Genomic DNA, 57,671 nt, shown 5'->3' with positions numbered 1-57,671 from the left:
GCACGGTGACTCGCGAACGGCAGCACAACATGCCTTCCGGGTAGGAAAATCGGATAATTACCCATTACGTGAAAAGATGCGTCAGTTTCGCAGCGTTTGTTTTGGTCGATTCGATCTGATCCGCATGTTTCTGGAGATTCAGATCCAGGCGGCATTTGCCGATGGGTCGTTGCATCCTAACGAACGTGAAGTGCTGTATGTGATTGCTGAAGAGTTGGGGATCTCACGCACCCAATTTGATCAGTTCCTGCGCATGATGCAGGGCGGCGCACAGTTTGGCGGCGGATATCAGCAGCAGTCTGGCAGCGGTGGCTGGCAGCAGGCGCAACGTGGCCCGACGCTGGAAGACGCCTGCAATGTGCTGGGTGTGAAAACGACCGACGATGCGACTACCATAAAGCGGGCTTACCGTAAGCTGATGAGCGAGCACCATCCGGACAAACTGGTTGCGAAAGGTCTGCCGCCAGAGATGATGGAAATGGCGAAGCAAAAAGCGCAGGAAATCCAAAAAGCTTACGAGCTGATTAAGGATCAAAAAGGATTCAAGTGATTGAATTGCCGGATGCGGCTAGCGCCTTATCCGGCCTACGTTAATGAATGTAGGCCGGGCAAGCGAAGCGCCCCCGGCATAAATTGGCTCAGAATTTAAAAATCCGCCGGGACTTTAAACGTCATACTGTTGCCGTATTCGGGATGCGTGATGGTTAACATCTCTGCATGCAGCAAGAGGCGCGGCGCTAACACCAGAGCTTCCGGCGGAGCATAGAAGCGGTCGCCCAGGATCGGATGCCCTAAAGCCAGCATATGCACACGCAGCTGGTGGGAGCGTCCGGTAATAGGTTTGAGCACCACCCGGGCGGTGTTATCCGCTGCAAACTCCACGACTTCATACTCTGTCTGCGCCGATTTCCCGGTCTCATAACACACTTTTTGCTTTGGCCTGTTTGGCCAGTCGCAAATCAGCGGCAAATCAACCAGACCCTCGGCCGGAGCGGGATGCCCCCAGACGCGTGCAACATACTGCTTTTTCGGTTCGCGCTCGCGAAACTGGCGTTTTAGCTCGCGCTCTGCCGCTTTGGTTAGCGCGACTACAATCACGCCGCTGGTGGCCATATCCAGACGATGCACGGATTCAGCCTGCGGATAATCGCGCTGAATACGCGTCATCACGCTGTCTTTGTGCTCATCCAGACGACCTGGCACAGACAACAAGCCGCTCGGCTTGTTGACCACCATAATGTGTTCATCCTGATACAGGATGACCAGCCAGGGTTCCTGCGGCGGATTGTAGTTTTCCATCCCCATGTATGGCTCCGTTACTGATGCGTCACGACGATCAAGCGCAGGGCATCGAGACGCCAGCCCGCCTGATCCAGGCTTTCCATCACCTGCTGACGGTTGCTTTCGATTGCGCTAAGTTCGTCATCACGGATGTTCGGGTTAACGGCACGCAGCGCTTCGAGACGGGAAAGTTCTGCCGTCAGCTTCTCGTCAGCTTCTTTACGCGCTGCGTCGATCAGCGCGCGGGCTGATTTTTCCACCTGCGCTTCACCGAGTTGCAGAATGGCATGAACATCCTGCTGCACGGCGTTGACCAGTTTGCTGCCGGTGTGGCGGTTAACGGCGCTGAGCTGACGGTTAAAGGTTTCGAACTCCACCTGTGCAGCAAGGTTATTGCCGTTTTTATCCAGCAGCATGCGTACCGGCGTTGGTGGCAGGAAGCGGTTTAGCTGCAGTTGTTTCGGCGCTTGCGCTTCAACCACATAGACCAGCTCAACCAGCAGCGTACCAACAGGTAATGCTTTGTTTTTCAACAACGAAATAGTGCTGCTTCCGGTGTCGCCGGAGAGGATCAGATCCAGACCATTGCGGATCAGCGGATGCTCCCAGGTAATAAATTGTGCATCTTCACGCGACAGGGCGACATCGCGCTCGAACGTAATGGTGCAGCCATCTTCCGGCAGCCCAGGGAAATCCGGCACCAGCATATGATCGGACGGCGTCAGCACGATCAAATTGTCGCCACGGTCATCCTGATTAATACCGACGATATCAAACAGGTTCATGGCGAAGGCGATCAGGCTGGTATCGTCGTCCTGTTCTTCAATACTCTCAGCCAGTGCCAGCGCTTTTTCGCCGCCGTTAGAGTGGATCTCCAGCAGGCGATCGCGACCTTGCTCCAGCTGTGCTTTCAGCGCGTCATGCTGTTCGCGGCAGGTTTTGATCAGATCGTCAAAGCCCTCGGTATTTTCTGGTTCAGCCAGGTAGCCGATCAGATTGTTATAGACCGTGTCATAGATGGTACGGCCGGTCGGGCAGGTGTGTTCGAACGCATCCAGACCTTCGTGGTACCAGCGCACCAGCACAGATTGCGCGGTTTTTTCCAGGTACGGAACGTGAATCTGAATATCATGCGCCTGACCAATACGGTCCAGACGGCCAATACGCTGTTCCAGCAGATCCGGGTTGAACGGCAGGTCAAACATCACCAGATTGCTGGCGAACTGGAAGTTACGCCCTTCGGAGCCGATTTCAGAGCACAGCATTACCTGGGCACCGCTATCTTCTTCGCTAAACCATGCTGCGGCGCGGTCACGCTCAATGATCGACATCCCTTCATGGAATACGGCGGCGCGGATACCTTCGCGCTCGCGCAGAACCTGCTCCAGCTGAAGCGCGGTAGTGGCTTTCGCGCAGATAACCAGCACTTTTTGCGAGCGGTGGCTGGTCAGGTAGCCCATCAGCCATTCCACGCGCGGGTCAAAGTTCCACCAGGTGCCGGTGTCGCCTTCGAATTCCTGATAAATCTGTTCCGGGTAGAGCATGTCGCGCGCCCGGTCTTCTGCACTTTTACGCGCGCCCATAATGCCGGAGACTTTAATCGCCGTCTGGTATTGGGTCGGCAGCGGCAGCTTGATGGTATGCAGTTCGCGTTTCGGGAAGCCTTTCACGCCGTTACGGGTGTTACGGAACAGGACGCGGCTGGTGCCGTGGCGGTCCATCAGCATCGAAACCAGCTCCTGACGCGCGCTCTGTGCGTCTTCGCTGTCGCTGTTTGCCGCCTGCAATAGCGGCTCAATGTCCTGCTCGCCAATCATGTCGCCTAACATGTTCAGCTCATTGTTACTCAGCTTGTTGCCTGCCAGTAGCATCGCGACGGCGTCGGCGACCGGACGATAATTTTTTTGCTCTTCAACAAACTGGGCGAAATCGTGGAAACGGCTCGGGTCCAGCAGGCGCAGGCGCGCGAAGTGACTTTCCATGCCCAGCTGTTCCGGTGTAGCGGTTAGCAGCAGGATGCCCGGCACACGTTCTGCCAGTTGTTCAATGGCCATATATTCGCGGCTGGGCGCGTCTTCGCTCCATACCAGGTGATGGGCTTCATCGACAATCAGCAGATCCCACTCGGCGTCACACAGGTGCTCCAGACGCTGTTTATTACGACGGGCAAAGTCCAGCGAGCAGATGACCAGTTGTTCGGTTTCAAACGGGTTGTAGGCGTCGTGCTGCGCTTCTGCATAACGCTCATCATCAAACAGTGCAAAACGCAGGTTGAAGCGGCGCAGCATTTCGACCAGCCACTGGTGCTGTAATGTCTCTGGGACGATGATCAGCACGCGCTCTGCGGCGCCGGACAGCAGTTGTTGATGCAGGATCATCCCGGCTTCAATGGTTTTACCTAAACCCACTTCATCTGCCAGTAAAACGCGAGGGGCATGACGACGGCCAACATCATGGGCAATGTTCAGCTGGTGAGGAATCAGGCTGGTACGTTGACCACGCAAACCACTCCACGGCATACGGTATTGTTCGCTCTGAAATTTACGTGCGCGATAGCGCAGAGCAAAGCGATCCATACGGTCAATCTGGCCTGCAAACAGGCGATCTTGTGGTTTACTGAATACCAGTTTGCTGTCGAGCAGTACTTCACGCAGCGTGACACCGGTTTCTTCGGTATCCAGGCGGGTTCCGATATAGGCAAGCAGGCCGTTTTCTTCTTTTACTTCATCGACATGCAGTTGCCAGCCTTCATGGCTTGTTATCGTATCGCCAGGATTGAACATCACGCGGGTCACGGGGGAATCACTGCGCGCATACAGACGGTTTTCGCCCGTCGATGAGAAAAGTAAAGTGACGGTTCGCGCATCCATGGCGACAACAGTACCAAGTCCCAATTCGCTTTCTGTATCGCTGATCCAGCGTTGACCAAGTGTAAAAGGCATATATGTTCGGCTCTATATCTTTAATTGCAGGCAATACTCGTCATTTTCCGGGCTAGTCCCCGTTATTGAGAGCATACGACCCCGCTACCAGGCTAATAAATCAGTGGTAGTGGTGTTAAATGGGTCCAGGAATGGAAAGGGCGCTATGGTACTGGATGGCGGCGGTTTCGTCACGCGTCAAAATAACCCCAGTTGTCCTGTGAGTAGTGTAGCAAAATTATCGTCAATAAAGGGAAGAATTCCCTCGGCAACGGGTTGGATCTGGCGGGTCAGATAATGCTCGTAATCGAGCACAGATAGCTGATAATCAACAGGTTCTGGGCCATTGACCGTCCAGACATATTTTATGGTTCCGCGATTCTGATACTGTGGCGGACGCCCCAGCTTTACATTCTGCTCATCGGCTAACCGCGCAGCGCGAACGTGTGGTGGAACATTTCGCTGGTATTCACTTAACGGGCGACGCAGGCGCTTGCGGTACACCAGTTGTTCATCCATTTCACCGGCCATCAGACGGTCAATAGTCTCGCGAACAAACTCCTGATAAGGTTCGTTACGAAAAATTCGCAGGTATAGCTCCTGCTGAAACTGTTGGGCCAGCGGCGTCCAGTCGGTTCGTACCGTTTCCAGTCCCTTAAACACCATACGTTGCTCAGCACCGTCCTGAATCATCCCCGCATAGCGTTTTTTACTGCCGGTATCTGCACCGCGAATGGTCGGCATCAGAAAGCGACAAAAATGGGTTTCAAATTCCAGTTCCAGCGCGCTGGTCAGATTTTGTTGCTTCAGCGATTGTGCCCACCAGGTGTTGACATAGCTCACCAGTTCCCGACCAATTCGGGCTGCATCGTCTTCTGAGTGCACCTTTTTCAGCCAGACAAAGGTCGAGTCGGTATCGCCATAAATGACATCGTAACCCTGAGCCTCAATTAACGCTTTGGTCTGGCGCATGATCGCATGGCCGCGCATGGTAATGGACGAGGCCAGTCTCGGGTCGAAAAAGCGACAGGCAGTGGTGCCCAGCACGCCGTAAAATGCGTTCATGATGATTTTCAACGCCTGCGAGAGTGGCTTATTGCCACGGCGTTTTGCTTCTTCGCGCCCGTGCCAGATCTGAGTAACGATTTCAGGCAGGCAGTGCTTTTCGCGTGAAAACCAGGCGTCAAGGAAACCTTCGGTGCTGTGTTCCGGATCCGGCTGCGCCATCCCTTCGATAAGCCCCACCGGATCGATTAAAAAAGTACGAATTATTGAGGGATACAGGCTTTTGTAATCCAGCACCAGTACCGAGTCGTATAAGCCTGGGCGTGAGTCCATCACGTAGCCGCCGGGACTGGCGTGCGCGGGGACTTCACCCAGATTCGGCGCCACATAACCCGCCCGGTGCATTCGTGGCAGGTAGAGATGTCCGAAGGCGGCAACTGAACCACCGTGCCGGTCGACCGGCAGACCGTTGACCGTCGATCGTTCCAGCAGAAATGGCATGATCTCGGTTTTGTGAAAAATGCGCGTGACCAGTTCACAGTCTTTGAGATTGTAGGTGGCAAGCGCGGGCTTATCCTGGGCAAATCGACGGTCGATTTCGTCCATTCTGTCCCACGGATTATCAATCGACTTCCCTTCGCCCAGCAGCTCCTGTGACACCGTTTCCAGTGAAAATGACGAGAAATTCCAGAACGCGGATTTTAGCGCCTCAATACCGTCGATAATCAGGCGCCCCTTAGCCTGAGCGAAGAATATGCCGTTTTTGAAGCCATGCTCGCGCCACTCAAGCTCGCTGCTATCACGGCCAAAACGCAGGGGAATGCGGTAACGTTCGGCGTGCTGTTGCAGGACGCGTAAATCGAATTGCACGACGTTCCAGCCGATTATCACATCAGGATCGTGACGGGCAATCCAGTCATTGAGTTTTTCCAGCAACTGCGGGCGGCTTGCAACATACTCAAGTTCAAAATCCAGCGTAGAGGCGTCGCCGTTTGCCGGGCCGAGCATGTAGACAATACGCTGCCCGCAGCCTTCCAGACCGATGCAATAGAGTTCGCCGTGGCGCGTGGTTTCGATATCCAGCGATACCCATTTTAGCGGTGGTCGATAGTCAGGGTTCGGCTTCAGGCGGGCATTGACCAGCATGTCATTATGTCTGTCGCCTTCGACCCAAACAGGGGAGGTGATAAAGCGCTCCATCAGATACCGCTCAGGTGGGCGTACGTCGCCCTCATAGACGGTGACTGCGTTTTCGCGCAGCAATTTTTCCAACCGCATGAGCTGGCGATGTGAGCGGCAATACAGTCCGGAAACGGGTTGGCGGTGGAAGTCTTGCAATTGCAGCGGCGTCAGGCGATAGCCGTTTTCAGTGCGTAATAATGGCGTCACGCGAGGAACCTGACTGGTGGGAATAAACGCGACCGACTCCTGAGGAGCGAGCGTGACCTGCAGCGGCCCATTGTCTGTAGCCAGCCAGAATTAGACCTCAGTTCCCTGCGGGGTGTCCCGCCAGTGCCGGGTTAAAATAAAACCTGCTTGCGCCACGCTGCGTATCCGTCAAAAAACCAGGCATTATTATAGCCTGGTTCTGATAGATTAGCTGTGATTTTATACAGTTGTCATGCTCAGAAGAGGTTACTGCCCGTAATACGCTTTAGCACCGTGTTTACGCAGATAATGTTTATCTAACAGGGTTTGCTGCATATTCGGCAATTGCGGCGCGAGCTGGCGACAGAAGATCCCCATATAGGCGACTTCTTCCAGCACGATGGCGTTATGCACCGCGTCTTCGGCATTTTTTCCCCAGGCAAACGGACCGTGAGAGTGCACCAGCACGCCAGGCATCTGCGCGGCGTCAATACCTTGTTTCTCAAAGGTTTCAACGATCACGTTGCCGGTTTCCCATTCATATTCGCCGTTGATTTCTTCGTCGATCATTTTCCGTGTGCAGGGAATCGAACCGTAGAAATAGTCCGCATGGGTGGTCCCCGTTGCCGGAATCGACTGACCCGCCTGCGCCCAGATGGTTGCATGACGCGAATGGGTGTGAACAATACCGCCAATGGTCGGGAATGCCTGATACAGCAAACGGTGTGTTGGGGTATCTGAGGAAGGTTTCTTCGTACCTTCAACAACTTCACCCGTGGCGATACTGACTACCACCATATCGTCGGCGGTCATTACGCTGTAATCGACTCCCGAAGGTTTAATCACAAACACGCCGCGCTCGCGATCGACGGCGCTGACATTCCCCCAGGTCAGGGTGACCAGATTGTGCTTAGGCAACGCCAGATTGGCTTCCAGTACCTGATGTTTGAGATCTTCTAACATGATGCTCTCCGATGAATCTTGCCGGATGGCGCTACGCTTATCCGGCCTACAAATCGCACATTCTTGTAGGCCGGATGAGGTGTTTACGCCGTCATCCGGCAGTTGTTAACGTTTGAAGCCGTAATACACTTCGTTCCAGCGCAGCGCGTCCTTAAAGGCCGGCAGGCGGGTATCGTTATCGATCACCGCGATCTCGATATCGTGCATTTCAGCAAACTGGCGCATATCGTTCAGATCCAGCGCGTGGCTGAACACGGTGTGGTGCGCGCCACCGGCCAGGATCCAGGCTTCAGAAGCGGTTGGCAGATCCGGTTGAGCTTTCCACAGCGCGTTAGCGACAGGCAGTTTTGGCAGGGAGTGCGGCGTTTGTACCGTGTCGATGCAGTTAACCAGCAGGCGATAGCGATCGCCGAGATCGATCAGGCTGGCAACCACTGCCGGGCCGGTTTTGGTGTTGAAGATCAGACGGGCAGGATCGTCTTTACCACCAATGCCGAGGTGCTGTACGTCGAGGATCGGTTTCTCTTCCACCGCGATGGACGGGCACACTTCCAGCATGTGCGAGCCGAGCACCAGATCGTTGCCTTTCTCGAAGTGGTAGGTGTAATCCTCCATAAATGAGGTGCCGCCCTGCAGACCGGTTGACATCACCTTCATGATGCGAAGCAGAGCGGCGGTTTTCCAGTCGCCTTCGCCCGCAAAGCCGTAGCCTTGCTGCATCAGACGCTGTACGGCCAGACCAGGGAGCTGTTTCAGGCCGTGTAAATCTTCAAATGTGGTAGTGAAGGCGTGGAATCCGCCCTGTTCCAGGAAGCGCTTCATCCCCAGTTCAATACGGGCCGCTTCCAGGACGTTCTGACGTTTTTCACCGTGGACTTGCGTCGCCGCAGTCATGGTGTAGGTGCTTTCGTACTCATCGATCAGCGCGTTGATTTCGCCGTCGCTAATTGCGTTCACTACCTGCACCAGATCGCCCACGGCCCAGGTGTTTACCGAGAAGCCGAACTTGATCTGCGCAGCGACTTTATCGCCATCGGTGACCGCAACTTCACGCATGTTGTCGCCAAAACGGCAGACTTTAAGGTGGCGGGTATCCTGTTTGGACACGGCCTGGCGCATCCAGGAGCCAATGCGTTCGTGCGCTTGTTTATCCTGCCAGTGACCGGTGACCACGGCATGCTGCTGACGCATACGCGCGCCGATGAAGCCGAACTCACGACCGCCGTGCGCAGTCTGGTTCAGGTTCATAAAGTCCATATCAATGCTGTCCCACGGCAGGGCGGCGTTGAACTGGGTGTGGAACTGCATCAGCGGCTTGTTGAGAATAGTCAGGCCGTTAATCCACATTTTTGCCGGTGAGAAGGTATGCAGCCAGACCACCATCCCTGCACAGCGATCGTCGTAATTCGCGTCACGACAGATAGCGGTAATCTCATCAGGGGAAGTGCCTAGCGGCTTTAATACCAGCTTGCAGGGCAGTTTGGCTTCAGTATTCAGTGCGTTAACGACGTGCTCGGCATGTTGGGTTACCTGACGCAGGGTTTCAGGGCCATACAGATGCTGGCTACCAATCACAAACCACACTTCATAGTTATCAAAAATCGTCATTGTCGTGTCCTTAATGTGTCAGGGTTGCCAGGTCTACCGGGGCTTGTTGCGCCGGAGCGGCAGTCGGAAGGTATTGCTGTTCAGCGCTTACTGCCCACTGCTGATAGCGGCGGTAAAGCTGTTCAAAACGTTGAGCCTGCTCTGGGCGAGGTTGCAGCGTGTTTTCCACGGCGCTTGCCATCTGCTGTTGAGCGGCAGGGATATCGGCGTGTACTTTCGCGGCAACGGCGGCGAAGATAGCCGCACCGAGTGCGCAGCACTGGTCTGAAGCGACAATCTGTAGCGGACGGTTCAGCACGTCACAGCAGGCCTGCATGATGACCGGGTTCTTGCGCGCGATACCGCCAAGCGCCATCACGTTGTTAACCGCAATGCCTTGTTCGGTGAAGCATTCCATAATGGCGCGCGCGCCAAAGGCGGTGGCGGCAATCAGACCACCGAACAGCGCTGGCGCGTCGGTTGCCAGGTTCAGATCGGTAATCACCCCTTTCAAACGCTGGTTGGCATTGGGCGTACGGCGACCGTTGAACCAGTCGAGCACGACCGGCAGATGCTCCAGTGATGGATTTTTCGCCCATGCTTCGGTGAGTGCAGGCAGCAGCTGTTTTTGACTGGCTTTAATCTGGGTCTGCAGTTCCGGATGCTGTACGGCAAGCTGTTCCAGCGGCCAGCTCAGCACGCGGCTAAACCAGGCATAGATATCACCGAATGCAGACTGACCAGCTTCGAGGCCAATAAAATTCGGCACCACGCTGCCATCAACCTGGCCGCAAATGCCTTTCACCGCACGCTCGCCAACGCTTTGCTTATCGGCAATCAGAATGTCGCAGGTTGACGTGCCGATGACTTTCACCAGCGTGTTAGGCTGTGCACCTGCGCCGACCGCGCCCATATGACAGTCAAAAGCACCGCCTGCAATCACCACACTTTCCGGTAGTCCCAGACGCTGTGCCCACTCGGCGCATAGGGTGCCAACCGGCAGATCCGCGGTGAAGGTATCGGTAAACATTGGGTATTGCAGATGGCGGTTGAGGATGGGGTCGAGTTCGTCAAAGAAACTGGCTGGCGGCAGACCACCCCAGCTTTCATGCCACAGAGATTTATGCCCGGCGCTGCAGCGACCGCGACGAATATCCTGTGGGCGTACGGTGTTGGAGAGCAGGGCCGGAACCCAGTCGCATAGCTCAATCCACGAAACCGCAGCTTCGGCAACTGCGTGGTCCTGACGAGTTACATGCAGGATTTTGGCCCAGAACCATTCGCTGGAATAAATGCCGCCGATATAGCGGGAGTAATCGATCTTGCCCGGTGTATGGCACAGGCGGGTGATTTCTTCGGCTTCTTCTACTGAGGTGTGATCTTTCCACAGGACAAACATCGCATTCGGGTTTTCCGCGAACTCCGGACGCAGCGCCAGTACATTACCGTCTGCATCGATGGGGGCCGGGGTTGAGCCGGTACTGTCAACGCCAATACCGACCACTTCCGCGCGCTGCTCAGCGCTCAGTTCGGTCAGTACGGTTTTCAGCGCCGCTTCCATGGATTCAATGTAGTCGCGCGGATGATGGCGAAACTGGTTGTTTGGGCCATCGCAATACTGCCCTTCCTGCCAACGTGGGTACCACTCAACGCTGGTGGCGATCTCTTCGCCGGTGGCACATTCCACCGCCAAAGCGCGTACTGAATCACTACCAAAATCGAGGCCAATTGCAATCGCCATCGTCTTACTCCATCCAAAAATACGGGTATGGATAAACAGTAGTGAGTAGCGATAAAAACCGTCAGGCAGGATCCGCTAATCTTATGGACTAAAATGCTGTGGCATCACAAAGTGTGACGCTGTGCAAATAATCAATGTGGACATTTCTGCCGTAGTTATAGACACTTTTGTTAGCCGATTTTGACGTTGGCGTAGTACATGTTTTTTACAAAGAGCTTTTCACAAGCGGGGTTGGTGGTCCATTGCCGCAAATACAGCGGCCCGCAGGGGCGACAGCGATGATGTCTGGCGTAATATGGACAAATTGTTTCTTGGCAGGACGTAGGGAGTATTGAAATTATGGCTGAAACGCAAAACGATCCCCTGTTGCCAGGTTATTCGTTTAACGCGCATTTGGTGGCCGGATTAACCCCCATCGAGGCGAACGGATACCTGGATTTTTTTATCGACAGGCCGCTGGGTATGAAGGGTTATATCCTCAATCTCACCATCCGTGGCGAAGGGGTTATCAATAATCAGGGCAAGCAGTTTGTCTGCCGGCCTGGCGATATTCTGTTGTTTCCACCTGGAGAAATTCACCACTACGGGCGCCATCCTGATGCCAGCGAGTGGTATCACCAGTGGGTTTACTTTCGCCCGCGCGCCTACTGGCAGGAGTGGCTGACCTGGCCGGCCATTTTTGGCCAGACCGGTTTTTTCCGCCCGGATGAAGCACATCAGCCGCATTTTAACGAGCTGTTTGGGCAAATAATTAACGCCGGGCAGGGAGAAGGCCGCTATTCCGAACTGCTGGCGATTAATTTACTGGAGCAGTTGTTGCTCCGACGTATGGAAGCCATCAATGAATCGCTACACCCGCCCATGGACAACCGCGTCCGCGATGCCTGCCAGTACATCAGCGATCACCTGGCGGACAGCAATTTTGATATCGCCAGCGTCGCGCAGCACGTCTGCCTGTCGCCTTCCCGTTTGTCGCATCTGTTCCGTCAGCAGTTGGGGATCAGCGTATTAAGCTGGCGCGAGGACCAGCGCATCAGCCAGGCGAAGCTACTGCTGAGTACCACACGTATGCCTATCGCCACCGTAGGTCGCAATGTTGGCTTTGACGATCAGCTCTATTTCTCTCGTGTTTTCAAAAAATGTACCGGTGCCAGTCCGAGCGAGTTTCGTGCAGGATGTGAATAAAAAGTGAATGATGTATCCTGAAAGTTGTCATAACTCGCAATCTATTCAGACAATTGATGGCTTGACGAAGTTGAGAGGGGTTATCAAAATCCCTGCTTCGTAAATTTGACGGACACATTATGCAAGCATTGCTGGAACACTTTATTCTCCAGTCCGCCCTGTACTCTCTGATCGCCGTACTTCTGGTGGCTTTTTTGGAGTCGCTGGCGCTGGTTGGTCTGATTCTGCCCGGGACCGTGATGATGGCGGGGTTGGGCGCGCTGATTGGCAGCGGCGAACTGAACTTCTGGCATGCCTGGCTTGCGGGCATCGTCGGCTGTCTGTTGGGGGACTGGATCTCCTTCTGGTTGGGCTGGCGCTTTAAAAAGCCATTGCACCGTTGGTCGTTCATGAAAAAGAACAAGGCGTTGCTGGATAAAACCGAGCACGCCCTGCATCAGCACAGCATGTTTACTATTCTGGTGGGGCGTTTTGTCGGACCGACGCGCCCGCTGGTGCCGATGGTAGCAGGCATGCTGGATCTGCCTGTCGCTAAATTTATCGTCCCGAATATTATTGGCTGCGTGCTGTGGCCACCGTTCTACTTCCTGCCGGGGATCCTGGCGGGAGCGGCAATTGATATCCCTTCTGATATGCAGAGCGGGGATTTTAAATGGTTGCTGCTGGCGACGGCGGTGTTGCTCTGGGTGGGCGGGTGGTTTTGCTGGCGGCTGTGGCGCAGTGGCAAAGCGGCTGTTGATCGCTTAACGGCGTATTTCCCCCGCAGCCGTTTGCTGTATCTGGCGCCGTTAACGCTCGGGATCGGCGTGGTCGCGCTGGTGGCGTTACTGCGCCATCCGCTGATGCCGGTGTATATCGATATTCTGCGCAAAGTGGTGGGTTACTGACGACACCTTTGCCGGATGGCGGCTTTGCCTTATCCGGCCTACAAAATGTGCGACCTGCAGGCCGGATAAGGCGTTCACGCCGTCATCCGGCAACGCATTATGCTTTAATGCCCAATAGCGCCGAGGCGCTAGCGTTGCCGCTTAACAGATCGTCCGTTTTGCCCTGCCACGCGATGCGCCCATCGGCGACAACAATCGAGCGGGACGCAATTCGCGCCGCATCTTCTACGCTGTGAGAAACCATCAGTAACGTCAACTGCTTCTCGCGACAGACCTCGGCGACCAGCGTTAGCATCTCCTGGCGCAGCGCAGGATCGAGCGCAGAGAATGGTTCATCAAGCAGTAAAATAGGTTGTTCCCGCACCAGGCAACGCGCCAGCGCCACGCGCTGTCTCTGCCCGCCGGAAAGCTCGCCGGGGAGTCGCTCCAGCAGTGAGTCGAGTCCCATTTGTTGAGCGATGTGGTGCATTTTCTCCCGCTGCGATGTGTTCAGCTTCAATCCCGGATTCAGGCCCAGGCCAATATTTTGCTGCACGCTCAGGTGGCTGAACAGGTTATTTTCCTGAAACAGCATGGAAACGGGTCGGCGTGAGGGCGGCGTGGCGGTGTGATCTTCACCTTCAATCATCATGGTACCGCTGGCGGGCGTGAGGAAGCCGGCAATCAGATTCAAAAGCGTACTTTTCCCGGCGCCGCTGGGGCCGAGCACTGCAACCTGCTCGCCGCGCGCGACTGACAGCGTAAAGCGCATGGGCAGATGGTGATAAAGCCATGTGATATCAATCAGTTTTAACATTTCGACCCGGCAATTTCTCAATAACGGTAAACAGCGTAAAGCACAGGATCAGCAGTAATAACGCCGTAACCGCGCCATCCTGACTGCGATAAGAGCCAATCTGCTGATATAAATAAAATGGCAGGGTACGGAAATCCTCATTACCAAATAACGCCACTACGCCAAAATCGCCAATCGACAGGACGCAGGCAAACGCCATCGCCTGCGCCAACGGGCGCTTCAGGGCGCGCAGTTCAACCACTTTCAGACGCGACCATCCCTCAATGCCCAACGACTGGCACAACATACTGTAGCGCGCAGTGACGTCACGCATTGGGTTTTCCAGCACTTTCAGCGCGTAAGGGATCGCCATCAACGCATTGGTAAAAATAACAATACCGTCGGCAGATTCGGGAAGCCCAATGGTGTTATTGAGCAGCAGAAAGAAGCCGGTAGCTAACACGATGCCCGGCATGGCGAGGATCATCATGCCGCTCAACTCCAGCATCTGACCTGCCAGCAGTTGCTGTCGGGCACGAAGTTCACGACTGCTCCATAACAGCATCATGGTGAGTACGACGCATAACGCTCCTGCTGCTAATGCGATGCGCAGCGAGGTTCCCAGCGCCTGCCACAGCACTGGCTGCATCAGTACATCCAGAACATGGCGGTTTAAGCCATCGATAATCACCGCCAGCAACGGCGGCAGTAACAGCAACAGGGCAAGAATAATCAGGATTGCGTCACTCAGTCGGCTGTGCAGGCGATCGTCGGGATCGCGCCAGCCTTGTACCAGGGTAGCGCCGGGAGCAATCGCCCGGCTCAGACGTTGACTGAGGAGTACCAGCGCCAAACAACAAACCATCTGGATCAACGCCAGCATGGCTGCGCGGGCAGGATCGTAATCAAAATTCAGCGCCTGGTAGATAGCCAGCTCGATGGTGGTGGCCTGTGGCCCGCCGCCGAGCGACAGAACGGTGGCGAAGCTGGCGAAGCACAGCATAAAGATGAGTGCCGCGACGGGCAGGATCTGACGACGCAGCCACGGCCATTCAACAAAACGGAAGAAATGCCAGCCACGCATACCCAACTGAGCGGCTAACTGCCGCTGTTCGCCGGGAATATTCTCCAGCGACTGTAACAGCAGGCGGCTGGCCATCGGTAGATTGAAAAAGACATGCGCCAGCAGAATGCCCTGCAAACCGTATGGCGAAAACGTCCACTCCAGTCCGAATGTATGCCAGAGCGAAGCCAGCCAACCCTGGCGGCCGTAGACGCTAAGAATACCGAATACCGCGACCAGCACCGGCAGGATTAACGTCATCGCGCACAGACGCAGTAGCGCCAGACGTCCTGGAAAACGACGACGATAGAGCGCTCTGGCGAGGAAAATCGCCGGGACAACCGACAGCACAGCGGATAAAAAAGCCTGCCAGAAAGAAAAGCGCACCACGTGCCACAGGTAGTCGTCTTGCCACAGCAAGAGCCACTCTCCCTGCGGGGCGTTAAACCACAGTGCCAGAAATGCGGCCAGGGCAACGGCCACCATCAGCGTGGCGGCGGTAAGCCCTGGAACCAACCAGCCGGGGATTAACGGCTGACGGCGCGTTGCCATTCGCTAATCCATGCCTGACGTTGAGCCGCAACCTGCTGCGGCGTAAATTCCAGCGCGGTGGCCGGTTTATTCAGTTGCTCGAATCCTGGCGGCAGGGCGACTTGCGTCACGGGATACATCCAGTTGCCGGTCGGAATCGCATTCTGGAATGCCGGGGACACCATAAACTTCAGGAATTTCTCGGCCAGTTCCGGCTGCTTGCTGGCCGCAGTACGGGCGGCGACTTCCACCTGCAAATAGTGGCCTTCGCTAAAGTCGGCTGCGGCGTAGTTGTCTTTTTTATCGGCGATGATGTGATAGGCCGGAGAGGTGGTGTAGCTGAGCACCAGATCGCTTTCACCTTTCAGGAACAGGCCGTAGGCTTCGCTCCAGCCCTTGGTGACGGTGACGGTTTTGGCTGCCAGTTTCTGCCACGCCTCTGGCGCTTTATCGCCATAGACTTTCTGCATCCATAGCAGCAGACCCAATCCAGGCGTGCTGGTGCGCGGATCCTGATAAATGACGCGCCATTTTTGGTCGCTCTCTACCAGTTCTTTCAGGCTTTTGGGCGGATTCTTCAGCTTGTTCTTATCATAAACGAAGGCGAAATAGCCGTAGTCAAACGGAACGAAGGTATCGTTTTTCCAGCCGCCGGGTACGTTAACGGCGTCGTTTGCAACACCACTTTTGGCAAACAGTTTGGTTTGTGTGGCGGCTTCCAGAAGGTTGTTATCCAGACCCAGCACGACGTCGGCTTTGCTGTTTTTTCCTTCCATGCGCAAGCGGTTAAGCAGCGAGACGCCATCTTCCAGCGCGACCAGTTTTAGCTCGCAGTTGCAGTCAGCTTCAAAGGCTTTTTTGATTGTCGGGCCCGGGCCCCAGTCAGCTGCGAACGAGTCGTAGGTATAGACGGTCAGTACAGGTTTAGCGAAGGCAGGCGCTGCGCACAGCAGTAAAAGCGGAAGACATTTTTTAAACACTTTGCACCTCAAGAGTTGGGTGGCAAAGGACTTGAGATAAGCCTCAAATCCCTTCGCCGGCATTATCCGGATCAGGTTCGACGGGTATCTCTCAGCCAGCATATTGCATAGCACCCCGTTGAGAACGGCGTTAGTGTAGTGATTTTGTTGCCGGGCAGCAATTAAGAGCTGGCTCTTATGGATCCGGCGGCGCAAACCACGCCGATTTAAAATCAAACCAGCCGAGGGTATTCATGCGCAGCCCGCGCATACTGCGCTGTCCCTGAATGATCAGCCAGTGGTGGATTAATGGCACAATGGCCTTTGTGGCGAGCAACTGTTGGCACCATGCTGCCAGGCTCATTTCGCCCGTTCGCCAGCGAGCCGCATCGTTTTCCCAGTCCCGCGAGATACAGTTTTGCAGCAAAGGGACTTCGCACAAATGGGCGAACAGTGAGAAGTCCAGCGGGAGGGTAAAGTTGGCGCTGTTGAGCCAGATATCGCTGACGATTTCACCTGCATGCCATTGATCGTAGTCGATCTCCTGAATATTCAACTGTACCTGATGCTGCGCCAGCAACGTTTTCATGATCTGCGCGATAATCCGGTGTTCGATATGATCGCGATAGTAGGTGATCGTCAGCGTTTCCAGCCCGGCGGGTTTTTCACCATGGCCAGGTTTGGCGTGATGCCAGCGGGGAAGCAAACCGTAGGCGGGAAACCACAGTCGCTGGTACTGTTCGTCGGCGTGGCAGATTAAATTCGTTGGCGAGAGAACGCGGCTTGCCCACTCGCGTACCTCCTGATTAGCGCCACGGTGGCTACGCGCATCAAACAGCAGGTAGTAGCAGCCTTCTTCGAGGCGGCTTTCGATCGCCTTTTCATCCTCTGTGGGACCTTTTAGCGTCAACCCGCCGCCAGGCTCTTCTCCGATATCGGGTAATACCCAAACATTAACTTCGTCGATTAGCGCCCGGTAGCCAAAGTAATCATCAAATGCATGAATTTTCAGTTGGTTATTGGTGTTGCGCATTACCGCATACGGACCGGTACCAATCGGGTGGCTGGAAAAGTTGTTTAGCGTTTCCCATTCTCGCGGCAGGATCATGGCCGGGACCTGCCCCAATAGCCAGGGAAGCCAGCGGTCTGGCTGGGCCAGATGGATATCCAGCGTCCAGGCCGTGGGAGAAACTATTTGCGTGATGTGTGAGTACAGTGGCAGGGTGTTAATGCGCCTCAGCGAGGCGATAACATCTTCCATTTCCAGCTCGCGGCCATGATGAAAATGGATCCCCGGGCGCAGGAAGAATCGCCAATGCAAAGGTGAAATTTGCTGCCAGTGATGGGCAATGTCCGCTTCCAGTTCCCCATTTTCCTCATTTACCCGAATTAAGGCACTGAAGATTTGGCGGGCGATATGGGTTTCGGAGCGGCGTAATGCCGTACCGGGGAGCAGGTTGTGCATCGGGCGATAATAGAGAACGCGCATGATATGCCGACCCTGGCGAAAGCTGCGGCCAAGGTGGGAGACCAGCATTTGCCGGACGGCCGTTTTGTCACCGACAAGCTGCACCAGTTGATCGATACGATCCTGTTCCAGTAGGTCTTCCGCGCGCTGCTGCTGGAGCGCCAGCCCGGTATAGAGGAATGTCAGTCGCGAGCGTTTACCTCGTCCAACTTCAGCTTCCCACGTCAACCAGCCACGATCCTGCATGGTATTAAGCAGCGTACGCATATGGCGACGCGAGCAGCTCAGTAGATCCGCCAGCTCGTTGAGCGTCGTGTCTTGCGTCTTGCCGTCACAGCATTGCCACAGACGGATGAACTGTTGTTGCAAACGACCAGAAGACATAAAAGGGGAACTCCTGCGGAAAACTCAGCAATTTTATAATCCCTATATTAAGCCAATAATAGATTCCGATGAAGCGATGAGACAACGAAGGGGTCATCTATGCGTCAGTTCTGGTTGAAGTACTTTACCGCGACAGAAAAATCGTCCTGGTTGGCTTGCCCGAGTGCCCCGCAGCGCTTAAAGATGCTCGAAGAGCTGATGCAGTGGGAGATGACATCTGACTCCTGAATTGGAAATTGCAGACATCATGTGTGACTGAGTATTGGTGTTAATCGCCGCGCCAGCAGGTATTATCTGCTGGCTTTTTTCGTTTCAGCTGCGCTTAAAAGGAAAGATATGCTCTGGATTATGACCATGGGACGGCGCCTCAACGGCGTTTACGCGGCATTTATGCTGGTCGCTTTTATGATGGGCGTGGCGGGGGCATTGCAGGCACCCACGCTGAGTCTGTTCCTGAGCCGTGAAGTCGGGGCGCAGCCATTTTGGGTCGGGCTGTTTTACACCGTCAATGCGATTGTCGGGATCGTCGTCAGCCTTGGCCTTGCGAAACGATCTGACAGCCAGGGCGATCGACGTAAGTTGATCATGTTCTGCTGCCTGATGGCAATTGGCAATGCGTTGCTGTTTGCCTTTAATCGTCACTATCTTACGCTGATCACCTGCGGTGTGCTGCTGGCCTCGCTGGCGAACACCGCCATGCCGCAGCTGTTTGCGCTGGCGCGGGAATATGCTGATAACTCCGCGCGTGAAGTGGTGATGTTTAGCTCGGTGATGCGTGCGCAGCTTTCACTGGCCTGGGTAATTGGCCCACCGCTGGCTTTTATGCTGGCGCTGAATTACGGCTTTACGGCGATGTTTTCCATTGCCGCAGGGATTTTTGCCATTAGCCTGGTGCTGATTGCGCTGATACTGCCGTCAGTTGCCCGGGTGGAGCAGCCTGTAGATGTGCCGCTGGAACAGACCGGCGGTTGGCAGGACAAAAATGTGCGTATGTTGTTTATTGCCTCCACGCTGATGTGGACCTGCAACACCATGTACATCATCGATATGCCGCTGTGGATAAGCCTCGAACTGGGCTTGCCGGACAAGCTGGCCGGGATTCTAATGGGGACGGCAGCTGGACTGGAAATTCCGGCGATGATTCTTGCGGGCTATTACGTGAAGCGCTTTGGCAAACGGCGAATGATGATCGCGGCCGTCGCGGCAGGCGTGCTGTTTTATCTTGGTTTGATCTTCTTTCACAGCCGTACGGCGCTGCTGGTGCTGCAACTGTTTAACGCGGTATTTATCGGTATTATCGCCGGGATAGGCATGCTGTGGTTTCAGGATCTGATGCCCGGACGTGCGGGATCAGCGACCACATTATTTACCAACAGTATTTCAACGGGAGTCATTCTGGCAGGGGTGATTCAGGGGGCAGTTGCGCAAAGCTACGGTCACTATGCCGTCTATTGGGTAATTGCGGTGATTTCGGTGGTGACGCTGTGGATGACCGGGCGGGTGAAGGATGTTTAGTCCGGTGCAATCCCGGCGTCGCTGTGCTCGACCGGACGACATTTCGTATTCGCTTTTGTCGTTTTTGTAGGCCGGATAAGGCGTTTACGCCGCCATCCGGTAACCTCTCCTTACGGCCTGATCGCGTTACGCTTATCAGGTCTATCCCTCTTTTTTTCATCTTGCACGTAAATGTAATGTTGATCACATAACGATCATTTTCCTCTTCCTGGATCTTCTTTTTTCTACTGTTACGCGTATACAGTTACGCGTAACAGTTATTAAAAAAGGAGTTTTTTATGAAAAACCTATTCGACCTGACCGGTAAACGCGCGCTGATTACCGGTTCCGCCCAGGGCATTGGTAACCTGCTGGCCAACGGTCTGGCGGCGCACGGTGCTGAGATTGTGATTAACGATATTACCCAGCAGCGTGCTCAGGCGGCGGCGGACAAACTGGTGGCTGAAGGCTATCGCGCCGTTGGCTATGGATTTGATGTCACCAACGGGGAAGAGGTGGCGCGCGCCATCGCGCAAATCGAAAAGGAAGTTGGGGCCATTGATATTTTAATTAACAACGCCGGAATTCAGCGTCGTTATCCCTTCACCGAATTCCCGGAGGCTGAATGGGACAAAGTGATTGATGTAAACCAGAAATCGGTCTTTCTGGTGTCGCAGCAGGTTTCCCGCTACATGGTGCAACGCCGCCGCGGGAAGATTATTAATATCTGCTCAATGCAAAGCGAATTAGGTCGTAAAACCATTACCCCATACGCGGCGTCAAAAGGCGCGGTCAAAATGTTAACCCGTGGCATGTGCGTGGAACTGGCGGAATACAATATTCAGGTCAACGGCATTGCTCCCGGCTATTTCGCCACCGACATGACCACCGCGCTGGTCAACGATGAAGCATTCTCCGCCTGGCTGTTCCAGCGCACGCCCGCCGCTCGCTGGGGTAACCCGGAGGAGCTGATCGGCGCGGCGGTTTATCTTGCCGCGCCCGCTTCTGACTTTGTGAATGGGCATCTTCTGTTTGTGGACGGCGGCATGCTCGCCGCGGTCTGATAAATAATGGGCCGCAGTCGTGGCTTGCCAGCGAAAACAATAATCCAAGGAGTGAGTATGAATATGCTCGCAAAACTGCCAGCACGTCGCTGGTGGTATTTAATGCCGATTATTTTTATTACCTACAGCTTAGCTTATCTTGACCGCGCCAATTACGGCTTTGCCGCTGCCGCGGGTATTGAACATGACTTGGGGATTACTCAGGGAACTGCATCGTTAATTGGCGCGTTATTCTTCCTGGGCTACTTCTTTTTCCAGGTGCCGGGCGCGATGTACGCCGTTAAGCATAGCGTGCGCAAAATGATTTTTTACAGCCTGATCCTTTGGGGACTTTGTGCCGCGGCGACCGGCTTTGTCAGCAATATCCCAACGCTGATGGCGATCCGCTTTATTCTCGGCATCGTCGAAGCGGCGGTGATGCCCGCGATGCTGATTTATATCAGCAACTGGTTTACCAAAACTGAACGCTCGCGCGCCAACACCTTTTTAATTCTCGGCAACCCGGTCACAGTGCTGTGGATGTCGATAGTCTCCGGCTACCTGATTGAAGCCTGGGGCTGGCGCGAAATGTTTATTATCGAAGGTATCCCGGCGGTGATCTGGGCGTTCTGCTGGGTGATTCTGGTACGCGACAAACCGGCGGATGCGGGCTGGTTGAGCGAGCAGGAGAAACAGGCATTACAGCAGGCGATGGATCGCGAGCAGCGCGACATCAAACCGATGCGTAACTACGGTGAAGCGATGCGTTCACGCAGCGTCATTATGCTTTGCGCGGTGCATGCGCTGTGGAGCATCGGGGTGTATGGCTTCATGATGTGGATGCCGTCAATCCTCAAAAATGCAGCTCAGATGGACATCGTGGCGGTGGGCTGGCTGGCAGCGGTGCCGTATCTGGCGGCGATTTGCCTGATGCTGACCGTCTCCTGGCTGTCCGATAAGTTCCAGAACCGTAAACTGTTTATCTGGCCGCTGCTGTTGATTGCCGCTATCGCGTTCTTTGCCTCGTGGCTGTTGGGCAACCAGTCCTTCTGGCTCTCCTACGCGCTGCTGGTTGTGGCCGCCGCCTGTATGTATGCGCCTTACGGGCCGTTCTTTGCGCTGATCCCCGAACTGCTGCCACGCAACGTCTCCGGCGTGTCGATGGGGATGATCAACAGTTTTGGCGCGTTAGGGGCATTCCTCGGCGCGTGGCTGGTGGGTTACCTCAACGGCGTGACCGGCGGGCCGGGCGTCTCCTACACCTTCATGGCGATTGCTCTGCTGGCGTCGGTGGTGCTGATGTACTGCGTTCGTGCGCAAAATGAAACCACGTCGCCGTCGGCTGAGATGGCTACGCGTTAAGGTTGAGCGAGGAGTGCAGTCGCTAACCGGCTGTGATAAGGTTCTCTGCGAGCAAAATGGGCTGTTGGTCGTAGAGAACCTCATGAAAAACAATCGGATGACATTACAGGATATCGCTAATCTGGCCGGGCTGAATAAGATGACGGTCAGCCGTTATCTGCGTGACCCGAATCAGGTGTCGCAACGCAGCCGCGAATTGATTTCGAAAGTGATGGAAGAGAACAACTACATCCCCAACCGCGCCCCGGAAATTCTGCTCAACGCACGCAGCAAAACCATTGGTGTGCTGATCCCCTCGTTTCGTAATCAGATCTTTGCCGACGTGCTGGCTGGGATTGAATCCGTCACCTCGGCCTGCCAGTACCAGACGCTGATCGCCAACTACGAATATGATGCCGAGCGTGAAGAACGTGAGGTGCTGAACTTGCTCTCTTACAATATCGACGGCCTGATCCTCACGGGAAAGCTGCATACCGAGCGGATGATCCAGTACGTGCGCGCCAGCGGCGTACCGGTGGCGGAACTGATGGATATTAGCGGCCAGTATCTTGATATACAGGTTGGGTTTGATAACGAAAAAGCCGCGTTTGAAATGACGCAGGCTTTTATTGACAGCGGTAAACGCAGCATTGCTTTCTTTGGTTCGATGGATGACCCCCGAGACCTCAGCCGTTTTCGCGGCACCGAGAAAGCGCTGGCGGCGCAGGGACTGGAAGCGTACCACCTGGCGCCAAAAACTATTTCGTCGGTGGCGCTGGGACGCAAGATGTTCCAGCAGGCGATAGGGGAAAAGCCGGATATTGACGCTATTTTCTGTACCAACGATGACCTGGCGGTTGGCGCGCTGCTGGAGTGTCAGGCACAGCAGTACGATGTGCCGGGAAAAATGGCGATTGCCGGTTTCCACGGGCTGGAAATTGGCCGTGCGCGGCTGCAAAAAATCGCCAGCGTGATTACGCCACGCTTTGAGATTGGCAAAACGGCGGCGGATATTCTGATTAAGCGTTTGAACGGGAAAGATGCGCCGGGCAGCGTCAATCTTGGCTACCAAATCTATTACGGCGATACGCTTTAGGCGAAGAGAAAGGGCTGGCCACAGTGCGGTGACCAGCGGAAGAGATTACTGCATAAACGCTGGCTGCTTGTCTTCGTACTCGGTGATGGCCGCTTCATGCTGCAGCGTCAGCCCGATGCTGTCCAGACCGTTCAGCATGCAGTGACGGCGGAAGTCGTCAATTTTAAAGCTGTAGGACTTATCGCCTGCTTTCACCACCTGCGCTTCCAGATCCACTTCAAATTTAATGCCCGGATTGGCTTTCACCAGCGCGAACATTTCATCTACCTGCGCGTCGCTCAGGGTCACCGGCAACAGTTGGTTATTGAAACTGTTGCCGTAGAAGATGTCGGCGAAGCTTGGTGCGATAACAACTTTAAAGCCGTAATCGGTCAGTGCCCACGGCGCATGTTCGCGTGAAGAGCCGCAGCCAAAGTTTTCCCGTGCGAGCAGAATTGATGCCCCTTTATATTCCGGGAAGTTTAAAACGAACTCAGGATTCGGCTGTTGGCCCTTTTCGTCCAGGAAACGCCAGTCGTTAAACAGATGGGCGCCAAAACCGGTGCGCGTAACCTTCTGCAAAAACTGTTTAGGGATAATTGCGTCGGTATCAACGTTGGCGGCATCCAGTGGGACAACCAGGCCGGTATGCTGGGTAAATTTCTCTGCCATGGTAGTTTCCTTATTTGATGCTGCGAATGTCGGCAAAATGACCGGTTACGGCGGCAGCGGCGGCCATGGCCGGGCTGACTAAATGCGTGCGACCACCGCGGCCCTGACGACCTTCAAAATTACGGTTGCTGGTGGATGCACAGCGTTCGCCTGGGTTCAGGCGGTCATTGTTCATCGCCAGGCACATGGAACAGCCCGGTAAACGCCATTCAAAACCGGCTTCGATAAAGATCTTATCCAGACCTTCTGCTTCCGCCTGCGCTTTCACCGGACCAGAGCCCGGCACCACCAGTGCCTGCACACCCGGCGCAACTTTGCGCCCTTTGGCGATTTCTGCCGCGGCGCGTAAATCTTCAATACGCGAGTTGGTGCAGGAACCGATGAACACTTTATCGATAGTCACTTCCGTTAACGGAATACCCGGTTTCAGCCCCATATACGCCAGCGCTTTTTCAGCTGATGCACGCTCAACGGGATCGGCAAATGACGCCGGGTCGGGAATATTATCGTTCACCGAGATGACCTGACCCGGGTTTGTTCCCCAGGTGACCTGCGGAGCGATCTCTTCTGCCTGCAGGGTAACGACGGTATCAAACGTCGCGTTGTCGTCGGTTTTCAGGGTTTTCCAGTATGTAACCGCGTGGTCAAAATCCTCGCCCTTCGGTGCGTGTAAACGACCCTGAACATAGTTAAATGTCGTTTCATCCGGTGCGACCAGACCCGCTTTGGCGCCCATTTCAATGGCCATATTGCACAGGGTCATCCGGCCTTCCATGCTCAATGCACGGATGGCTTCGCCACAAAACTCAACCACGTGTCCGGTACCGCCTGCGCTACCGGTTTTACCGATAATAGCCAGCACAATATCTTTGGCGGTAATGCCAGGGGCTGCTTTACCGTTGACTTCAATCTTCATGGTTTTGGCGCGCCCCTGTTTCAGGGTCTGCGTCGCCAGAACGTGTTCAACTTCAGAGGTGCCAATGCCAAACGCCAGTGCGCCGAACGCGCCGTGTGTAGCGGTGTGGGAATCGCCGCAGACGATGGTCATACCCGGCAACGTCACGCCTTGTTCTGGCCCCATCACGTGAACGATACCCTGATACGGATGGTTCAGGTCGTACAGCTCGACGCCAAATTCGTTACAGTTCTTAATCAGCTCCTGCATCTGTATGCGCGCCATCTCACCCGACGCGTTGATGTCTTTGGTCTGGGTAGAGACGTTGTGATCCATGGTGGCAAAGGTTTTACCTGGCTGGCGTACCTGACGGCCATGCGCGCGCAGTCCATCAAACGCCTGCGGAGAGGTCACTTCATGCACCAGATGCCTGTCGATGTACAACAGTGGGGTTTCGTTTTGCACCTCAAAGACGACGTGCGCATCAAACAATTTTTCGTACAACGTTTTGGCCATGATTACACCCCTTCTGCGACGTAACGGGCAATGATGTCGCCCATTTCATCGGTACTGACTGCGGCAGCGCCACGGGCTAAGTCACCGGTGCGAATGCCTTCTTCTAATGCGCGGTTGATGGCGCTCTCAATTGCGGTTGCCGCATCATTGGCATCCAGGCTGTAGCGCAGCAACAGCGCCAGCGACAGGATCTGGGCGATAGGGTTGGCAATGTTTTTCCCGGCGATGTCCGGAGCTGAACCGCCAGCAGGCTCGTACAAACCAAAACCCTGCTCATTCAGGCTGGCGGACGGTAACATGCCCATCGAACCGGTGATCATGGCGCACTCATCGGACAGAATGTCACCAAACAGGTTAGAGCACAGCAACACGTCGAATTGGGATGGATCTTTAATCAACTGCATTGTCGCGTTGTCGATGTACATATGCGCCAGTTCAACGTCTGGGTATTCATTAGCAATTTCATTGACGATTTCGCGCCACAGAATAGACGTTTGCAGTACGTTAGCTTTATCAATCGACGTAACTTTACGGCGACGTTTGCGAGCGGATTCAAACGCGATACGTGCAATACGTTCGATCTCGAAACGGTGATAAACCTCGGTATCAAAGGCTTTTTCATGTTGTCCGCTGCCTTCGCGGCCTTTTGGTTGACCGAAGTAAATCCCGCCAGTCAGTTCGCGTACGCACAGGATGTCGAAACCGTTCGCGGCAATATCTGCGCGCAGAGGGCAAAACGCTTCCAGCCCCTGGTAGAGCTTAGCTGGGCGCAGATTGCTGAATAATTTGAAGTGCTTACGCAATGGCAGCAGCGCGCCACGCTCTGGCTGCTGGTTTGGCGGCAGGTTTTCCCATTTCGGGCCGCCAACGGAGCCAAACAGAATGGCGTCAGCTTGTTCACAGCCTTCAACCGTTGCAGGTGGCAGCGGCTGACCGTGGTTATCGATCGCGGCACCACCCACGTCGTAGTGGCTGGTGGTAATGCGCATGTTAAAACGGTTGCGGATTGCGTCCAGTACCTTCAGGGCTTGCGCCATCACTTCCGGGCCAATACCGTCACCCGGCAAAACAGCAATATGATAATTCTTCGACATCACACGGTTTCCTTGTTGTTCTCGTTGTTCTGAGCTTTGCGTTGCAATTCTTTTTCGACTTCTTCGGCGCGCCAGATGTTGTTCAGCACATGCACCATCGCTTTAGCAGAAGATTCGACGATATCTGTCGCCAGACCGACGCCGTGGAAACGACGACCGTTATAGTTGGCAACGATATCCACCTGACCCAGAGCATCTTTACCGTGCCCTTTGGCGGTCAGGCTGTATTTCACCAGTTCGATGTTGTACTCAGTTACACGGTTGATAGCCTGATAAATAGCATCGACTGGACCGTTACCGTTCGCCGCTTCGGCTTTAACTTCTTCACCGCAGGCCAGCTTGACGGAGGCGGTGGCGATGTCGTTTGAGCCGGACTGCACGCTGAAGTAATCCAGACGGAAATGCTCTGGCTCTTCCTGCTGTTTATTAATGAAGGCCAGCGCTTCCAGGTCGTAATCAAATACCTGACCTTTTTTATCCGCCAGTTTCAGGAATGCGTCATACAGGTTGTCCAGGCTGTATTCATTTTCTTTATATCCCATCTCGTCCATACGGTGTTTCACCGCGGCGCGTCCGGAACGGGAGGTCAGGTTCAGCTGTACCTGGTTCAGACCAATGGATTCAGGCGTCATGATTTCGTAGTTTTCACGGTTTTTCAGTACGCCGTCCTGATGGATGCCGGAGGAGTGGGCAAAGGCGCCGCTACCGACAATGGCTTTGTTTGCCGGAATAGGCATGTTGCAGATTTGGCTGACTAACTGACTGGTACGCCAGATCTCCTGGTGATTGATGCGGGTCTGTACATTCAGGATATCTTTACGCACCTTGATCGCCATGATCACTTCTTCCAGTGAGCAGTTACCGGCGCGTTCGCCGATACCGTTCATCGCGCCTTCCACCTGACGCGCTCCGGCGTGAACGGCTGCCAGCGCGTTGCCGACGCCCAAACCTAAATCATCATGGGTGTGTACGGAGATGATGGCTTTATCGATATTTGGTACGCGTTCATACAAGCCAGAAATGATTGCCCCAAATTCGAAAGGCATGGTGTAACCGACGGTATCAGGGATGTTAATGGTTTTAGCACCCGCGTTAATGGCAGCTTCAACCACGCGAGCCAGATCGGCGATAGGGGTACGGCCTGCATCTTCGCAGGAGAACTCCACGTCATCGGTATAATTACGCGCACGCTTAACCATGTAGATCGCGCGCTCAATGACCTCATCCAGCGTACTGCGTAATTTCGTCGCGATGTGCATCGGCGAGGTGGCGATAAACGTATGAATACGGAAAGCTTCAGCGACTTTCAGCGATTCTGCAGCGACGTCGATATCTTTTTCTACGCAGCGGGCTAAGGCGCAAACGCGGCTGTTTTTAACCTGACGAGCAATGGTCTGAACTGACTCAAAGTCGCCCGGTGAAGAAACGGGGAAACCTACTTCCATCACGTCAACGCCCATACGCTCAAGGGCCAGCGCAATCTGCAGTTTTTCTTTCACACTCAGGCTTGCCTGTAACGCCTGTTCACCATCGCGTAAGGTGGTATCGAAAATAATGACTTGCTGGCTCATGGTTTAGGTCCTTGGTTTCTTAGGGCGCCTTGCTTCGAGCATAAAAAAACCCGCGCAACGGCGCGGGTTTTTGTCTTAACTGGAGCTGACTTAATGCTGAATGTCGTCCACCAGTCTACCGCGCAATGAAGATGCGTTTAGTAGTAGTAGACCGTTGAAACGAGCAATGTAAGTCATCAATTAAGCTCCAGGCGAATGCGATATGCTTTTAGTGGTACTGGATATGAAGACTGATGTCAACCCTCACCCTAGCAAATGCCTCACTTGAGGGGGGAAGTTTCGGCAAAACTTAAGCGAATTGTGCTGAATTTTTTGGGGTACATAAAATTAATCAGTTGATGGTTGTACATGTTTTTCATGGTTTGACATATTTGAGCATAATTATTTGCATTTATTGTAACGGCGAACTGGAGAAAACTCCGCCTCTGGGATTTTTTATCCTCATGATTTATTTGTTTTTATAGTGACTATGAATGGGTTGGAACGGTGTGATACCACATAATTGATAAATTAATGTTAACTTTTAATGTATTAATAATATAAACATTTAATTAAAACTTAAATATACATTCACTGTATGTATGATTGTGTATTCGCCGCGCTTATGGTTATATTGTTTTTGAAATTTAAACATATGAATCACCGTGCAGTGACACCTGCCACACTGCGCTCGCATTGGTCTTTTGTTCATTTAGGTTTGTGCCTTTATGTTTTCCTAATTTTAATGTTTTTTCTTTTTCTCATCTTATATGTATGGTAAATCATATTAACGGAGATTATTTCTTCACTCCGTCTGGGAAAAGGGAGTTTAGAGTGACAGTGGAGTTAAATATGCCAGAAGTAAAAATAATAGATAAAACAAATATTATAGATATGGGGAAGCCACAGCTTCGCATGGTTGATCTTAATTTATTAACCGTCTTTGATGCGGTGATGCAAGAACAAAACATTACCCGTGCCGCGCATACTTTGGGGATGTCGCAACCCGCTGTCAGTAATGCGGTTGCGCGCCTGAAAGTGATGTTTAATGATGAGCTTTTTGTTCGTTATGGACGCGGTATCCAGCCGACAGCAAGAGCCTTCCAGCTATTTGGTTCTGTTCGCCAGGCATTGCAATTAGTGCAAAATGAACTGCCTGGATCGGGCTTTGAACCAGCCAGCAGCGAACGCGTATTCAATCTTTGCGTGTGCAGCCCATTGGATAATATCCTGACGTCATTGATTTATAATCGGGTTGAGCAAGTTGCACCAAACATTCATGTCGTATTTAAATCTTCACTCAATCAAAATACAGAGCATCAATTACGTTACCAGGAAACTGAATTCGTTATTAGCTATGAAGAGTTCCGACGTCCTGAATTTACTAGTATTCCGTTATTCAATGACGAAATGGTGTTAGTGGCAAGTAAAAAGCATCCGCGCATTAGCGGCCCTTTACTGGAAAGTGATGTCTATAATGAACAGCATGCGGTGGTGTCACTTGATCGCTTCGCATCATTCAGCCAACCGTGGTATGACACACCGGATAAACAATCCTGCGTGGCTTATCAGGGCATGGCATTAATTAGCGTTCTTAATATTGTGTCGCAGACGCATTTGGTTTCTATTGCGCCACGTTGGTTAGCAGAAGAATTTGCCGATTCTTTAGAACTACAGATCTTGCCTTTACCGTTAAAATTGAACAGCCGCACATGCTATCTTTCATGGCATGAAGCCGCAGGCCGGGATAAAGGGCATCAATGGATGGAAGAGCTGTTAGTCTCCGTTTGTAAGCAGTAGCATTTGGCAGAGTAAACCGGGCGGTACATCCTGTTTATTCTGCTTTTAAGTTTATAACTAAAATTTTATGCTGAACTCTATTTTTTACGTCTGTCCAAAAGTGTCAAAAAATAGAGTAATTGCTGTAAGCTCCCATTTTTAAGCGATTTTTTATCATACTGATTGCTTATGCTGGTTTAATTCTCCGTTTATTCGCGTCTTTCCTCCTTTTTATTCTTATTTACTCCAGTGCCACCCCTTCGGAGTCAATTGCCATGCGTCATCGTCAGCGGTTAATGTGTTGTTAAACCGTAATTCATTATAAGAGTGAGGCAAGCCATGGAGATGTTGTCTGGAGCCGAGATGGTCGTCCGATCGCTCATCGATCAGGGTGTGAAGCAGGTATTCGGTTATCCCGGGGGGGCCGTTCTCGATATTTATGATGCGCTGCATACGGTCGGCGGTATTGATCATGTGCTGGTTCGCCATGAACAAGCTGCGGTACATATGGCTGATGGCCTTGCGCGCGCCACGGGAGAAGTGGGTGTTGTATTAGTTACCTCCGGACCGGGGGCGACCAACGCGATTACCGGAATCGCAACGGCTTACATGGATTCCATTCCGCTGGTGATCCTCTCCGGACAGGTCGCAACGTCGCTGATTGGCTACGATGCCTTCCAGGAGTGCGACATGGTAGGTATATCCCGCCCGGTGGTAAAACACAGCTTCCTGGTCAAACAAACGGAAGATATCCCACAGGTGCTGAAAAAAGCCTTCTGGCTGGCAGCAAGCGGTCGCCCAGGACCGGTGGTGGTGGATTTGCCGAAGGATATTCTGAATCCGGCGAAGAAACTGCCTTATAGCTGGCCGGACTCGGTGAGTATGCGCTCGTATAATCCGACGACGACGGGACATAAGGGACAGATCAAACGGGCGCTACAGACGCTGGTCGCGGCGAAGAAACCGGTTGTCTATGTGGGCGGTGGAGCGGTCAATGCTGCTTGCCATGAGCAGTTAGCTCAGATTGCTGAAGCGCTGAATCTGCCGGTTGTCTCCTCGCTAATGGGGTTGGGCGCGTTTCCGGCCACGCATCGTCAGGCGCTGGGTATGTTAGGGATGCACGGTACCTACGAAGCGAATATGACCATGCATCATTCCGATGTGATCTTTGCTGTCGGCGTTCGCTTTGACGATCGAACGACGAATAACCTGGCAAAATATTGTCCGAATGCGACCGTGCTGCATATCGACATCGATCCGACCTCTATTTCTAAAACCGTTACTGCGGATATTCCGATTGTGGGTGATGCCCGTCTGGTGCTGGATCAAATGCTCGAACTGCTGGAGCAGGAGAAATCACAGCAGCCACTGGATGATAACCGTGACTGGTGGCAACAGATTGAGCACTGGCGCGCCCGTCAGTGTCTGAAATATGACACGCAAAGCGAAAGCATTAAGCCGCAGGCGGTGATTGAAGCCATCTGGCGTCTGACGAAAGGGGAGGCGTATGTGACCTCTGACGTTGGCCAGCATCAGATGTTTGCCGCACTTTATTATCCGTTCGATAAACCGCGTCGCTGGATTAACTCAGGCGGCCTCGGCACGATGGGATTCGGTTTACCCGCGGCGTTAGGGGTGAAAATGGCGTTGCCGGATGAAACGGTAGTGTGCGTCACCGGGGATGGCAGCATTCAGATGAATATCCAGGAGCTGTCGACGGCGCTGCAGTATGAACTGCCGGTGCTGGTGCTCAACCTTAACAACCGTTATCTCGGCATGGTCAAACAATGGCAGGACATGATCTACTCCGGGCGTCACTCCCAGTCTTACATGCAGTCGCTGCCCGATTTTGTGCGCCTTGCTGAGGCTTATGGGCATATCGGTATCCAGATTAATCATCCAGATGAACTGGAGAGCAAGCTGGGTGAAGCGCTGGAGCATGTGCGTAACCATCGCCTGGTGTTTGTCGACGTCACCGTCGACGGCAGTGAGCATGTCTACCCGATGCAGATTCGTGGGGGTGGGATGGATGAAATGTGGCTAAGCAAAACGGAGAGGACCTGATTATGCGCCGGATATTATCAGTATTGCTGGAAAACGAGTCGGGTGCATTATCGCGGGTGATTGGCCTCTTCGCCCAGCGTGGTTACAACATTGAAAGCCTGACCGTCGCGCCGACCGATGACCCGACCTTATCGCGGATGACGATTCAGACGGTAGGGGACGAGAAAGTCCTTGAGCAGATCGAAAAGCAGCTCCACAAACTGGTGGATGTTCTGCGCGTTAGCGAGCTGGGGCAGGGTGCCCACGTTGAACGAGAAATCATGCTGGTGAAAATCCAGGCCAGCGGTTATGGCCGGGAGGAGGTGAAACGCAACACGGAGATTTTCCGCGGGCAAATCATCGACGTGACGCCGTCTATCTACACAGTACAACTGGCGGGCACCAGCGACAAGCTGGATGCGTTTCTGGCAACCCTACGTGAAGTCGCCAAAATTGTGGAAGTTGCTCGTTCCGGTGTGGTGGGACTCTCCCGTGGCGATAAAATTATGCGCTAATCGTCAACCGTAGGCCTGGTAAGCACAGCGATATCAGACCTCATCGTGGAGGTCATGCCGGATAGCGGCATAAACGTCTTATCCGGCCTACATGTAACGTACCCGTTTGCGCTGATGCTACCTGCTGCGTTTTTTTTTGCGAAATCAGCAGTAACCAGAGACAAAAGCGGTTGCCGCAGTCATTATTCTGCGCTTAGATGTTAAGAAGTTTAACCCATGCCATCTAAAAGGTTATGGTTTGTACATTTTACGCAAGGGGCAATTGTGAAACTGGATGAAATCGCTCGGTTGGCCGGCGTTTCGCGAACGACTGCAAGCTACGTTATTAATGGCAAAGCAAAGCAATATCGCGTAAGCGACAAAACGGTTGAAAAAGTCATGGCGGTGGTGCGTGAGCATAATTACCACCCGAATGCCGTGGCGGCCGGGCTGCGTGCTGGACGCACACGTTCTATCGGGCTGGTGATCCCGGATCTTGAGAACACAAGCTATACCCGGATCGCAAACTATCTGGAACGCCAGGCGCGTCAGCGTGGGTATCAGCTATTGATTGCCTGCTCTGAAGATCAGCCGGATAACGAAATGCGCTGTATTGAGCATCTTTTACAGCGCCAGGTCGATGCCATTATTGTGTCGACTTCTTTGCCGCCTGAGCATCCGTTCTACCAACGCTGGGCAAACAGTTCATTCCCGATTGTGGCGCTGGACCGTGCACTGGACCGCGAACATTTTACCAGCGTTGTGGGTGCGGATCAGGATGATGCGGAAATGCTGGCAGAGGAGTTACGCAAATTCCCTGCTGAAACCGTCCTCTATCTGGGCGCGCTTCCTGAATTATCCGTCAGTTTCCTGCGCGAGCAGGGTTTTCGTACCGCGTGGAAGGACGATCCGCGTGAAGTCCATTTCCTGTACGCCAACAGCTATGAGCGGGAAGCAGCTGCGCAGTTGTTTGATAAATGGCTGGAAACGCACCCAATGCCTCAGGCGTTGTTTACCACGTCGTTTGCCCTGTTGCAGGGCGTGATGGATGTGACCCTGCGTCGTGATGGGCAACTGCCGTCTGATTTAGCGATTGCGACTTTTGGCGATCACGAACTGCTCGACTTCCTACAGTGCCCGGTACTGGCAGTGGCACAGCGCCATCGCGATGTCGCAGAACGCGTGCTGGAGATTGTACTGGCAAGTCTGGACGAACCGCGTAAACCAAAACCAGGTTTAACGCGTATACGGCGTAATCTGTACCGTCGTGGTATTCTCAGCCGTAACTAAGTTTCCTCAATTGATGACGTCGGCGGGATAAGCCTCTGACGTCTTCAATTTTTCTATTCTCAGAAATAACCGCATTATATTTAAGAATATTCTTTAGAATTATCTGAAATTCATTCTTGAAATACCCCGAATTAAAAATGCAACTATCCATTTTTGGGTTATTGATACGTAACGACGCGTTACGCTTGTATTATTTTGTTACATGCTTGTATGGATTTGCCGAATTAACAAACACTTTGCTCTCGTATTGCGGCCATCTGGTGCTTACCTCGACTCTGCGCGGCGTACAGACCGATTAACTGGTACTGTTAACTCGCTGCATATTGTCCTAAAATGCCGCTCGCGTCGCAAACTGACACTTTATATTTTCTTTGGATGATATTCAGTTGTTTTAAACAATGATGAGTTGTTGGATTTTTTTCTTACAAATATTCATGACGTTAATTTGCTTCGTTTGCTGTACGGAATTTGTTCAACGCTGATATTAGCCGTAAACAATGGGTTTTTTGCTCCGCTAAGCGCCGTGACTTGCTTGACAAGGTTTTCCTCCGCTCCGTAAACTCCTTTAAGTGGGAATTTGTGGGATAAAGTGGTAATTGGGGGTGAGACTGGCATGTTCCGGGGAGCAACGTTAGTTAATCTCGACAGTAAAGGGCGCTTATCCGTGCCTACCCGTTATCGGGATCAACTGCTTGAGAGCGCTACCGGTCAAATGGTTTGCACCATTGACATCCATCACCCGTGCCTGCTGCTGTACCCCCTGCCTGAATGGGAAATAATCGAGCAGAAGCTATCGCGTCTGTCGAGCATGAATCCAGTTGAGCGTCGCGTACAGCGCTTATTGTTGGGTCATGCCAGCGAATGTCAGATGGATAACGCTGGTCGATTACTGATAGCACCCATTCTGCGGCAACACGCAGGGCTAACGAAAGAAGTGATGCTGGTTGGGCAGTTCAATAAGTTTGAGCTGTGGGATGAAACGACCTGGTATCAACAGGTCAAGGAAGATATCGACGCTGAGCAGTCTGTTACTGGCGCGTTGTCGGAACGATTGCAGGATTTGTCTCTATAAAATGACGGAAAATTATAAACATACAACGGTGTTGCTGGATGAAGCCGTAAACGGCCTGAATATTCGTCCAGACGGCATCTACATTGACGGGACATTTGGTCGCGGTGGTCACTCACGTCTGATCCTCTCCCAACTTGGCGAAGAGGGACGTTTACTGGCAATCGATCGCGATCCGCAGGCTATTGCCGTTGCAAAAACGATTACCGATCCCCGTTTCTCCATCGTACATGGACCTTTCTCTGCGCTGGCTGACTATGTCGCCGAGCGTGGACTGACCGGTAAGATCGACGGGATTCTACTCGATCTGGGCGTTTCTTCACCGCAGCTCGATGACGCAGAGCGCGGTTTCTCGTTTATGCGTGACGGTCCGTTAGACATGCGTATGGACCCAACACGCGGTCAGTCAGCGGCCGAATGGCTGCAAACCGCCGATGAAGCAGACATTGCCTGGGTGATTAAAACCTTTGGCGAAGAGCGCTTCGGCAAACGCATTGCGCGCGCCATCGTCGAGCGCAACCGCATCGAACCGATGACCCGCACCAAAGAGCTGGCGGAAGTCATTGCGGCGGCAATGCCGGTGAAGGACAAATTCAAACATCCCGCGACCCGTACCTTCCAGGCGGTGCGCATTTGGGTGAACAGTGAACTGGAGGAGATAGAGCAGGCGCTAAAAAGCTCGCTCAGCGTGCTGGCTCCAGGTGGTCGCCTTTCGATCATCAGTTTCCATTCGCTTGAAGACCGCATTGTGAAACGCTTTATGCGTGAACAAAGCCGTGGTCCTCAGGTACCGGCTGGAATACCGATGACCGAAGCGCAGATCAAAAAGCTGGGCGGCCGTGAGTTAAGAGCACTAGGCAAGATGATGCCGGGTGAAGAAGAGGTAGCTGAGAATCCTCGTGCCCGTAGTTCAGTTCTGCGTATTGCAGAGAGGACGAACGCATGATCAGCAGAGTGACAGAAGCCCTAAGCAAAGTTAAAGGATCGATAGGAAGCAACGAGCGCCATGCCTTGCCTGGCGTGATCGGTGACGATCTTTTGCGGTTTGGGAAGCTGCCACTCTGCCTGTTCATTTGCATTATTTTGACGGCGGTTACCGTCGTGACAACAGCCCACCATACGCGGTTACTGACCGCGCAGCGTGAGCAGCTGGTTCTGGAGCGAGATGCGCTGGATATCGAATGGCGTAACTTGATCCTTGAGGAGAACGCGCTCGGCGACCATAGCCGTGTTGAACGGATCGCAACGGAAAAGCTGCAAATGCAGCATGTCGATCCCTCACAAGAAAATATCGTAGTACAAAAATAAGGATAAACGCGACGCATGAAAGCAGCGGCAAAAACGCACAAACCAAAACGCCAGGAAGAACAAGCCAACTTTATCAGTTGGCGTTTTGCGTTACTGTGCGGCTGTATTTTGCTGGCACTGGGTTTTCTGCTGGGGCGCGTTGCCTGGCTGCAAATCATCGCGCCGGACATGCTGGTGCGTCAGGGTGATATGCGCTCTCTACGCGTCCAGGAAGTGTCTACATCACGCGGAATGATTACCGACCGCTCTGGTCGCCCGCTGGCGGTGAGCGTTCCGGTTAAAGCTATATGGGCCGACCCGAAAGAAGTACATGATGCAGGCGGCGTGAGCGTTGGCGAACGCTGGAGAGCGCTGTCAACCGCGCTGAATCTCCCGCTCGATCAACTGGCTTCCCGCATTAACGCCAACCCGAAAGGGCGCTTTATCTATCTGGCGCGTCAGGTAAACCCTGACATGGCCGACTACATCAAGAAACTGAAGCTGCCGGGTATCCACCTGCGCGAAGAATCCCGCCGTTACTATCCTTCCGGAGAAGTGACTGCTCACCTCATCGGTTTTACTAACGTCGACAGCCAGGGGATTGAAGGCGTTGAGAAGAGCTTCGACAAGTGGCTCACCGGACAACCGGGTGAACGTATTGTACGTAAAGACCGTTATGGCCGCGTCATTGAAGATATCTCCTCTACCGACAGCCAGGCGGCGCATAACCTCGCGTTGAGCATTGATGAGCGTTTACAGGCACTGGTTTACCGCGAACTGAATAACGCCGTGGCGTTCAACAAGGCGGAGTCAGGCAGTGCGGTACTGGTGGATGTAAACACCGGTGAAGTGTTGGCCATGGCCAACAGTCCGTCCTACAACCCGAACAATCTCACCGGTACGCCAAAAGACGCGATGCGTAACCGTACCATCACCGACGTGTTTGAACCGGGTTCTACCGTTAAACCGATGGTGGTGATGACCGCGCTGCAGCGTGGCGTGGTACGCGAAAATACCGTCCTCAACACTATCCCTTACCGAATTAATGGTCACGAAATCAAAGACGTGGCGCGTTATAGCGAATTAACCCTCACCGGGGTTTTGCAGAAGTCGAGTAACGTCGGTGTTTCCAAGCTGGCGTTAGCGATGCCGTCCTCAGCGTTAGTAGATACTTACTCACGTTTTGGGCTGGGAAAAGCGACCAATTTGGGGTTGGTCGGAGAACGCAGTGGCTTATATCCTCAAAAACAACGGTGGTCTGACATAGAGAGGGCCACCTTCTCTTTCGGCTACGGGCTAATGGTAACACCGTTACAGTTAGCGCGAGTCTATGCAACGATCGGCAGCTACGGCGTTTATCGTCCACTGTCGATTACCAAAGTTGACCCTCCTGTTCCGGGCGAGCGTATCTTCCCGGAAGATACCGTGCGTACCGTCGTGCATATGATGGAAAGCGTGGCGCTGCCCGGCGGCGGCGGCGTGAAGGCGGCGATTAAAGGCTATCGTATCGCCATTAAAACCGGTACAGCGAAAAAAGTAGGGCCAGATGGCCGCTACATCAACAAATACATTGCTTATACCGCAGGTGTTGCGCCTGCGAGTCAGCCGCGCTTCGCGCTGGTTGTTGTTATCAACGATCCGCAGGCGGGTAAATACTACGGTGGCGCCGTTTCCGCGCCGGTCTTTGGTGCCATCATGGGCGGCGTACTGCGTACCATGAACATCGAGCCGGATGCGCTGACAACGGGCGATAAAAATGAATTTGTGAATAATCAAGGCGAGGCAACAGGTGGCAGATCGTAATTTGCGCGACCTTCTTGCTCCATGGGTGCCGGGTGCACCGGAGCGAGCACTGCGGGAGATGACGCTTGACAGCCGTGTGGCTGCATCAGGCGATCTCTTTGTCGCAGTATTGGGTCATCAGGCGGACGGGCGTCGGTATATCCCGCAGGCGATAGCGCAAGGTGTGGCTGCCATTATTGCAGAAGCAAAAGATGAAGCTACTGATGGTGAAATCCGTGAAATGCATGGCGTTCCGGTCATCTATCTCAGTCAGCTTAACGAACGTTTATCTGCACTGGCGGGCCGTTTTTACCACGAGCCTTCTGAGAAAATGCGTCTGGTCGGCGTAACCGGGACTAACGGTAAAACCACCACCACCCAATTGCTGGCCCAGTGGAGCCAACTGCTTGGCGAAACCAGCGCGGTAATGGGAACAGTAGGCAATGGCCTGCTGGGCAAAGTGATCCCGACGGAAAATACCACCGGTTCAGCCGTTGATGTCCAGCATGTGCTGGCGGGGCTGGCTGCGCAGGGCGCAACGGTTGGCGCGATGGAAGTCTCTTCACATGGCCTGGTTCAGCATCGCGTGGCGGCGCTGAAGTTTGCCGCATCAGTATTTACTAACTTAAGCCGTGACCATCTCGACTACCACGGCGACATGGAACATTATGAAGCCGCGAAATGGCTGCTGTATTCCACGCACCATTGCGGTCAGGCCATCGTCAATGCGGATGATGACGTCGGTCGTCGCTGGCTGGCGAAACTCCCGGATGCGGTTGCCGTTTCGATGGAAGACCACATCAACCCGAACTGTCATGGTCGTTGGTTAAAAGCGGTTGACGTGAAGTATCACGACAGCGGGGCAACGATTCGTTTTACCTCCTCATGGGGCGACGGCGAAATTGAAAGCCGCCTGATGGGGGCGTTTAACGTCAGCAATCTTCTGCTGGCGCTGGCAACGCTGTTGGCACTGGGCTATCCGTTAGCTGATTTACTGAAAACGGCGACACAATTGCAGCCGGTTTGCGGACGTATGGAAGTGTTCAGCGCGCCGGGTAAAACCACCGTGGTGGTTGATTACGCCCATACGCCAGATGCGCTGGAAAAAGCGCTGCAGGCGGCACGTTTGCACTGTACAGGCAAACTGTGGTGCGTCTTTGGCTGCGGCGGCGATCGCGACAAAGGCAAACGTCCGTTGATGGGCGCAATCGCCGAGCAGTTTGCAGATGTTGTCGTGGTGACTGATGACAACCCACGTACCGAAGAGCCGCGCGCCATTATTAACGACATTCTGGCGGGTATGCTGGATGCCGGACAGGCGAAGGTGATGGAAGGGCGCGCAGAAGCCGTGACAAACGCCATTATGCAGGCGAAAGAAAACGACGTGGTGCTGGTGGCCGGGAAAGGTCACGAAGATTACCAGATCGTTGGCTCGCAGCGTCTCGACTATTCTGACCGCGTGACCGCAGCGCGTCTGCTGGGGGTTATCGCATGATTAGCGTAACGCTCAGCCAACTGGCGGAGATCCTCCGTGGCGAACTGAAAGGGGCCGATCTGACCCTTGATGCCGTAACAACCGATACGCGTAAAGTGACGCCGGGCTGCCTGTTTGTGGCGCTGAAAGGCGAACGCTTTGATGCCCATGATTTTGCAGACAAAGCGCAAGAGAGCGGGGCGGGTGCGCTGCTGGTCAGCCGCCCGTTGGACACCAACCTGCCGCAGCTGATTGTTAAAGATACGCGTCTGGCGTTTGGTGAACTGGCGGCGTGGGTTCGCGCTCAGGTTCCGGCGCGCGTTGTCGCGCTGACCGGCTCATCCGGTAAAACGTCCGTCAAAGAGATGACGGCTGCCATTCTGAGCCAGTGTGGTAACACCCTATATACCGCGGGCAATCTGAATAACGACATCGGCGTACCGATGACGCTGCTGCGCTTAAACAACGATTACGACTATGCCGTGATTGAGCTCGGCGCCAACCATCAGGGCGAAATCGCCTGGACCGTCGGCCTGACGCGTCCGGAAGCGGCGCTGGTGAACAACCTGGCCGCCGCGCACCTGGAAGGCTTCGGCTCTCTGGCGGGCGTTGCGAAGGCAAAAGGTGAGATTTTTACCGGCCTGTCTGCGAACGGTATCGCCATTATGAATGCCGACAACAACGACTGGTTGAACTGGCAAAGCATCATCGGCGATCGCAAAGTCTGGCGCTTCTCCCCGAATGCGGCCAACAGCGACTTTTCTGCGACCAACGTTCATGTGACCTCGCATGGCACGGAATTTTCTCTGCAAACGCCGACCGGAAGCATTGATGTCCTGCTGCCGTTGCCGGGTCGCCACAATATCGCTAACGCCCTTGCGGCGGCGGCGCTTTCTATGGCGGTAGGCGCGACGCACGAGGCGATCAAAGCGGGTTTGCAAGATCTGCAGGCGGTACCAGGACGTCTGTTCCCGATTCAACTCGCAGAAAATCAGCTGCTGCTGGACGACTCCTATAACGCGAACGTCGGTTCGATGACCGCAGCGGTGCAGGTGCTGTCTGAAATGCCGGGCTATCGCGTACTGGTCGTTGGCGATATGGCAGAACTTGGCGCAGAAAGTGAAGCATGCCATGTACAGGTAGGTGTTGCTGCGAAAGCAGCAGGTATCGACCGTGTACTGAGTACAGGAAAACTGAGTCAGGCAATTAGCGACGCCAGTGGCGTTGGCGAACATTTTGCGGATAAAAGCGCGCTGGCCGCGCATCTTAAAGCATTGATTGCAGAACATCAGGTCATGACGATTTTAGTGAAGGGTTCACGTAGTGCCGCCATGGAAGAGGTAGTACGCGCATTACAGGAGAATGGGACATGTTAGTTTGGCTGGCCGAACATTTGGTCAAATATTATTCCGGCTTTAACGTCTTTTCCTATCTGACGTTTCGCGCCATCGTCAGCCTGCTGACCGCGCTGTTCATCTCTTTGTGGATGGGCCCGCGCATGATTGCCCGCTTGCAAAAAATGTCCTTTGGACAGGTTGTACGTAACGACGGTCCTGAATCGCACTTTAGTAAACGTGGTACGCCAACCATGGGCGGGATCATGATCCTCACCGCGATTGTTATCTCCGTTCTGTTGTGGGCATATCCGTCGAACCCGTACGTATGGTGCGTGCTGGTGGTATTGATTGGCTACGGCATTATCGGTTTTGTCGATGACTACCGCAAAGTGGTGCGAAAAGATACCAAGGGCCTGATTGCCCGCTGGAAGTACTTCTGGATGTCGGTGATTGCGCTGGGTGTAGCCTTTGCGCTGTACCTCGCCGGTAAAGATACCCCGGCTACCGAGCTGGTGGTGCCGTTCTTTAAAGATGTCATGCCGCAGTTGGGGCTGTTCTACGTGCTGCTGGCGTACTTCGTGATTGTGGGTACTGGCAACGCGGTAAACCTCACCGATGGCCTGGATGGTCTGGCGATTATGCCGACCGTGTTCGTGGCAGCGGGTTTTGCGCTGGTGGCATGGGCGACCGGTAACATGAACTTTGCCAACTATCTGCACATTCCCTATTTACGCCATGCCGGTGAGTTGGTGATCGTCTGTACGGCGATTGTCGGCGCGGGGTTAGGCTTCCTGTGGTTTAACACCTATCCGGCGCAGGTCTTTATGGGCGACGTCGGTTCGCTGGCGCTGGGCGGCGCGCTGGGCATTATTGCCGTGCTGCTGCGTCAGGAGTTCCTGCTGGTAATCATGGGCGGCGTATTTGTTGTGGAAACGCTGTCGGTCATTTTGCAGGTTGGCTCCTTTAAGCTGCGCGGACAGCGCATCTTCCGTATGGCGCCGATTCACCATCACTATGAACTGAAAGGCTGGCCGGAACCGCGCGTAATTGTGCGCTTCTGGATTATTTCGCTGATGCTGGTGCTGATTGGCCTGGCAACGCTGAAGGTACGTTAATCATGGCTGATTACCAGGGTAAAAAAGTCGTCATTATCGGTCTGGGATTGACCGGGCTGTCATGCGTGGATTTCTTTCTGGCGCGTGGTGTGACGCCGCGTGTGATGGATACCCGCGCAACGCCACCTGGCCTGGATAAATTGCCGGAAGCGGTTGAGCGTCATGTTGGCAGCCTGAATGATGATTGGCTGCTGGCCGCCGATCTCATCGTCGCCAGCCCTGGTATTGCCCTGGCGCATCCTTCGCTGAGCGCCGCTGCTGATGCAGGGATCGAAATTGTCGGTGACATCGAGCTGTTCTGTCGTGAAGCGCAGGCGCCGATCGTCGCGATCACCGGTTCCAACGGGAAAAGCACCGTCACCACGTTGGTGGGAGAAATGGCGAAAGCGGCTGGTGTGAACGTGGGTGTTGGCGGAAATATCGGCCTGCCCGCGCTGATGCTGCTGGATGACGAACGTGAGCTGTATGTACTGGAGCTGTCGAGCTTCCAGCTGGAGACAACCTCCAGCTTACAGGCTGTAGCCGCCACCATTTTGAACGTCACCGAAGATCATATGGACAGGTATCCGTTTGGCTTGCAGCAGTACCGTGCGGCCAAACTGCGCGTCTATGAGAATGCGAAAGTGTGTGTGGTTAATGCCGATGATGCGCTGACCATGCCGATTCGCGGGGCGGATGAGCGCTGCGTGAGCTTTGGCATCAACATGGGTGACTATCATCTCAATTGTCAGCAGGGTGAAACCTGGCTGCGGGTGAAGGGCGAAAAAGTCCTGAACGTGAAAGAGATGACGCTTACCGGCCAGCATAACTATACCAACGCACTGGCTGCGCTGGCGCTGGCGGATGCTGCGGGTCTGCCGCGGGCATCCAGCCTGAAAGCGCTGACTACCTTTACCGGTCTGGCTCATCGTTTCCAGTTGGTACTGAATCATAACGGTGTGCGTTGGATTAACGATTCAAAAGCCACCAACGTTGGCAGCACAGAAGCGGCACTGAATGGTCTGCACGTTGACGGTACGTTGCACCTGCTGCTGGGCGGCGATGGGAAATCGGCCGACTTTACGCCGCTGCAACGCTACCTGACTGGCAACAACATTCGTCTGTACTGCTTTGGTCGCGATGGCGCGCAGCTTGCCGCTCTGCGTCCTGAGGTTGCGGAACACACTGAAACCATGGAGCAGGCAATGCGTCTGCTCGCACCGCGTGTGAAGTCGGGTGATATGGTGCTGCTGTCGCCAGCCTGCGCCAGCCTTGACCAGTTCAAGAACTTTGAGCAACGCGGTGACGTCTTTACCCGTTTAGCGAAGGAGTTGGGTTGATGCGATTCTCTCTCCCTCGTCTGAAAATGCCGCGCGTACCGGGACTGGGTGTCCTGGCGTGGATCTTCGCGGCACTTAAAGGCTGGGTGATGGCTTCGCGTGATAAAGACGCGGACAGCCTGATCATGTATGACCGCATGCTGCTGTGGCTGACTTTTGGTCTGGCAGCGATCGGTTTTGTGATGGTGACATCGGCATCAATGCCCGTAGGGCAACGTCTGGCAGGCGATCCCTTCCTGTTTGCTAAGCGTGACGCGCTGTATATCTTCCTCGCGTTCTGTCTGGCGATGGTGACGCTGCGTCTGCCGATGGAGTTCTGGCAGAAGTACAGCACGACGATGCTGATCGCCTCGATCATCATGTTGTTGATCGTTCTGGTGGTGGGGAGCTCCGTTAACGGGGCATCGCGCTGGATCGCGCTGGGGCCGCTGCGTATTCAGCCTGCGGAATTCACCAAGCTGTCGCTGTTCTGTTATCTCGCTAACTACCTGGTGCGTAAAGTCGATGAAGTGCGTAACAACCTGCGCGGCTTCTTAAAACCGATGGGTGTGATTCTGGTGCTGGCAGTCTTACTGCTGGCGCAGCCTGACCTTGGTACGGTAGTGGTGCTGTTTGTCACGACGCTGGCGATGCTGTTTCTCGCTGGTGCGAAACTGTGGCAGTTCATTGCCATTATCGGCATGGGGATTTCGGCGGTGGTGCTGCTGATCCTTGCCGAACCGTATCGTATTCGCCGCGTAACCTCCTTCTGGAACCCATGGGAAGATCCGTTTGGCAGCGGCTACCAGTTAACGCAATCGCTGATGGCTTTTGGTCGCGGTGAGGTTTGGGGTCAGGGGTTAGGTAATTCAGTGCAAAAACTGGAGTATTTACCAGAAGCGCACACCGACTTCATCTTCGCCATCATTGGGGAAGAGCTGGGTTATATCGGTGTGGTATTGGCACTTTTAATGGTATTCTTCGTCGCTTTTCGCGCGATGTCGATCGGTCGCAAAGCACTGGAAATTGACCACCGTTTTTCAGGCTTTTTAGCCTGCTCCATCGGGATTTGGTTCAGCTTCCAGGCCCTGGTAAACGTCGGCGCGGCAGCAGGTATGCTGCCAACAAAAGGTCTGACGTTACCGCTGATCAGTTATGGTGGTTCCAGTTTGTTGATTATGTCGACGGCCATCATGTTTTTGTTACGTATTGATTATGAAACGCGTCTGGAAAAAGCCCAGGCGTTTACACGAGGTGCACGATGAGTGGTCAACCGAAGCGGTTAATGGTGATGGCAGGCGGTACCGGTGGGCATGTGTTCCCGGGGCTGGCGGTCGCGCACCATTTAATGGCCCAGGGCTGGCAGGTTCGTTGGCTGGGCACCGCCGATCGTATGGAAGCGGACTTAGTGCCGAAGCATGGCATTGAAATTGACTTTATTCGCATCTCCGGTTTGCGTGGCAAAGGTGTCAACGCGCTGCTTGCCGCCCCCGTGCGTATTTTTAATGCCTGGCGTCAGGCGCGCGCCATTATGAAGCAGTTTAAGCCTGATGTGGTGCTGGGGATGGGCGGCTATGTGTCCGGCCCTGGCGGTCTGGCTGCCTGGTCATTAGGCATCCCGGTTGTCCTGCATGAGCAGAACGGCATTGCGGGATTAACCAACAAGTGGCTGGCGAAGATTGCAACGAAGGTGATGCAGGCTTTTCCTGGCGCTTTCCCGAATGCGGAAGTGGTGGGTAACCCGGTACGCACCGACGTTCTGGCGCTGCCGTTGCCCGAAGCGCGTCTGGCGGGGCGTGAAGGCCCGGTTCGCGTGCTGGTCGTCGGGGGATCTCAGGGCGCACGCGTATTGAACCAGACGATGCCGCAGGTTGCCGCAAAGCTTGGTGACGCGGTGACTATCTGGCATCAGAGTGGCAAAGGCGCGCAGCAAACCGTTGAACAGGCGTATGCCGACGCGGGACAACCGCAGCACAAGGTCACTGAGTTTATTGATGATATGGCAGCCGCCTACGCGTGGGCGGATGTTGTAGTTTGTCGCTCCGGCGCGCTGACGGTAAGCGAAATTGCCGCTGCGGGTTTGCCTGCGCTGTTTGTGCCTTTCCAGCACAAAGACCGACAGCAGTACTGGAATGCGCTGCCGCTTGAGAAAGCGGGCGCCGCTAAAATTCTTGAGCAGCCGCAGTTTACTGTGGATGCCGTCGCGAACACCCTTTCCGGGTGGTCGCGAGAAACCTTATTAACCATGGCAGAACGTGCGCGCGCCGCATCCATACCGGATGCCACAGAGCGTGTTGCTAATGAAGTGAGCCGGGCTGCCCGGGCGTAATTGTGGTGATGCCTTTTGCATCGCATGAACTAAGAAGTTAATGGCTAAAGAATGAATACACAACAACTGGCAAAACTGCGTTCCATCGTGCCCGAAATGCGTCGCGTTCGGCACATTCACTTTGTCGGCATCGGTGGTGCTGGTATGGGCGGTATTGCCGAAGTTTTGGCCAACGAAGGTTATCAGATCAGTGGTTCTGACCTGGCGCCGAACCCGGTGACGCAGCAGTTGACGAATCTGGGCGCCACGATTTTCTTCAACCATCGCCCTGAAAATGTGCGTGATGCGAGCGTGGTGGTGGTATCCAGCGCGATTTCTGCGGATAACCCGGAAATTGTTGCGGCGCATGAAGCGCGTATTCCGGTGATCCGTCGTGCTGAAATGCTGGCGGAGTTAATGCGTTTTCGTCACGGTATCGCCATTGCCGGGACGCACGGTAAAACCACGACCACAGCGATGGTCTCCAGTATCTACGCAGAAGCGGGGCTGGATCCGACGTTTGTCAACGGCGGTCTGGTGAAGGCCGCAGGCGTCCATGCGCGTCTGGGTCATAGCCGTTATTTAATTGCGGAGGCGGATGAGAGCGATGCGTCGTTCCTGCATTTGCAGCCGATGGTAGCGATTGTTACCAATATCGAAGCCGATCATATGGATACCTACCATGGCGACTTCGAAAATTTAAAGCAGACGTTTATTAATTTCCTGCATAACTTGCCGTTTTATGGTCGTGCGGTTATGTGCGTTGACGACCCGGTGATCCGCGAGTTGTTGCCGCGAGTTGGTCGTCAAACCACAACCTATGGTTTCAGCGATGATGCTGATGTGCGCGTCGAAGATTACCAGCAGATTGGTCCACAAGGGCACTTCACGCTGCTGCGTCAGGGGATGGCCGATTTACGCGTGACGTTGAACGCACCGGGCCGTCACAATGCGCTGAACGCGGCGGCGGCGGTGGCAGTGGCAACAGAAGAAGGCATTGAAGACGACGCAATTCTGCGCGCGCTGGAAAGTTTCCAGGGCACCGGGCGCCGTTTTGACTTCCTCGGCGAATTCCCGCTGGAGCCGGTAAACGGTAAAGCCGGGACGGCGATGCTGGTGGATGATTATGGTCATCACCCAACGGAAGTGGATGCCACGATTAAAGCTGCTCGCGCGGGCTGGCCGGACAAAAATCTGGTAATGCTGTTCCAGCCGCACCGCTTTACGCGTACACGCGATTTGTATGACGACTTTGCCAACGTGCTGACTCAGGTCGATGCGCTGTTGATGCTGGATGTATACGCCGCGGGTGAAGCTGCGATTCCGGGGGCTGACAGCCGCTCGCTGTGCCGTACGATCCGTGGTCGCGGTAAGATCGACCCGATTCTGGTATCCGATCCGGCTCAGGTGGCAGACATGTTGGCGCCGGTATTAACCGGCAACGATCTGATTTTGGTGCAGGGCGCTGGAAATATCGGCAAAATCGCGCGTTCCTTAGCTGAAATCAAACTGAAGCCGCAAAACCCGGAGGAAGAACAACATGGCTGATAAAATCGCGGTCCTGTTAGGGGGAACCTCCGCAGAGCGTGACGTTTCGCTGAATTCCGGCGCGGCCGTACTGGCAGGGTTACGCGAAGGTGGTGTGGATGCTCATCCAATTGACCCAAAAGAGGTTGATGTCACTCTTTTGAAATCGATGGGTTTTCAAAAGGTGTTTATTGCGCTGCACGGTCGTGGTGGTGAAGATGGCACGTTGCAGGGCATGCTGGAGCTGATTGGTCTGCCGTATACCGGTAGTGGCGTCATGGCTTCTGCCATTTCGATGGACAAACTGCGCAGCAAACTGTTGTGGCAGGGGGCTGGTTTACCGGTCGCGCCTTGGGTCGCATTGACTCGCGCTGAATTCGAAAAAGGTCTTAGCGATGAGGTGGTTACGGAGATTTCTGCGTTAGGTTTGCCGCTGATTGTGAAGCCAAGCCGTGAAGGCTCAAGCGTAGGGATGTCAAAAGTTGAAGAAGAAAATGCTTTGCATGGTGCATTAGCATTGGCTTTTCAGCATGATGAAGAAGTACTGATCGAAAAATGGCTCAGTGGCCCGGAATTTACAGTTGCGATGCTTGGTGAAGAAATTTTACCGTCAATACGTATCCAACCCGCGGGAACCTTCTATGATTATGAGGCGAAGTATCTCTCTGATGAGACACAATATTTCTGCCCTGCCGGTCTGGAAGTCGAACAAGAGGCACGTTTACAGGAATTAGTCCTGAAAGCGTGGACCACATTGGGCTGTAAAGGTTGGGGTCGCATTGACGTCATGCTGGACAGCGATGGCCAGTTTTATCTGCTGGAAGCGAATACCTCTCCGGGTATGACCAGCCACAGTCTGGTGCCGATGGCGGCGCGTCAGGCGGGGCTGAGCTTCTCGCAGTTGGTGGTAAGAATTCTGGAGTTGGCGGACTGATATGTCGCAGGCTGCGCTGAACACGCGAAACGGTGATGAAGAAGAAGTAAACTCCTCACGCCGCAATAATGGAACGCGTCTTGCAGGAATATTGTTCCTGCTGACAGTGCTGTGCACCGTGTTTGTCAGCGGCTGGGTAGTGTTGGGATGGATGGAAGATGCGCAACGTTTGCCTTTATCGAAACTGGTGTTAACCGGCGAACGGCATTACACGCGCAATGACGATATTCGTCAGTCCATTCTGGCGCTGGGCGCTCCGGGAACCTTTATGACTCAGGATGTGAACATCATTCAGAGTCAAATTGAACGCCTCCCCTGGATTAAACAGGCGAGCGTCAGAAAGCAATGGCCCGATGAATTGAAGATTCATCTGGTTGAATATGTGCCCATTGCGCGTTGGAATGACCAACATATGGTGGATGCTGAAGGAAATACGTTCAGTGTTCCAACCGGTCGGGCCAATAAGCAGGTATTACCCATGTTGTATGGACCGGAAGGCAGCGCAAGTGAAGTGTTGCAAGGGTTCCGCGATATGGGGCAGGTGCTGGCTAAGGATAGATTCACCCTGAAGGAAGCGGCGATGACCGCTCGTCGTTCCTGGCAGTTGACGCTGAATAACGATATTAAGCTGAATCTGGGCAGGGGCGATACGATAAAACGTTTGGCTCGCTTTGTGGAACTCTACCCGGTTTTACAGCAGCAGGCGCAAACCGATGGCAAACGGATTAGCTACGTTGATTTGCGTTATGACTCAGGAGCGGCAGTAGGCTGGGTTCCCTTGCCTCCTGAGGAATCTAATCAGCAACAGAATCAGGCACAGGCAGAACAACAATGATCAAGGCGACGGACAGAAAACTGGTAGTTGGACTGGAGATTGGCACCGCGAAGGTAGCCGCTTTAGTAGGGGAAGTTCTGCCCGACGGTATGGTCAATATCATTGGCGTGGGCAGTTGCCCATCGCGAGGTATGGATAAAGGCGGGGTGAATGACCTTGAGTCAGTGGTGAAGTGCGTACAGCGCGCCATTGACCAGGCTGAACTGATGGCAGATTGCCAGATTTCCTCGGTGTATCTGGCACTTTCCGGTAAACATATTAGCTGTCAAAATGAAATTGGTATGGTGCCCATTTCCGAAGAGGAAGTGACGCAGGAAGATGTGGAAAACGTAGTACATACGGCAAAATCCGTACGCGTTCGCGATGAACATCGTGTTCTGCACGTTATTCCGCAGGAATACGCCATCGACTACCAGGAAGGCATTAAAAATCCGGTCGGTCTTTCCGGCGTGCGTATGCAGGCAAAAGTCCATCTTATTACCTGCCACAACGACATGGCGAAGAACATTGTCAAAGCCGTTGAACGTTGTGGTCTGAAAGTTGACCAACTGATTTTTGCCGGGTTGGCAGCCAGTTATTCCGTGTTGACGGAAGATGAACGTGAGCTGGGTGTCTGCGTGGTGGATATTGGTGGTGGTACAATGGACATCGCCGTTTATACTGGCGGGGCGTTGCGCCACACTAAAGTGATCCCTTATGCAGGGAATGTAGTGACCAGCGATATCGCGTATGCCTTTGGTACGCCGCCGAGCGATGCTGAAGCCATCAAAGTGCGTCATGGATGCGCGCTGGGCTCCATCGTGGGTAAAGACGAAAGCGTTGAAGTGCCAAGCGTAGGTGGTCGTCCACCGCGTAGCCTGCAACGTCAGACCCTGGCAGAGGTCATTGAGCCGCGTTATACCGAGCTGCTCAACCTGGTCAACGAAGAAATTTTGCAATTACAAGAACAGCTTCGCCAGCAGGGTGTGAAACATCATCTGGCGGCGGGGATTGTGTTAACCGGTGGCGCTGCGCAAATTGAAGGTCTTGCGGCCTGCGCACAGCGCGTGTTCCATACGCAAGTACGTATTGGCGCACCGCTGAATATCACTGGTCTGACGGATTATGCCCAGGAGCCTTATTATTCAACGGCAGTGGGGCTGCTTCACTACGGGAAAGAATCCCATTTGAGTGGTGAGGCTGAAGTTGAAAAACGCGTTACGGCATCAGTTGGCTCGTGGATCAAACGACTCAATAGCTGGCTGCGAAAAGAGTTTTAATTTTTAAAGAGACCAACGCACATTAACGGTCTCAGGCGACAGGCACAACGGAGAGAGAAACTATGTTTGAACCTATGGAACTAACCAATGACGCGGTGATTAAAGTCATCGGCGTCGGCGGCGGCGGCGGTAATGCCGTTGAACACATGGTGCGCGAGCGCATCGAAGGTGTTGAATTCTTCGCGGTGAATACCGACGCTCAGGCGTTGCGTAAAACGGCGGTTGGACAGACCATTCAGATTGGTAGCGGCATCACCAAAGGTCTGGGCGCGGGTGCAAACCCGGAAGTAGGCCGTAATGCGGCAGACGAAGACCGTGAAGCTCTGCGTGCAGCGCTTGACGGCGCAGACATGGTGTTTATCGCAGCAGGCATGGGCGGCGGTACCGGTACCGGTGCAGCGCCAGTGGTTGCTGAAGTAGCAAAAGATTTAGGTATTCTGACCGTAGCTGTAGTGACTAAGCCTTTCAACTTTGAAGGTAAGAAGCGTATGGCATTCGCGGAACAGGGTATCACCGAGCTGTCCAAACATGTGGACTCTCTGATCACTATTCCGAATGACAAGCTGCTGAAAGTGCTGGGGCGCGGAATCTCCCTGCTGGATGCGTTTGGCGCAGCGAACGACGTGCTGAAAGGCGCAGTCCAGGGTATCGCTGAACTGATTACTCGTCCGGGCCTGATGAACGTCGACTTTGCAGACGTGCGCACCGTGATGTCCGAAATGGGCTACGCGATGATGGGGTCAGGCGTGGCAAGCGGTGAAGACCGTGCAGAAGAAGCGGCTGAAATGGCTATCTCTTCTCCGCTGCTGGAAGACATCGATCTGTCTGGCGCGCGCGGCGTGCTGGTCAACATTACTGCGGGCTTCGACCTGCGTCTGGATGAGTTCGAAACCGTCGGTAACACGATTCGTGCCTTTGCATCGGATAATGCGACCGTGGTTATCGGTACCTCCCTGGACCCGGATATGAACGACGAACTGCGCGTCACCGTTGTTGCGACTGGAATTGGTATGGACAAACGTCCTGAAATCACTCTGGTGACCAACAAGCAGGTACAGCAGCCGGTAATGGATCGCTACCAGCAGCACGGCATGGCGCCGTTGACGCAAGAGCAGAAACCGGTAGCGAAAGTGGTTAACGACAATACGCCGCAAACCACCAAAGAGCCGGATTATCTGGATATCCCAGCATTCCTGCGTAAGCAAGCTGATTAAGAATTAGCTGGAATTTGGGAATTGTGGCTCTTTGTGCTAAACTGGCCCACCGAATGTATAGTACACTTCGGTTGGATAGGTAATTTGGCGAGATTATACGATGATCAAACAAAGGACTCTTAAACGTATCGTTCAGGCGACTGGCGTCGGTTTGCATACCGGCAAAAAAGTCACCCTGACATTACGCCCTGCGCCGGCCAACACCGGGGTCATCTATCGTCGCACCGACTTGAATCCTCCGGTAGATTTCCCGGCCGATGCCAAATCTGTGCGTGATACCATGCTCTGTACGTGTCTGGTCAATGAGCATGATGTACGGATTTCAACCGTAGAGCACCTTAATGCTGCTCTGGCGGGTTTAGGTATCGATAACATCGTTATTGAAGTTAACGCACCGGAAATCCCGATCATGGATGGCAGTGCCGCTCCGTTCGTTTATCTGCTGCTTGATGCAGGTATTGAAGAACTGAGCAGCGCCAAAAAATTTGTTCGCATCAAAGAGACCGTTCGTGTCGAAGATGGCGATAAGTGGGCTGAGTTTAAGCCGTATAATGGTTTTACGTTGGATTTCACCATCGACTTTAACCATCCGGCGATCGACTCCAGCACGCAGCGCTACGCGATGAACTTCTCTGCGGATGCGTTCATGCGTCAGATCAGCCGTGCGCGTACTTTCGGCTTCATGCGTGATATCGAATATCTGCAGTCCCGCGGCCTGTGCCTGGGCGGCAGCTTCGATTGTGCCATCGTTGTTGACGATTATCGCGTATTGAACGAAGACGGCCTGCGTTTTGAAGATGAATTCGTTCGTCACAAAATGCTCGACGCGATCGGTGACTTGTTCATGTGTGGTCACAACATTATTGGTGCATTTACCGCGTATAAATCCGGTCATGCATTGAATAACAAACTGCTCCAGGCGGTCCTGGCAAAACAGGAAGCCTGGGAATATGTGACCTTCCAGGACGATGCAGAACTGCCGTTGGCGTTCAAAGCACCATCGACCGTACTGGCATAACGACATACGCTGTCGCATAAATTCGACTGGTAAATCTGGCACTCTCTCCGGCCAGGTGAGCCAGTCGTTTTTTTATCTTCCGAGTGCAAACCACCTTATCTGAAGCGACTTTTTCCCCACAGGTAGATTAAAATACCGTTCGATCGCTGCTTTCTTAAGCATATTTACCCGCGACTTGCTGTCATTACTGCTGTGGTGCGAACGCATTAATGGTAAGATTTGTGCGCAAAAAATGGTTTTGCATTTGTAACCCCAAACGCAGGGTATATCAGGTGGCAATAACGTGAGTGGAATACTGACGCGCTGGCGACAGTTAGGCAGACGGTACTTCTGGCCGCATCTCCTGTTGGGGATGGTCGCGGCTAGTTTTGGCCTGCCCGCGCTCGGTAATGCTGCTGAACCTAATACTCCCGCGAAGGCGACCGCCAGCAATCACGATCAAGGTGCTAAAGTTAACTTTAGCCAGCTTGCTTTGCTGGAAGCGACCAATCGGCGCCCAAATTTTACCGTCGATTACTGGCATCAACATGCCATTCGTACGGTTATCCGCCATCTTTCTTTTGCCATGGCACCTCAGGCGTTGCCCGTTGCCGAAGAGCCATTGCCAATCCAGGCGCACCATCTTGCGTTACTGAATACGCTCAGCGCGATGCTGACGCAAGAAGGCACTCCGCCCGCGACAGTAAGTCGCGTGACATACGCACACTTTACCTCTCAGGCCGCGTTTAGCGTTCCGGTCTGGATCAGCCAGCTGCAGGGTATCCGCGCTGGTCCTCAACGCCTCAGCTAAAAAAGAACCTTCCAACTTATAATTTTTGACTCCGCACCGCGGGGCGTTTGAGATTTTATTATGCTAATCAAATTATTAACGAAAGTATTCGGTAGCCGTAACGAGCGTACGCTGCGTCGTATGCGTAAAGTGGTCAATGTCATCAATGCGATGGAACCGGAGATGGAAAAACTCTCCGATGATGAACTGAAAGCGAAGACCGCTGAATTCCGCGCCCGTCTGGAAAAAGGTGCCAGCGTTGAGAGCCTGATCCCGGAAGCGTTCGCAGTAGTGCGTGAAGCGAGTAAGCGCGTGTTCGGTATGCGTCACTTCGACGTTCAGCTGCTGGGCGGTATGGTGCTTAACGATCGCTGCATCGCGGAAATGCGTACTGGTGAAGGTAAAACCCTGACCGCGACGCTGCCAGCCTACCTGAACGCATTAAGCGGGAAGGGCGTACACGTGGTTACCGTGAACGACTATCTGGCTCAGCGTGATGCCGAAAATAACCGCCCGCTGTTTGAATTCCTCGGCATGACCGTTGGTATCAACATGTCTGGCCTGCCTGCGCCAGCCAAGCGTGAAGCCTATAACGCCGATATTACTTACGGTACCAATAACGAATACGGCTTTGACTACCTGCGTGACAACATGGCGTTTAGTCCGGAAGAGCGTGTTCAACGTAAGCTGCACTATGCGCTGGTCGATGAAGTCGACTCCATCCTGATCGATGAAGCGCGTACGCCGCTGATCATTTCCGGCCCGGCTGAAGACAGCTCGGAAATGTACAAAAAAGTTAATAAAATCATCCCGCACCTGATCCGTCAGGAGAAGGAAGATTCCGACACGTTCCAGGGCGAAGGCCACTTCTCTGTTGATGAGAAAGCGCGCCAGGTTAACCTGACCGAGCGTGGTCTGGTACTGATTGAAGAGCTGCTGGTTAACGAAGGCATTATGGACGAGGGCGAGTCACTGTACTCTCCTGGTAACATTATGCTGATGCACCACGTGACTGCCGCACTGCGTGCGCACGTGCTGTTTACCCGCGACGTAGATTACATCGTGAAAGACGGCGAAGTTATCATCGTCGATGAACACACCGGTCGTACCATGCAGGGGCGTCGCTGGTCCGATGGTCTGCACCAGGCTGTTGAAGCTAAAGAAGGCGTAGAGATCCAGAACGAGAACCAGACGCTGGCATCTATTACCTTCCAGAACTACTTCCGTTTGTACGAAAAACTGGCCGGTATGACCGGTACAGCCGACACTGAAGCGTTTGAATTTAGCTCCATCTACAAACTGGATACCGTGGTTGTGCCGACCAACCGTCCGATGATCCGTAAGGATTTACCGGATCTGGTGTACATGACCGAAGCGGAAAAAATTCAGGCGATCATTGAAGATATTAAAGAGCGTACTGCAAATGGCCAGCCGGTACTGGTAGGTACTATCTCCATTGAAAAATCGGAAGTAGTGTCTAACGAGCTGAGCAAAGCGGGTATCAAACACAACGTTCTGAACGCCAAGTTCCACGCCAACGAAGCTGCAATCGTCGCCCAGGCGGGTTATCCGTCAGCCGTGACTATCGCGACGAACATGGCAGGTCGTGGTACCGATATCGTGCTGGGCGGTAGCTGGCAGGCGGAAGTTGCCGAGCTGGAAAACCCAACTCCGGAACAAATCGCGCAGATTAAAGCCGAGTGGCAGGTTCGCCATGACGCGGTATTAGCAGCCGGTGGCTTGCATATTATCGGTACCGAGCGTCACGAATCTCGCCGTATCGATAACCAGCTGCGTGGTCGTTCGGGCCGTCAGGGTGATGCGGGCTCTTCCCGTTTCTATCTGTCGATGGAAGATGCGCTGATGCGTATTTTTGCCTCTGACCGCGTGTCAGGCATGATGCGTAAACTGGGTATGAAGCCTGGCGAAGCCATTGAACACCCATGGGTGACCAAAGCAATTGCTAACGCGCAGCGTAAAGTGGAAAGCCGCAACTTCGATATTCGTAAGCAGTTGCTGGAATATGATGACGTCGCCAACGACCAGCGTCGTGCTATCTACACCCAGCGTAACGAACTGCTGGACGTAACTGATGTTAGCGAAACCATCAACAGCATCCGCGAAGATGTCTTCAAAGCAACTATTGATGCCTATATTCCGCCGCAGTCTCTGGAGGAAATGTGGGATATCCCGGGTCTGCAGGAACGTCTGAAAAACGACTTCGATCTTGAGATGCCGATTTCAGAGTGGCTGGATAAAGAGCCTGAGCTGCACGAAGAAACGCTGCGTGAACGTATCCTGGCAAACGCCATCGAAGTTTATCAGCGTAAAGAGGAAGTTGTGGGCGCGGAGATGATGCGTCACTTCGAAAAAGGCGTGATGCTGCAAACTCTCGACTCCCTGTGGAAAGAGCACCTTGCTGCGATGGACTATCTGCGCCAGGGTATCCACCTGCGTGGTTATGCGCAAAAAGATCCGAAGCAGGAATACAAGCGTGAATCTTTCTCTATGTTTGCGTCAATGCTGGAATCACTGAAATACGAAGTGATCAGCACCCTGAGCAAAGTTCAGGTGCGTATGCCTGAAGAAGTCGAAGCTATGGAGCAGCAGCGTCGTGAAGAAGCTGAGCGCTTAGCGCAGATGCAGCAATTGAGCCATAAAGGCGACGATTCTGCCGCGGCAGAAGAGCTGGCAGCACAAACTGGCGATCGTAAAGTGGGTCGTAACGATCCGTGTCCTTGCGGCTCTGGCAAAAAATACAAACAGTGCCACGGCCGTCTGAGCTAAGAAAATAACTTACTGAAAAGGCGCAGAATTCTGCGCCTTTTTTATGGACGATAAAGATGAAAATACTGCAAATCGCCGTCGGGATTATTCGTAATCATCAACATGAAATTTTTATCACCCAGCGTGCGGCTGATGCCCACATGGCCAATAAGCTGGAGTTCCCCGGCGGGAAAATTGAAGCGGGCGAAACACCGGAGCAGGCGCTGATTCGCGAGCTACAGGAAGAAGTGGGGATCACGCCGACTCAAAGCTCATTGTTCGAAAAGCTGGAGTATCAGTTTCCGGACAGGCATATCACTCTGTGGTTCTGGCTGGTTGAAAGCTGGGAAGGCGAGCCGTGGGGAAAAGAGGGGCAACCGGCGCAGTGGATTGCGCAAGATGCTCTGAATGCGCAGGATTTCCCGCCCGCGAATGAACCGGTCATTGAAAAGCTGATAGCTGGCTAATGGTGCTGTAGGCCGGATAAGGCAACGCCGCATCCGGCAAATTATGGCGGGGGCGCTACGCTTGCCCGCCCTACGTTTTAGTTCGTAGGCCTGATAAGCGCAGCGCCATCAGGCAAAACAACATAAAATGCCGGATGCGGCGTTGCCTAATCCGACCTACCGTTTTAGCAGAATTACTTCTGCTCTTCACTCCAGTCGTCGCTTTCTGACAGATCGCCAGAGCTTGGGATGCGTTTCTCTTCTGCGGCCCACTCTCCCAGATCGATTAACTGGCAGCGCTTGCTGCAGAATGGGCGAAACGGACTGACCTCAGCCCATACTACAGGCTTGCCGCAGGTTGGGCAGTTGACGATGGTTTGTTCAGACATGTTGACTCCTTAACAGCACGCCAGTTCAAAATCGAGGCGCTCAGGCACCTGACCATTCTCGCTATCCAGCGGCATAAAGCGGATGGCAAAACGGCTCTTATGACCAGAAATTTGCGGATAAAGCAGCGAATCAAGCGGCAGCTGTAAGCGCAGCAGATCTGCATCTTCGCCGTTGTCCTGATAAAAACCATTCAGGCTGGTTTGCTTACGAAACGGCGCTGAGTTGCGAATTAAATCCAGTACCAGCGACAGCGCCTGATTGAGCGGATTCAGGCTGGCAAGCCAGGTTTCAACCTGCGCGTTACGATGCGACTGTACCAGGTGTAACCAGATATGCAGGGTCGGCAGATCGAAACTGCAGCACCCGCCAGGAATACTTAAACGCTGACGGACGAGACCAATCAGACGATCTTCGCGCAGCGTCTGTCCAATACGCGGGGCAGAAATCAGAATGCTACCTGCACTTTTTAACTGCTGACGCAAAGAGTCGATTCTGCTTTGATCAACGCCGGGAACTTCGACCCAGGCCTGGAGTTTACGCTGCTGTCGTTCCAGTTCCTTGAGGAGTTCGGTGCGGACTTCGCCGCGTTCAAATACATCCAGTAAATCTCCGATATTGCGGAAAAAATGCAGAGCGCCGGCATGGTCAGCAATGGGCAAATTAACGGAGAGCTGTTGGATTAAAAACTCAATGCGCAGCCATGTGCGCATCTTCTCATTGAGAGGGTGTTCAAAAAGGACCTGGGTGTGCATTACGGTTTTTCCTGTGAGACAAACTGCGACGCGCATTGCAAATAGAGCGCGTGCAGGCGGGCGACATCCGAGGCGATGGCTTCCGGTGCGCCATTATTATCAATAACATCGTCTGCCACGGCCAGCCGCGCTTCACGCGTTGCCTGGGCAGCAAGAATTTGTTCAACATGCTCACGCGTGACGTCATCACGCTGCATGGTGCGTCTGAGCTGGGTTTCGGGGGTGACATCCACCACGAGTACGCGGTCGGCTTTTTTATACAGCGAATTTTCCACCAGCAAAGGGACAACCCATAGCAGATAAGGAGAGGTTGCTTGCTGAAACTGACGCTGAGTTTCCTGCTGAATAAGCGGATGGAGCAGGGCATTCAGCCAGCTTTTCTCCTCAGGATTGGAAAAAATGCGTTCGCGTAAAATGCGTCGCTGCAACGATCCGTCTGCGGCTATAACGTCGGAACCAAAATGTTCTTCGATCGCCTTAAGAGCAGGTGTGCCGGGTTCAACCACCTGGCGCGCAATAATATCTGCATCAATAACGTTTATTCCGAGGTCAGCGAACGCATTCGCAACGGTGCTTTTACCACTGCCAATGCCGCCGGTTAAGGCTACCGTATACCTCATAGATGCCGATCCTGGAGTTTAAGTTTGATTATCAAACAGTTAAAAGTTATGCGTGCGAAGGCGAGGC

Annotated in this window: 48 protein-coding genes, 1 pseudogene and 1 riboswitch (1 of these 50 cut by a window edge); of the genes and pseudogenes, 31 read left to right on the top strand and 18 right to left on the bottom strand. The window is 53.7% G+C overall.

Features of this window, described 5'->3' with window-relative positions; translation table 11 throughout:
- Window positions 1-550, top strand: partial view of a co-chaperone DjlA gene (djlA, locus tag OGY06_RS21525; RefSeq protein ID WP_003829600.1) — the 3' portion only. 266 nt of this gene lie to the left of the window's left edge; only the last 550 of its 816 coding nucleotides appear in the window; the start codon falls outside the window, past its left edge; the stop codon is at window positions 548-550.
- A gap of 95 nt (window positions 551-645) precedes the next feature.
- Here djlA and rluA read toward each other — a convergent pair whose 3' ends face one another.
- The 6 genes and pseudogenes from rluA to araB form a co-directional block, all read right to left on the bottom strand.
- Window positions 646-1,305, bottom strand: a complete 660-nt coding sequence (gene rluA, locus OGY06_RS21520) for a bifunctional tRNA pseudouridine(32) synthase/23S rRNA pseudouridine(746) synthase RluA (RefSeq protein WP_003829598.1) — start codon at window positions 1,303-1,305, stop codon at window positions 646-648.
- 11 nt (window positions 1,306-1,316) lie between these two features.
- Window positions 1,317-4,223 (bottom strand): RNA polymerase-associated protein RapA, encoded by a 2,907-nt coding sequence (gene rapA / locus OGY06_RS21515; RefSeq protein WP_063941096.1) that lies wholly within the window; start codon window positions 4,221-4,223, stop codon window positions 1,317-1,319.
- A 177-nt stretch (window positions 4,224-4,400) separates the two neighbouring features.
- Window positions 4,401-6,752: pseudogene (polB, locus tag OGY06_RS21510) on the bottom strand (DNA polymerase II).
- A gap of 90 nt (window positions 6,753-6,842) precedes the next feature.
- A complete protein-coding gene (gene araD / locus OGY06_RS21505) occupies window positions 6,843-7,538 on the bottom strand; it encodes an L-ribulose-5-phosphate 4-epimerase (RefSeq protein ID WP_126319269.1) in 696 nt (231 codons plus the stop codon).
- Between the two features lie 105 nt (window positions 7,539-7,643).
- Window positions 7,644-9,146: an L-arabinose isomerase gene (araA, locus tag OGY06_RS21500; RefSeq protein WP_003829590.1), complete on the bottom strand. Its 1,503-nt coding sequence runs from the start codon at window positions 9,144-9,146 to the stop codon at window positions 7,644-7,646.
- 10 nt (window positions 9,147-9,156) lie between these two features.
- Window positions 9,157-10,866, bottom strand: coding sequence for a ribulokinase (gene araB, locus OGY06_RS21495; RefSeq protein WP_148362457.1), 1,710 nt, complete (start codon window positions 10,864-10,866; stop codon window positions 9,157-9,159).
- Window positions 10,867-11,205: 339 nt separating this feature from the next.
- On the opposite strand from araB, the gene araC reads away from it, so the two are divergent.
- Together araC and OGY06_RS21485 are read left to right on the top strand one after the other, a co-directional pair.
- On the top strand, window positions 11,206-12,051 hold the full coding sequence (araC, locus tag OGY06_RS21490; RefSeq protein WP_003829586.1) for an arabinose operon transcriptional regulator AraC: 846 nt from the start codon (window positions 11,206-11,208) through the stop codon (window positions 12,049-12,051).
- A gap of 119 nt (window positions 12,052-12,170) precedes the next feature.
- Window positions 12,171-12,938: a DedA family protein gene (locus OGY06_RS21485; RefSeq protein ID WP_003829584.1), complete on the top strand. Its 768-nt coding sequence runs from the start codon at window positions 12,171-12,173 to the stop codon at window positions 12,936-12,938.
- A gap of 97 nt (window positions 12,939-13,035) precedes the next feature.
- Here OGY06_RS21485 and thiQ read toward each other — a convergent pair whose 3' ends face one another.
- The 4 genes from thiQ to sgrR all read right to left on the bottom strand — a co-directional run bounded on the left by thiQ (window position 13,036) and on the right by sgrR (window position 18,118).
- Window positions 13,036-13,734, bottom strand: coding sequence for a thiamine ABC transporter ATP-binding protein ThiQ (gene thiQ, locus OGY06_RS21480; protein ID WP_286605933.1), 699 nt, complete (start codon window positions 13,732-13,734; stop codon window positions 13,036-13,038).
- The gene (gene thiP, locus OGY06_RS21475) at window positions 13,718-15,328 is read right to left on the bottom strand and encodes a thiamine/thiamine pyrophosphate ABC transporter permease ThiP (RefSeq protein ID WP_286605932.1); all 1,611 of its coding nucleotides are present in this window, start codon (window positions 15,326-15,328) and stop codon (window positions 13,718-13,720) included. Before thiP ends, thiQ begins: the two co-directional genes overlap by 17 nt.
- Window positions 15,304-16,287: a thiamine ABC transporter substrate binding subunit gene (gene thiB / locus OGY06_RS21470; RefSeq protein ID WP_008786184.1), complete on the bottom strand. Its 984-nt coding sequence runs from the start codon at window positions 16,285-16,287 to the stop codon at window positions 15,304-15,306. Before thiB ends, thiP begins: the two co-directional genes overlap by 25 nt.
- Window positions 16,288-16,317: 30 nt before the next feature.
- A riboswitch (TPP riboswitch) is annotated at window positions 16,318-16,415 on the bottom strand.
- A 47-nt stretch (window positions 16,416-16,462) separates the two neighbouring features.
- Window positions 16,463-18,118 carry an HTH-type transcriptional regulator SgrR gene (gene sgrR, locus OGY06_RS21465; protein WP_148362453.1) on the bottom strand — a complete coding sequence of 552 codons (1,656 nt, stop codon included), beginning with the start codon at window positions 18,116-18,118 and terminating at the stop codon, window positions 16,463-16,465.
- Between the two features lie 99 nt (window positions 18,119-18,217).
- Between sgrR and sgrT the strand changes: the two genes are divergently transcribed.
- The 5 genes from sgrT to idnR all read left to right on the top strand — a co-directional run bounded on the left by sgrT (window position 18,218) and on the right by idnR (window position 23,092).
- Window positions 18,218-18,346: a glucose uptake inhibitor SgrT gene (gene sgrT, locus OGY06_RS21460; RefSeq protein ID WP_003829577.1), complete on the top strand. Its 129-nt coding sequence runs from the start codon at window positions 18,218-18,220 to the stop codon at window positions 18,344-18,346.
- 108 nt (window positions 18,347-18,454) lie between these two features.
- Complete coding sequence (locus OGY06_RS21455; RefSeq protein ID WP_003829576.1) at window positions 18,455-19,633, top strand: sugar efflux transporter; 1,179 nt, start codon at window positions 18,455-18,457, stop codon at window positions 19,631-19,633.
- A gap of 278 nt (window positions 19,634-19,911) precedes the next feature.
- A complete protein-coding gene (gene idnO / locus OGY06_RS21450) occupies window positions 19,912-20,676 on the top strand; it encodes a gluconate 5-dehydrogenase (protein WP_003829575.1) in 765 nt (254 codons plus the stop codon).
- Between the two features lie 57 nt (window positions 20,677-20,733).
- Window positions 20,734-22,017, top strand: a complete 1,284-nt coding sequence (locus OGY06_RS21445) for an MFS transporter (RefSeq protein WP_003829574.1) — start codon at window positions 20,734-20,736, stop codon at window positions 22,015-22,017.
- A gap of 82 nt (window positions 22,018-22,099) precedes the next feature.
- Entirely contained in the window at window positions 22,100-23,092 is a 993-nt protein-coding gene (gene idnR, locus OGY06_RS21440; protein WP_286605931.1) for a DNA-binding transcriptional regulator IdnR, read from the top strand.
- Between the two features lie 45 nt (window positions 23,093-23,137).
- Here idnR and leuD read toward each other — a convergent pair whose 3' ends face one another.
- The 5 genes from leuD to leuL all read right to left on the bottom strand — a co-directional run bounded on the left by leuD (window position 23,138) and on the right by leuL (window position 27,996).
- The gene (gene leuD / locus OGY06_RS21435; RefSeq protein WP_003829572.1) at window positions 23,138-23,743 is read right to left on the bottom strand and encodes a 3-isopropylmalate dehydratase small subunit; all 606 of its coding nucleotides are present in this window, start codon (window positions 23,741-23,743) and stop codon (window positions 23,138-23,140) included.
- Window positions 23,744-23,753: 10 nt separating this feature from the next.
- Window positions 23,754-25,154: a 3-isopropylmalate dehydratase large subunit gene (gene leuC, locus OGY06_RS21430; protein ID WP_286605930.1), complete on the bottom strand. Its 1,401-nt coding sequence runs from the start codon at window positions 25,152-25,154 to the stop codon at window positions 23,754-23,756.
- A gap of 2 nt (window positions 25,155-25,156) precedes the next feature.
- On the bottom strand, window positions 25,157-26,248 hold the full coding sequence (gene leuB / locus OGY06_RS21425; protein WP_003829570.1) for a 3-isopropylmalate dehydrogenase: 1,092 nt from the start codon (window positions 26,246-26,248) through the stop codon (window positions 25,157-25,159).
- Window positions 26,248-27,819, bottom strand: a complete 1,572-nt coding sequence (gene leuA / locus OGY06_RS21420) for a 2-isopropylmalate synthase (protein WP_197385292.1) — start codon at window positions 27,817-27,819, stop codon at window positions 26,248-26,250. Before leuA ends, leuB begins: the two co-directional genes overlap by 1 nt.
- Before the next feature lie 90 nt (window positions 27,820-27,909).
- Window positions 27,910-27,996 (bottom strand): leu operon leader peptide, encoded by an 87-nt coding sequence (leuL, locus tag OGY06_RS21415; RefSeq protein ID WP_048998978.1) that lies wholly within the window; start codon window positions 27,994-27,996, stop codon window positions 27,910-27,912.
- A gap of 654 nt (window positions 27,997-28,650) precedes the next feature.
- Here leuL and leuO point away from each other — a divergent pair.
- The 23 genes from leuO (at window position 28,651) to mutT (ending at window position 55,863) form a co-directional block, all read left to right on the top strand.
- On the top strand, window positions 28,651-29,598 hold the full coding sequence (leuO, locus tag OGY06_RS21410; RefSeq protein WP_020996231.1) for a transcriptional regulator LeuO: 948 nt from the start codon (window positions 28,651-28,653) through the stop codon (window positions 29,596-29,598).
- A gap of 318 nt (window positions 29,599-29,916) precedes the next feature.
- Window positions 29,917-31,641, top strand: a complete 1,725-nt coding sequence (gene ilvI, locus OGY06_RS21405) for an acetolactate synthase 3 large subunit (RefSeq protein WP_003829567.1) — start codon at window positions 29,917-29,919, stop codon at window positions 31,639-31,641.
- A gap of 2 nt (window positions 31,642-31,643) precedes the next feature.
- On the top strand, window positions 31,644-32,135 hold the full coding sequence (ilvN, locus tag OGY06_RS21400; RefSeq protein WP_003829566.1) for an acetolactate synthase small subunit: 492 nt from the start codon (window positions 31,644-31,646) through the stop codon (window positions 32,133-32,135).
- 264 nt (window positions 32,136-32,399) lie between these two features.
- A complete protein-coding gene (gene cra, locus OGY06_RS21395; protein ID WP_003018794.1) occupies window positions 32,400-33,404 on the top strand; it encodes a catabolite repressor/activator in 1,005 nt (334 codons plus the stop codon).
- 613 nt (window positions 33,405-34,017) lie between these two features.
- The gene (gene mraZ / locus OGY06_RS21390) at window positions 34,018-34,476 is read left to right on the top strand and encodes a division/cell wall cluster transcriptional repressor MraZ (protein WP_003018792.1); all 459 of its coding nucleotides are present in this window, start codon (window positions 34,018-34,020) and stop codon (window positions 34,474-34,476) included.
- A gap of 1 nt (window position 34,477) precedes the next feature.
- Window positions 34,478-35,419 (top strand): 16S rRNA (cytosine(1402)-N(4))-methyltransferase RsmH, encoded by a 942-nt coding sequence (gene rsmH / locus OGY06_RS21385; protein WP_003018789.1) that lies wholly within the window; start codon window positions 34,478-34,480, stop codon window positions 35,417-35,419.
- A complete protein-coding gene (gene ftsL / locus OGY06_RS21380; RefSeq protein ID WP_000625651.1) occupies window positions 35,416-35,781 on the top strand; it encodes a cell division protein FtsL in 366 nt (121 codons plus the stop codon). Before rsmH ends, ftsL begins: the two co-directional genes overlap by 4 nt.
- A gap of 15 nt (window positions 35,782-35,796) precedes the next feature.
- Window positions 35,797-37,563, top strand: a complete 1,767-nt coding sequence (gene ftsI, locus OGY06_RS21375) for a peptidoglycan glycosyltransferase FtsI (protein WP_003829538.1) — start codon at window positions 35,797-35,799, stop codon at window positions 37,561-37,563.
- The gene (gene murE, locus OGY06_RS21370; RefSeq protein WP_003829536.1) at window positions 37,550-39,037 is read left to right on the top strand and encodes a UDP-N-acetylmuramoyl-L-alanyl-D-glutamate--2,6-diaminopimelate ligase; all 1,488 of its coding nucleotides are present in this window, start codon (window positions 37,550-37,552) and stop codon (window positions 39,035-39,037) included. Before ftsI ends, murE begins: the two co-directional genes overlap by 14 nt.
- Window positions 39,034-40,392: a UDP-N-acetylmuramoyl-tripeptide--D-alanyl-D-alanine ligase gene (gene murF, locus OGY06_RS21365; protein WP_218667633.1), complete on the top strand. Its 1,359-nt coding sequence runs from the start codon at window positions 39,034-39,036 to the stop codon at window positions 40,390-40,392. The genes murE and murF overlap by 4 nt, the downstream gene beginning before the upstream one ends.
- Window positions 40,386-41,468 carry a phospho-N-acetylmuramoyl-pentapeptide-transferase gene (gene mraY, locus OGY06_RS21360; RefSeq protein ID WP_003018774.1) on the top strand — a complete coding sequence of 361 codons (1,083 nt, stop codon included), beginning with the start codon at window positions 40,386-40,388 and terminating at the stop codon, window positions 41,466-41,468. The genes murF and mraY overlap by 7 nt, the downstream gene beginning before the upstream one ends.
- 2 nt (window positions 41,469-41,470) lie before the next feature.
- Window positions 41,471-42,787 (top strand): UDP-N-acetylmuramoyl-L-alanine--D-glutamate ligase, encoded by a 1,317-nt coding sequence (murD, locus tag OGY06_RS21355; protein ID WP_149335399.1) that lies wholly within the window; start codon window positions 41,471-41,473, stop codon window positions 42,785-42,787.
- Complete coding sequence (ftsW, locus tag OGY06_RS21350; protein WP_003829529.1) at window positions 42,787-44,031, top strand: cell division protein FtsW; 1,245 nt, start codon at window positions 42,787-42,789, stop codon at window positions 44,029-44,031. Before murD ends, ftsW begins: the two co-directional genes overlap by 1 nt.
- On the top strand, window positions 44,028-45,095 hold the full coding sequence (gene murG / locus OGY06_RS21345; RefSeq protein WP_003829528.1) for an undecaprenyldiphospho-muramoylpentapeptide beta-N-acetylglucosaminyltransferase: 1,068 nt from the start codon (window positions 44,028-44,030) through the stop codon (window positions 45,093-45,095). The genes ftsW and murG overlap by 4 nt, the downstream gene beginning before the upstream one ends.
- Window positions 45,096-45,146: 51 nt before the next feature.
- On the top strand, window positions 45,147-46,622 hold the full coding sequence (murC, locus tag OGY06_RS21340; protein WP_003018763.1) for a UDP-N-acetylmuramate--L-alanine ligase: 1,476 nt from the start codon (window positions 45,147-45,149) through the stop codon (window positions 46,620-46,622).
- Window positions 46,615-47,535, top strand: coding sequence for a D-alanine--D-alanine ligase (locus OGY06_RS21335; RefSeq protein ID WP_003829526.1), 921 nt, complete (start codon window positions 46,615-46,617; stop codon window positions 47,533-47,535). The genes murC and OGY06_RS21335 overlap by 8 nt, the downstream gene beginning before the upstream one ends.
- Window position 47,536: 1 nt before the next feature.
- Entirely contained in the window at window positions 47,537-48,370 is an 834-nt protein-coding gene (gene ftsQ, locus OGY06_RS21330) for a cell division protein FtsQ (protein ID WP_003018758.1), read from the top strand.
- Window positions 48,367-49,629, top strand: a complete 1,263-nt coding sequence (gene ftsA / locus OGY06_RS21325) for a cell division protein FtsA (protein ID WP_003018755.1) — start codon at window positions 48,367-48,369, stop codon at window positions 49,627-49,629. The genes ftsQ and ftsA overlap by 4 nt, the downstream gene beginning before the upstream one ends.
- Before the next feature lie 62 nt (window positions 49,630-49,691).
- Entirely contained in the window at window positions 49,692-50,843 is a 1,152-nt protein-coding gene (gene ftsZ, locus OGY06_RS21320; protein ID WP_003018753.1) for a cell division protein FtsZ, read from the top strand.
- Window positions 50,844-50,943: 100 nt separating this feature from the next.
- Window positions 50,944-51,861, top strand: coding sequence for a UDP-3-O-acyl-N-acetylglucosamine deacetylase (lpxC, locus tag OGY06_RS21315; RefSeq protein WP_006686706.1), 918 nt, complete (start codon window positions 50,944-50,946; stop codon window positions 51,859-51,861).
- A gap of 283 nt (window positions 51,862-52,144) precedes the next feature.
- Window positions 52,145-52,651 carry a secA translation cis-regulator SecM gene (gene secM / locus OGY06_RS21310; RefSeq protein WP_003829520.1) on the top strand — a complete coding sequence of 169 codons (507 nt, stop codon included), beginning with the start codon at window positions 52,145-52,147 and terminating at the stop codon, window positions 52,649-52,651.
- 60 nt (window positions 52,652-52,711) lie between these two features.
- Window positions 52,712-55,417, top strand: a complete 2,706-nt coding sequence (secA, locus tag OGY06_RS21305) for a preprotein translocase subunit SecA (protein ID WP_003829517.1) — start codon at window positions 52,712-52,714, stop codon at window positions 55,415-55,417.
- Window positions 55,418-55,473: 56 nt separating this feature from the next.
- Window positions 55,474-55,863 (top strand): 8-oxo-dGTP diphosphatase MutT, encoded by a 390-nt coding sequence (gene mutT, locus OGY06_RS21300; RefSeq protein ID WP_003829515.1) that lies wholly within the window; start codon window positions 55,474-55,476, stop codon window positions 55,861-55,863.
- Between the two features lie 173 nt (window positions 55,864-56,036).
- Here the strand turns inward: mutT and yacG are convergent, their stop codons facing one another.
- The 3 genes from yacG to coaE are packed head-to-tail and all read right to left on the bottom strand — an operon-like array spanning window position 56,037 to window position 57,604.
- Window positions 56,037-56,231: a DNA gyrase inhibitor YacG gene (gene yacG, locus OGY06_RS21295; protein ID WP_003018740.1), complete on the bottom strand. Its 195-nt coding sequence runs from the start codon at window positions 56,229-56,231 to the stop codon at window positions 56,037-56,039.
- 9 nt (window positions 56,232-56,240) lie between these two features.
- Complete coding sequence (gene zapD / locus OGY06_RS21290; protein WP_063941108.1) at window positions 56,241-56,984, bottom strand: cell division protein ZapD; 744 nt, start codon at window positions 56,982-56,984, stop codon at window positions 56,241-56,243.
- Complete coding sequence (coaE, locus tag OGY06_RS21285) at window positions 56,984-57,604, bottom strand: dephospho-CoA kinase (RefSeq protein WP_003829511.1); 621 nt, start codon at window positions 57,602-57,604, stop codon at window positions 56,984-56,986. Before coaE ends, zapD begins: the two co-directional genes overlap by 1 nt.
- Window positions 57,605-57,671 lie beyond the last annotated feature (67 nt).

Source organism: Citrobacter sp. Cpo147 (assembly GCF_030332405.1).
In the GTDB taxonomy this organism is placed as follows: Bacteria; Pseudomonadota; Gammaproteobacteria; order Enterobacterales; family Enterobacteriaceae; genus Citrobacter; species Citrobacter portucalensis.
Note: the sequence above shows the minus strand (reverse complement) of the source record. Positions and strands in the feature narration are given on the sequence as shown.

Coding starts and splice junctions, on each gene's coding strand:
- rluA (WP_003829598.1), bottom strand. CDS start 1,305: ATGGGGATGGAAAACTACAATCCGCCGCAGGAACCCTGGCTGGTCATC.
- rapA (WP_063941096.1), bottom strand. CDS start 4,223: ATGCCTTTTACACTTGGTCAACGCTGGATCAGCGATACAGAAAGCGAA.
- araD (WP_126319269.1), bottom strand. CDS start 7,538: ATGTTAGAAGATCTCAAACATCAGGTACTGGAAGCCAATCTGGCGTTG.
- araA (WP_003829590.1), bottom strand. CDS start 9,146: ATGACGATTTTTGATAACTATGAAGTGTGGTTTGTGATTGGTAGCCAG.
- araB (WP_148362457.1), bottom strand. CDS start 10,866: ATGGCGATTGCAATTGGCCTCGATTTTGGTAGTGATTCAGTACGCGCT.
- araC (WP_003829586.1), top strand. CDS start 11,206: ATGGCTGAAACGCAAAACGATCCCCTGTTGCCAGGTTATTCGTTTAAC.
- OGY06_RS21485 (WP_003829584.1), top strand. CDS start 12,171: ATGCAAGCATTGCTGGAACACTTTATTCTCCAGTCCGCCCTGTACTCT.
- thiQ (WP_286605933.1), bottom strand. CDS start 13,734: ATGTTAAAACTGATTGATATCACATGGCTTTATCACCATCTGCCCATG.
- thiP (WP_286605932.1), bottom strand. CDS start 15,328: ATGGCAACGCGCCGTCAGCCGTTAATCCCCGGCTGGTTGGTTCCAGGG.
- sgrR (WP_148362453.1), bottom strand. CDS start 18,118: ATGTCTTCTGGTCGTTTGCAACAACAGTTCATCCGTCTGTGGCAATGC.
- sgrT (WP_003829577.1), top strand. CDS start 18,218: ATGCGTCAGTTCTGGTTGAAGTACTTTACCGCGACAGAAAAATCGTCC.
- OGY06_RS21455 (WP_003829576.1), top strand. CDS start 18,455: ATGCTCTGGATTATGACCATGGGACGGCGCCTCAACGGCGTTTACGCG.
- idnO (WP_003829575.1), top strand. CDS start 19,912: ATGAAAAACCTATTCGACCTGACCGGTAAACGCGCGCTGATTACCGGT.
- OGY06_RS21445 (WP_003829574.1), top strand. CDS start 20,734: ATGAATATGCTCGCAAAACTGCCAGCACGTCGCTGGTGGTATTTAATG.
- idnR (WP_286605931.1), top strand. CDS start 22,100: ATGAAAAACAATCGGATGACATTACAGGATATCGCTAATCTGGCCGGG.
- leuD (WP_003829572.1), bottom strand. CDS start 23,743: ATGGCAGAGAAATTTACCCAGCATACCGGCCTGGTTGTCCCACTGGAT.
- leuC (WP_286605930.1), bottom strand. CDS start 25,154: ATGGCCAAAACGTTGTACGAAAAATTGTTTGATGCGCACGTCGTCTTT.
- leuB (WP_003829570.1), bottom strand. CDS start 26,248: ATGTCGAAGAATTATCATATTGCTGTTTTGCCGGGTGACGGTATTGGC.
- leuA (WP_197385292.1), bottom strand. CDS start 27,819: ATGAGCCAGCAAGTCATTATTTTCGATACCACCTTACGCGATGGTGAA.
- leuL (WP_048998978.1), bottom strand. CDS start 27,996: ATGACTTACATTGCTCGTTTCAACGGTCTACTACTACTAAACGCATCT.
- leuO (WP_020996231.1), top strand. CDS start 28,651: ATGCCAGAAGTAAAAATAATAGATAAAACAAATATTATAGATATGGGG.
- ilvI (WP_003829567.1), top strand. CDS start 29,917: ATGGAGATGTTGTCTGGAGCCGAGATGGTCGTCCGATCGCTCATCGAT.
- ilvN (WP_003829566.1), top strand. CDS start 31,644: ATGCGCCGGATATTATCAGTATTGCTGGAAAACGAGTCGGGTGCATTA.
- mraZ (WP_003018792.1), top strand. CDS start 34,018: ATGTTCCGGGGAGCAACGTTAGTTAATCTCGACAGTAAAGGGCGCTTA.
- rsmH (WP_003018789.1), top strand. CDS start 34,478: ATGACGGAAAATTATAAACATACAACGGTGTTGCTGGATGAAGCCGTA.
- ftsL (WP_000625651.1), top strand. CDS start 35,416: ATGATCAGCAGAGTGACAGAAGCCCTAAGCAAAGTTAAAGGATCGATA.
- ftsI (WP_003829538.1), top strand. CDS start 35,797: ATGAAAGCAGCGGCAAAAACGCACAAACCAAAACGCCAGGAAGAACAA.
- murF (WP_218667633.1), top strand. CDS start 39,034: ATGATTAGCGTAACGCTCAGCCAACTGGCGGAGATCCTCCGTGGCGAA.
- mraY (WP_003018774.1), top strand. CDS start 40,386: ATGTTAGTTTGGCTGGCCGAACATTTGGTCAAATATTATTCCGGCTTT.
- murD (WP_149335399.1), top strand. CDS start 41,471: ATGGCTGATTACCAGGGTAAAAAAGTCGTCATTATCGGTCTGGGATTG.
- ftsW (WP_003829529.1), top strand. CDS start 42,787: ATGCGATTCTCTCTCCCTCGTCTGAAAATGCCGCGCGTACCGGGACTG.
- murG (WP_003829528.1), top strand. CDS start 44,028: ATGAGTGGTCAACCGAAGCGGTTAATGGTGATGGCAGGCGGTACCGGT.
- murC (WP_003018763.1), top strand. CDS start 45,147: ATGAATACACAACAACTGGCAAAACTGCGTTCCATCGTGCCCGAAATG.
- OGY06_RS21335 (WP_003829526.1), top strand. CDS start 46,615: ATGGCTGATAAAATCGCGGTCCTGTTAGGGGGAACCTCCGCAGAGCGT.
- ftsQ (WP_003018758.1), top strand. CDS start 47,537: ATGTCGCAGGCTGCGCTGAACACGCGAAACGGTGATGAAGAAGAAGTA.
- ftsA (WP_003018755.1), top strand. CDS start 48,367: ATGATCAAGGCGACGGACAGAAAACTGGTAGTTGGACTGGAGATTGGC.
- ftsZ (WP_003018753.1), top strand. CDS start 49,692: ATGTTTGAACCTATGGAACTAACCAATGACGCGGTGATTAAAGTCATC.
- lpxC (WP_006686706.1), top strand. CDS start 50,944: ATGATCAAACAAAGGACTCTTAAACGTATCGTTCAGGCGACTGGCGTC.
- secA (WP_003829517.1), top strand. CDS start 52,712: ATGCTAATCAAATTATTAACGAAAGTATTCGGTAGCCGTAACGAGCGT.
- mutT (WP_003829515.1), top strand. CDS start 55,474: ATGAAAATACTGCAAATCGCCGTCGGGATTATTCGTAATCATCAACAT.
- yacG (WP_003018740.1), bottom strand. CDS start 56,231: ATGTCTGAACAAACCATCGTCAACTGCCCAACCTGCGGCAAGCCTGTA.
- zapD (WP_063941108.1), bottom strand. CDS start 56,984: ATGCACACCCAGGTCCTTTTTGAACACCCTCTCAATGAGAAGATGCGC.
- coaE (WP_003829511.1), bottom strand. CDS start 57,604: ATGAGGTATACGGTAGCCTTAACCGGCGGCATTGGCAGTGGTAAAAGC.